This is a genomic window from Actinophytocola sp. (genome assembly GCF_049647105.1).
In the GTDB taxonomy this organism is placed as follows: domain Bacteria; phylum Actinomycetota; class Actinomycetes; order Mycobacteriales; family Pseudonocardiaceae; genus Actinophytocola.
The window spans coordinates 1-52,444 of sequence record NZ_JBARWZ010000297.1; the positions used below are offsets into that span (position 1 = coordinate 1).

Below are 52,444 nucleotides of genomic sequence, written 5' to 3' on the forward strand. Positions count from 1 at the left end.
GAGCTGCGGTCACTGGCCGCGGCGCTGAACGCCCTGCTGGCACGGCGTGACGAGGCGTCTGCCCGGCTGCGCAGGTTCACCGGCGACGCCGCGCACGAGCTGCGCTCGCCGGTGGCGTCGATCCGGGTGCAGGCCGAGGTGGCGGTGGCGAACCCGGACCCGGAGCTGTCGCAGGAGGTGCTCGCGGACGTGGTGGTCGAGTCGGAACGGCTGTCGGCCCTGGTCGACGGCCTGCTCGCGCTCGCGAGGTCCGACGCGGGCGAGTGGCCGGCCGCGCTGCCGGTGGACGTGGTGGCGGCCGCACGCGAGGCGATCGACCGGCTCCCCGACGGCGGCCCGGTCGTCGGGACGCACCTCGCGCCGGGGGCGTGCTGGGTGGAGGCCGCGCCTGCCGAGGTCGACCTGGTGCTCGACAACCTGCTGCGCAACGCCGCCCGGCACGCGCGGGCCAGGATCACCGTGACCGTGCTGTCGCGGGCGAACTCGGTATGGCTGGTCGTGGACGACGACGGGCGCGGCATCGCGCCGGAGCACCGGGAGAAGGTGTTCGACCGGTTCTACCGGGTGCAGGACGACCGGTCCCGCGACTCCGGCGGCGCCGGACTCGGGCTGGCGCTGGTCACGGAGGTCGTGCGGCGGCGCGGCGGCGCGGTGAAGGTGACCGAGTCGCCGGAGGGCGGCGCGCGGTTCCAGGTGCGGTGGCGGGCACTGACGTGATCCTGCGTACGACGACCATGGTCGACGCGTCCCAGCGGGTCACCTCCGCCGCGCTACCCGACCACGTCGACGAGTTCCCCCTGCTCGGCGGCCGGTTCCGGGTCGTGTCGACCACCGTGGACGGCTGGTCGGCGGTGGCGGTGCGCGGCTACCGCTCCTTCCGGCTGGACGTGGCGCTGACGCGGACCCCGGCCGGGACGCTGGTGACCTGCACCGCGGCCCTCCGCGCGGCACGCACGCACCGGCCGGGGGTGCCGGCCGTGCTGAGGGCACTGGCCGACGGGATCCGGACACGGGCGGAGGCACTGGTGGACGCGCGGGTGGTCGTCGGAACGGCCATCGTGCGCGGACGGCGCCTGCTGGCGCAGCAACGCGCCTACCCGGCGGACGCGGCCGGACTGTGGGAGCTGCCCGGCGGCCGGGTCGAGCCCGGCGAGTCCGACGTGGCCGCCGTGGCACGGGAGTGCGCCGAGGAGCTGGGCGTACGGGTCGCGGTCGGCGACCCGGTGGGCCCGGACGTGGCGCTGCCGAAGGGCAAGCTGCTGCGGATCTACCGCGCCACCCTGATCGACCAGGACGCCGAGCCACACCCCCACGACCACGCCGACCTGCGGTGGCTCACGGCGGGCCTGCTTGGCTCGGTGCCCTGGCTGCCCGCCGACCTGGTGCTGGTCCCCGCCCTGCGCCAACTGCTGCGCGACCCAGCCTGACCGATGCCCCGAAGGACGCGGGGTCACTGAACGCCACCGCGACTTTCGGGGCATCCCGCCTGTTCAGCCCACGCCGGCCAGTCGCAGGACGGTGCTCAGCCGGTGGGCGCCGCGTTCCGCCGCCCGTGCGCCGCCCACCGCGCGGATCCGGTCCAGCTCGGCCGGGTCGGACAGCAGCTCGCGGGTGCGTTCGCGCAGCGGCCGCAGTTCCTCGATCACCGCGTCGGCGACCGCGTCCTTCACCTCGCCGTAGGTGGAGTACCCGGCCACCACCTCCCGTGGTGACTTGCCCTGGCAGGCGGCCAGGATCTCCAGCAGGTTCGCGAGGCCCGGCTGCTCGTCCGGCCGGTACTCCAGCCGGCCGAGGCCGTCGGTCACCGCACGTTTCACCTTGCGGCGCAACAGGTCCGGCTCGTCCAGCACGAACAGCACCCCCGGGGAGTCACCAGAGGACTTGTTCATCTTGCGTGCCGGGTCGGCCAGGTCCCTGATCCGCGCGCCCGCCGGCGGCGTGACCGCCTTCGGCACCACGAACGCGTCCCCGTACGTGCTGTTGAACCGGCGGGCCAGCACCCGCGCCAGCTCGACGTGCTGGGCCTGGTCCTCGCCGACCGGCACCTCGTCGGCGCCCTGCAGGAGGATGTCGGCCGCCATCAGCACCGGGTAGGTGAACAGGCCGACCCGGACCGGGGTGCCCTCGTGGGTGCGGTCGGCGCTCTTCTCCTTGAACTGCGTCATCCGCGCCGCCTCCCCGAACGCGCACGAGCACTCCAGCACCCAGGTCAGCGGGCCGAGCTGGTGGAGCAGGTCGGACTGCACGAACACGGTGTCCGGCTCGATCCCGGCCGCGATGAGGATGGCGAGCAGCTCACGGGTTCTGCCCCGCAGCTTCTGCGGGTGGTACGGCGTGGTCATGCCGTGCAGGTCGCTGACGAAGTACAGGTCGTCCGGGCCACCCTCGCGTGCCCAGCGGCGGACGGCGCCCAGGTAGTTGCCGACGTGGCCGGGCCCGGACGGGGTGATCGCGGAAAGGCGGGTCATCTCTCGACGCTCCTCGAGATCGGGGCCGCCCGCCGGACCCCTGGAACGCAGAAGGCCGCCCGGTCGGGCGGCCTGTGGTCAACGCAACAGGAACTCGGCCGCCGTCAGGCGGCCCACCACAAAGTTGTGACGTTGCGCATGCAGGCGAGTGTACCGACCAGATACGTTCTGTGGCCATGGCCATCGTGATCCGCGCTCTGCAGGGCTTGCTTCTGTTCTTCGCGTTCGGCGCGGCGGTGACAGCCTTCGTGGTTGGCGTCATCGTCGTGGACGGCACGGACTCCTGCCCGTCGCTCCAAGAAAACAATTCGAGCAGGTCGTGCGCCAACTATCAGGCGAAGGCCACGGGTGCGTTCGGAGTCGGCTCGGCGGGGGTCGCCGCAGCGACCGTGGCAGTGGCACTGAACGGGATGATCAGGCCGAAACCGCAGGTCCAGCCCTCGTTCGCGGGCCCGCCGCGGCCGCAGCACCCGACCGGCCCGCTTCCCCAGCAGCCGCCTTTCGGGCCGCCGCGCTAGGCCGCGCGCTTCAGCTCCCGCCTCACGAGCTTGACCTTGGCCTTCTTGAGTGCGAGCACCGGGCACTTCCCGCAGCGGGACTTCGACCGGCAGCACTTCTTCTTGACCTTGCCCGCCTTGGTCCACTTCCGCACGTAGTCCGCCGCGGTCCTGTGCTTGCCCAAACCGACTCCAAACCGAGTGGAACTCGACTAAGGTTAAGCTAACCTTTCATCGGCTCGCCAGTCCGGCCAGCTATCCTCGATTACGCCGCGACTGAATCTCTCGCGCGCAGCCAACGACGCCAGACCCACGAAACAGGAGCACGCGCGTGCCCGCCACCGACACGATCACGCCCGCGATCGCCAGGACCGACCTCCGTAACGTCGCGATCGTCGCGCACGTCGACCACGGCAAGACCACGCTGGTCGACGCGATGCTCCGCCAGACCGGCGCCTTCGCCGCCCGGGCCGAGCCGATAGATCGGGTCATGGACTCCGGCGACCTGGAACGCGAGAAGGGCATCACGATCCTCGCGAAGAACACCGCCGTGCACCGCGAGACGCCCGAAGGGCCGGTCACCATCAACGTGATCGACACCCCGGGCCACGCGGACTTCGGCGGCGAGGTCGAGCGAGGACTGTCGATGGTCGACGGTGTGGTGCTGCTGGTCGACGCGAGCGAGGGCCCGCTGCCCCAGACCCGCTTCGTGCTGCGCAAGACGCTCGCCGCCGGCCTGCCCGTCGTGCTCGTGGTGAACAAGGTGGACCGGCCGGACGCGCGGATCGCCGAGGTCGTCTCCGAGACCCACGACCTGCTGCTCGACCTCGCCACCGAGCTGGACGAGATCGACGCGACCATCCTCGACCTGCCGGTCATCTACGCCTCCGCCCGCGCGGGCCGCGCGAGCCTGACCGCGCCCGCCGACGGCGAACTGCCCGACAGCGAGAACCTCGACCCGCTGTTCGACGTGCTGCTCGAGCACGTGCCGCCGCCCGCGGGCGACCCGAAGGCCTCGCTGCGTGCGCTGGTCACCAACCTCGACGCGTCCAGCTTCCTCGGCCGCATCGCGCTGTGCCGCGTCCACGCTGGCACCATCCGCAAGGGCCAGCAGGTCGCGTGGTGCCGCGCCGACGGCAGCATCACGAACGTCAAGATCACCGAGCTGCTGATCACGCGGAACCTCGAGCGGGTCCCCGCCACCAGCGCGGAGGCCGGTGACATCGTCGCGATCGCGGGCATCCCGGAGATCACCATCGGCGACACCCTCGCCGACCCGGCCAACCCGGAGCCGCTCGAGCGCATCCACGTCGACGAGCCGGCCATCTCGGTCACCATCGGCGTCAACACCTCACCGCTCGCGGGCCGGGGTGGCGGCACGAAGCTCACCGCGCGGATGCTGAAGAACCGGCTGGACAGCGAGCTGGTCGGCAACGTGTCCGTGCGGGTGCTGCCGACCGAGCGGCCCGACGCCTGGGAGGTCCAGGGCCGTGGCGAGCTGGCGCTCGCGATCCTCGTGGAGACCATGCGCCGCGAGGGCTTCGAGCTGACCGTCGGCCGTCCCGAGGTCGTCACCAGGACCATCGACGGCAAGCTGTGCGAGCCGTTCGAGCGGCTCACCGTGGACGCGCCTGAGGAGCACCTCGGCGCCATCACCCAGCTGCTCGCCGCCCGCAAGGGCCGCCTCGAGCACATGGGCGGGCACGGCACCGGCCGCGTCAAGGTCGAGTACGTCGTCCCGTCGCGCGGCCTGATCGGCTTCCGCACCGACTTCCTCACCGAGACCCGGGGCACCGGCATCGCGAACGCCATCTTCGAGGGCTACTTCCCGTGGGCGGGTCAGATCCGCGGCCGCCACTCCGGCTCGCTGGTCGCCGACCGGACGGGCTCGGTCACCAGCTACGCGATGATCCAGCTCGGGGACCGCGGCTCGTTCTTCGTCGAGCCCGGCGCGGACGTGTACCAGGGCATGGTCGTTGGCGAGAACCCGCGCGCCGAGGACCTGGACGTCAACGTGACCAGGGAGAAGAAGCTCACGAACATGCGGTCGTCGACCGGCGACGAGCTGGAGCGGCTCGCCCGCCCGCGCAGGCTCGTGCTGGAGGAGGCACTGGAGTTCTGCGCGACCGACGAGTGCGTCGAGGTCGCGCCGGACGTGGTGCGTATCCGCAAGGTCATTCTCGACAGCACCCAGCGCGGCCGGGCACGGGCACGCGAGAAGTCCCGGGACGCCTGACCAGGAACCCGGTAGCCCCAGAGCGCGTCGTTTTCGTAGTCTGGCAGGGTTTCGGGGTGGGGAGGTGAGGTTGTTGCGGAAGACGCTGGTCGCGTTCGTCGCGTTGGTCACGCTCGCAGGCTGCACCCCAGCCCCCCGTCTGAAGTCCACGCCGCTCTCCTCACCTGCGAACGCTCCGGTCGACACGGGTGAGGCCGTGGTCGGGGTGGACACGATCGCGGGTGGCTACAACCCGCACAACTGGGCCGACCAGTCGGCCATCACGACCGCGCTGTCGACGCTGCTGCTGCCGTCGGTGTTCCGTCCTGGCCCGGACGGAACACCGAGGCTGGACCGCACGCTGATGTCCTCGGCCGAGGTCACGCGCTCGGAGCCGTACACGGTCACCTACCAGGTCCGCGCCGACGCGTCCTGGTCCGACGCCGCGCCGGTCGCCGCCGAGGACTTCGTGTACCTGCGTGAGCAGATGACGAGCCAGCCCGGCGTGGTGGACTCGGCGGGTTACCGGCTGATCTCCGACATCAACGCCCGCGACGGCGGGAAGGTCGTCGAGGTCGTGTTCGGCAAGGCGTACCCGGGCTGGCGGTCGCTGTTCTCCAACCTGCTGCCCGCGCACATCCTCAAGGACGCGCCCGGCGGCTGGGCAGGCGCGCTGCAGGCCAACTTCCCGGCGACCGCGGGCCCGTTCACGGTCAAGACGCTCGACAACGACCGTGGCGAGGTCGTGCTGGAGCGCAACGACCGGTACTGGGCGGAGCCCGCGCGGCTGGACCGGATCGTCCTGCGCCGCACCGAGCAGCCCACCCTGATCAACGCGCTCGAACAGGGCCACGACCAGATGGCGCTGGTGCGCGCCGACTCCGTTGGCGCCAAGACCATCGGCGACCTCGCGCCTGCGGTGACCACGTCCACGGTCCCCCGGCCCGCCGTGACGACCGTGTACCTGCGACCGTCGCAGGAGCTCACGGACCTGCCCGTGCGCCAGGCGCTGGTCGCGATGCTCGACCGCACGCAGCTGATCACCGTCGGCACCGGCAACGGGCCGGCCGCGCAGCTGCGAGCCGACGCGCAGGTGCTCGCGCCGACCGCGCCCGGCTACCGGCCGACCAAGCCTGGCGACCTCGTCTTCAACCCCGCCGCCGCCCAGACGCTGCTGACCGGGGCCGGATACACCAGGACCAGCGCGGGCTGGGCCCGCGACGGCAGGCCGCTCGAGCTGGTCATCGGCGCCGCCGAGGAACGGCCCGCCGACGTGCGGATCGCGAAGGACGTGCAGCGCCAGCTCGCGGCGGGCGGCGTGGTCGCCGAGGTCACGGAGCTGCCCGGCCGCCAGCTCCTCCAGCGTCTGTACTCGACGGAAGGCACCGACGTCATCGACATCGCGGTCACCTCGCGGCCTACCGGCGGCGACCCGGCCACCATGCTCGCCACCGGCTTCGGCTGCGACACCGACGCCACCCCGCCGGTGCCCGCCAACCCGGCGGGTTACTGCGACCCGGCGATCCAGCCGACCATCGACGCGGCACTCACCGGATCACTCTCCGTAACCGAGGCGTTGACCTCCGTGGAGCCGACGGTGTGGCGCGCGGCGGTCGCGATCCCGCTCTACCAGGAGGCCGACGTGCTCGCCGTTCGTGGCGAACTGGTGGGTGTCTCGGCGGGCGCCGGGTTCGCGGGCCCGTTTGCCGGCGCGGCATTCTGGACGCGTTCCCCGAGCTAAATGAAAGCGGCACGGTTACGGCGCTGTCACATTTGCCGCACGCACCATTCCCGGATAACCACTTTCACGTTCCCGTTACGCAGCCGTCCGGACGTTCCCAGGTGGACGCGGATGGATAACCGAGCTTTTGGGCCGCAACCCCCCGATGGTTGGTTGCCAGTCACGGTTTTCAGCGGGCGGTAGTCACGGCATCGCTTCCCGCCACCACCGTGTCACCCTTTGGTCACGATCAAGCCTAATCCCGTGACGGGACTAGGCGGAGTTCCTACCGTCCTGCAACGGTGCGTCGGCGACAGGGCTCTGACGCGTCACAAGATCGACATGACACGTGGTCCGCACCAACAGGGAGACGACCTCGTGGTGGCACGGTGCTTCCCCGACTGGCCCCCACCGCGCGGTACCCACCGGCTCCGTGCACGATGTGTCACGACAACACCGGGCGCACGCTCGTCGAGTGCGTGCTCGCTCATGGAGGAACTATCTTGATGAGGAAACAAGCGTGGCTCCGGGCCGCGGCTGGCCTCACGGCTGCCGCGCTCGTGCTCACGGCGTGCTCTCAGAAATCGAACGAGGGCACCGGCGACAACAATGGCGAAGACGCCGCCCCGTCCGCGGGCTGGCCCGAGACGCCGGACGTCGAGATCAAGGAAGGCAAGCCGGGTGGCACGTTCCACTTCGGCATCACCGAGCCGACCGCCATCGACCCATACAACGCCCAGGAGTCCGAGGGTCTCCTGGTCACCAAGTACCTCTACACCGGCCTGATCCAGGTCGACCCGGACGGCGCTGCCGAGCCCGGCGTCGCCGACAAGTGGTCGCCCAACGACGACTGCAGCGAGTGGAACTTCGACCTGAAGACGGGCACGAAGTTCCACAACGGTGAGGAGGTGACGTCCGAGTCGTTCAAGCGCGGCTGGGAGCGTGTCTCCGCCAAGGCGTCGGCCTCCGAGGTGGCCTACCACCTGGCCGGCATCGAGGGCTTCGACGAGATGCAGGCCGGTACCGCGAACGCGCTGTCCGGCGTGGACGCCTCCGACCCGGCCAAGCTCAAGGTCACGCTGACCGAGCCGAACTGTGAGTGGTTCCTCCGCACGTTCCACCCGGTCTTCAGCCCGGTCCCGTCCACCGCGGGCGCTCCGGCGACCAACACCGCGTACGTCGAGGCCCCGATCGGCAACGGCCCGTTCATGATGGACGGCGCGTGGCAGCACGACGTGGGCATCAAGCTCAAGCGCTTCGATGACTACTCGATCGGCCACAAGGCGTACCTCGACACCGTCGAGATCACGATCACGCCGAACGGCAACCAGGACGAGTACGCGGGCTACCAGAACGGCACCTTCGACTGGGCTCGCATGCCGACCCCGGTCCTGGAGCAGGCGCGCGCGACCTACGAGCCGCAGAACCAGTGGATCACCCGCAACACCAACGGTATGAACTACCTGCTGGTGATGGTGACGGAGAAGCCGCTCGACTCGGCGAAGGCCCGCAAGGCCCTCTCCATGGCGATCGACCGCGACGCGATCATCAACGGTGTGTTCAAGGGCTCGCAGACCCCGGCCGACTCGTTCGTGCCGCCGGTCTTCCCCGAGGCCTACCAGAAGGGCATCTGCGGGGCCTGCAAGTACGACCTTGACGAGGCCAAGAAGCTCGCCAAGGAAGCGGGTCTCACCGAGGGCACCGAGCTGAACTTCCAGTTCAACGTCGACGCGGGTCACGAGGAGTGGACCGCGGCGGTCAAGGACCAGCTCGAGACCAACCTGGGCCTGAAGGTCAACCTGTCCGGTGTCCAGTTCCCCGACCTGCTGAACAACGAGCAGCAGCCGGGCGCCAGCGGCATCTACCGTGCCGCGTGGGGTGCTGACTACCCGACGCCGGAGAACTTCCTCGCGCCGCTGCTGTCGACCGACGCCATTGGCGCCCCGGCCGGCCAGCCGACCGTCGGTGACAACCGCGGCCGGTACAGCAACGAGGAGTTCGACCAGCTCCTGGCCGACGGCCGTGCCACCAAGGACGAGGCCGAGCGGACGAAGAAGTACCAGGAAGCCGAGAAGATCGCTATCGGTGACGACCAGGCGCTCATCCCGCTGTGGAACCGCACCCAGCACCGTCTGGCGAACACGTCGAAGTTCATCAACCTTCGTATGGACTTCAGCGAGAACCCGGACATCTACGAGATCAGCATCAAGTAACTGAATAACCTGGGTGGCCGTGGTCCGGTGTAGCCGGGCCACGGCCACTATCGGGTTGGAACCTCGATTCCAACCGGGACGAAGTTTCGAAGTTACGCTCAGAAAGCGGCGCTTACCAATGGGGAAGTTCGTAATACGCAGGCTCGCCCAGGCCCTCATGGTCGTGATCGCGGCGACGATCCTGCTGTTCATCGGCCTTTTCGTGCTCGGGGATCCCTTCGCCTCCAACGGAGACAAGGTGGTGCCGCCCGAGACACAGGCAATCCTGCGTGAGAAGTTCGGCATGGACAAGTCTCTGCCGATGCAGTACCTGACCTACCTGGGGAACCTGTTCACCGGGGACCTGGGCATCGACCTGAACCAGAGACGCCCGGTGGCCGACATGATCGGCGCGGCCCTGCCGAACACCGCGCGGCTGGCGATGATCGCGATCGTCATCGACGTCATCATCGGTGTGGTCGCCGGCATCATCGCCGCCGTATGGCGCTACTCGTTCTGGGACGTCCTGGTCACCATCGTGACCACGCTGGCCATCGGCGTGCCGACCTTCGTGATCGGCGTCTGGCTGCGGCAGACCGTCTCCGGTGTCTGGATATTCCCCCAGGTACCGAGAACGTTCACCGAAGTGGTGCCGTGGTACACGGAAGTGCTGCTCCCCGCGCTGACACTCGCGATCGTCGACGCGGCGTTCATCGCGCGGCTCATGCGTGGCTCCATGCTGGAGGTGCTCCGGATGGACTACATCCGCACCGCCCGCGCCAAGGGCCTCGGCGAGCGCACCGTGATCATGAAGCACGCCTTCCGGAACTCGATCATCCCCGTCGTGACCTATGTGGGCATCGGGATCGGTGTCCTGCTCGGCGGCGCGATCATCACCGAGACGTTGTTCCAGTACAACGGTGTCGGCTTCCTGTTGTACAGATCGATCCTGCAGAACAACAACCCGGTGATCATGGCGATCGTCACGTTCGCGGTCCTGATCTACGTGTTGCTCAGCATGATCGTCGACATCTTGTACGCGTACTTGGATCCACGGATCAGGTTGAGCTGAGGAACTGACTGACATGACCACCACACCTGACCCGGCCACGGCAGCACAGGCGGTGTTCGTCGAGTCGGCGGACCACCCCGGTCCCGACGACATGCCAGAGCCGGACGCACAGACCAAGAAGAAGTCCCACGGCCAGTTCGCCGACATGTGGCGGCGGTTCCGGCGCAACAAGCTCGCGCTTACCGGGCTCGTCGTCGTCGTGATCCTGATCGTCCTGGCGCTGCTCCAGCCGCTCATCTCGCCGTACGACCCGTACGACCAGAACCTGATGAACACGCTGGCCTCGCCAGGCGGTGACCACCTCATGGGCACCGACGCACTCGGCCGCGACCTGTTCTCCGGCCTGCTGTACGGCCTGCGGCTCGCGCTGCTCGTCGGCCTGCTGACGATGCTCGGCTCGATGATCCTCGGCGTCGCGCTCGGCGCGCTCGCCGGCTACCGCGGCCGGTTCGCCGACGGCATCATCATGCGGACCACCGACATCTTCCTGGCGTTCCCGTTCCTGATCGGCGCGATCCTCGTGGTCCGCACGTTCGGCACGGGCGTCTTCCAGGTGATCGTCGCGCTGGTGATCCTCGGCTGGCCGACCGCTGCCCGGCTGATGCGCGGCCAGATCCTCGCGCTGCGGGAATCGGAGTACGTCGAGGCGGCGCGCTCGATCGGCGCGTCCGACTGGCGGATCGTGGTCCGGCACATCATGCCGAACGCGATCCAGCCGGTCTTCATCTACTCGTTCACCAGCATCGGTGTCGCGGTCGTCGCGATGGCATCGCTGGCGTACCTCGGGGTCGGCGTGCCGCCGGACACCCCCGAGTGGGGCCGGATGATCAACATGGGTATCGAGCAGGTTCAGGTGGCCGGCAAGGACTTCCTCTGGATGTTCCCCAGCGCCGCGATCTGCCTGACCACCCTGGTGTTCGCGTTCGTGGCCGACGGCCTGCGCGACTCGCTGGACCCGAAGCTGCGATAGCCGCCACACGCAAGGAGAACCACCCAGATGACCGGCTCTGCCGACATCGACCTCGACGGGCCACCAGCCCCACTGCTCGAGGTACGTGACCTTCGGGTCCACTTCAAGACCGACTTCGGCACCGTGAAGGCCGTCGACGGCGTCTCGTGGAGCGTCAACGAGGGCGAGACGCTGGCGATCGTCGGCGAGTCCGGCTCCGGCAAGTCGGTGTCCGCGATGACGATCCTCGGCCTGGTGCCGTCGCCGCCCGCGACGTTCCCGTCCGGCGACATCTACCTGCGCGGCCGCTCGCTGCTCAAGATGCCGGAGCGCCAGCAGCGCAAGCTGCGCGGCAGCCAGATCGCGATGATCTTCCAGGACCCGCTGACCGCACTGAACCCCGTGTTCAAGGTCGGCGACCAGATCGCGGAGATGGTCCGTACCCACCAGGACGTCTCGAAGCACACGGCGAAGAAGCGTGCGCTGGACCTGCTCGGCGAGGTCGGTATCCCGAACCCCGCCGTGCGGCTCAACCAGTACCCGCACGAGTTCTCCGGTGGCATGCGCCAGCGCGCGATGATCGCGATGGCGCTCGCCAACGACCCGCACGTGCTGCTGGCCGACGAGCCGACCACCGCGCTCGACGTGACCGTGCAGGCGCAGATCATGGCGCTGCTGGAGAAGCTGCAGGAGGACCGCAACACCGCGATCGTGCTGATCACGCACGACCTCGGTGTGGTGGCCTCCTACGCGGACCGGATCAACGTCATGTACGCGGGCAAGATCGTCGAGTCCGGCACCGCGGACGAGATCTTCTACTCGCCGAGGCACGCCTACACCTACGGGCTGCTGTCCTCCCTGCCGAGGATGGACCAGTCCCGGCAGGCCAGGCTGCAGCCGATCAAGGGCATCCCGCCGTCACTGGCGAAGGTGCCGCAGGGCTGTCCCTTCCATCCACGCTGCACGTTCGCGACCGACGCCTGCACTCCGCAGGTGCCGACGCTGCAGCTGGTGGACGGCGACCAGCACTACGCGGCATGCGTGCACAGTGACCGAGTGGCGATGGCCAACGACGAGAGGGTGACGCAATGACTCAGGCGTCCTCGCAGGGAGGGCTCGGCACGGCCGCGTCGACGCGGCGGCCGATGCTCGAGGTGAGCAACCTCGTCAAGCACTTCCCCATCCGTTCCGGCGTGTTCTTCAAGCGCACGATCGGCCAGGTGAAGGCGGTCGACGGGATCGACCTGAACGTCTACCGGGGGCAGACGGTCGCACTGGTCGGTGAGTCCGGCTGCGGCAAGTCGACCACCGCGCGGGCGATCCTGCGCCTGCTGGAGCCGACGTCGGGCAGGATCGTGCTCGACGGTGTCGACGTCTCCGGGCTGAACAAGAACGACCTGCGCAGGGCGCGGCGGGACATGCAGATCGTGTTCCAGGACCCGTACGCGTCGCTGAACCCGCGCATGACGATCCGGCAGATCCTGACCGAGAAGTACCAGCTGCTCGGTCAGGAGGTGAACCGCAAGACCATCGGCACCCTGCTCGACACCGTCGGGCTCGCCGAGGAGTACGCGGACCGCTACCCGCACGAGTTCTCCGGCGGACAGCGCCAGCGCGTCGGCATCGCCCGCGCCATCGCGATGAACCCGAAGTTCATCGTGCTGGACGAGCCGGTGTCGGCGCTGGACGTGTCGATCCAGGCCCAGATCGTGAACCTGCTCGAGGACCTGCAGGACGAGCTGGAGCTGACGTACCTGTTCATCGCGCACGACCTGTCCGTGGTCCGGCACATCGCCGACCGCGTGGCGGTCATGTACCTGGGCTCCGTGGTGGAGATCGCCGACCGGGACGACCTGTTCGACCGGCCGCACCACCCGTACACCCAGGCACTGATCTCCGCGGTGCCGATCCCGGACCCGAAGCTTGAGCGGCGGCGCGAGCGCATCGTGCTGCGCGGCGACGTGCCGAACCCGGCCAACCCGCCGTCGGGCTGCCGGTTCCGCACCCGCTGCTGGAAGTTCGAGCAGCTGTCGGAGTCCGACCAGCGTCGTTGCATCGAGGAGCCCCCTCCGCTGTACGACGTGGCAGGCACCCCAGGCCACCAGGCGTCGTGCCACTTCGCGTCCCTTCGCGAGGTCGTGCGCGCCTGACCGACGTGCCGAGGGTGGGCACGCCATGGTGAAGTGCGCGGGTACGCGCATGGTCTTCGCCCTGGTCGTGCCCATCTTTGGTCGGGCCAAGGCACTCGCACAAAGATCCATCGGGGCAGGTAGTGGATGGGCAAGTTCCTGCTCCGCAGGGCCGCGCAGGCCATCCTGGTGATCCTCGTGACGACGTTCGGCGCGCTGGTGGCCGTGACGGAGTGGGGCGACCCGTTCCGGATGATCGGCCCGAGGATGCAGACGCCGGAGGCGCGGGCGATGCTGAACGAGACGTTCGGCCTCGACAAGCCGCTGTTCGTCCGCTACCTGGTCTACGTGGGCCACCTGTTCACCGGCGACCTCGGCGTGGACTACGAGCGCAGGCGGCCGGTGATCGACCTGATCGCCGCCGCGGCGCCGAACTCGCTGCGGCTCTCGCTCACCGCACTCGCCATCCAGGTCGTCCTCGGCGTGGTGCTGGGCATCGTCGCCGCCCGGCTGCGGCACACGTTCGTCGACACGGTGATCACCTTCACGTCGATCACGATCACCGTGCTCCCGCTCTTCGTGCTCGGGGTGTGGATCAGGGACACCTTCTCCGGCGGTTCGGTGTTCGGCTGGGAGGCGTTCCCCGCGATCCCCCGGTCCATCGGCGTGGAGACGACGTGGCTGCAGGAGCTGCTCCTGCCCGCGTTCACGCTGGGCGTCAGCGCGCTCGCGTTCACCGTGGTGCTGGCCCGAGGCGCGATGATCGAGGTGCTCGACGCCGACTACATCCGCACCGCGCGGGCCAAGGGGCTGACCGAGCGCAAGGTCGTGTTCAAGCACGCGGCCCGCAACGCCATGATCCCGGTCGCCGAACTGTCGGCGGTGCAGCTCGGCGCGCTGATGGGCGGCACGATCCTCGTCGAGGCCGTGTTCCAGTACAACGGCCTCGGTTACCTGTTCGTGCGCAGCATGGGCGAGAACAACCACCCCGTGATGCTCGCGGTCAGCGTGTACTCGGTCGCCTTGTTCGTGATCGTCCTGATGCTCGCCGATATCCTGACCGCCTGGCTGGACCCACGGATACGGACCTTTGACTGATGACGCTCACAGCGGCACCACGGCTTCTGCTCGTCCACGCGCACCCCGACGACGAGAGTCTGTGGACCGGCGGCACCATCGCCAGGTACGCGGCCGCCGGTATGCACGTCACCCTGGTCACGTGCACGCTCGGCGAGGAGGGCGAGATCATCCCGGAGAGCCTGCGCGGGCTGGCCACCGACGCCGCCGACCAGCTCGGCGGGTACCGCATCGGTGAGCTGCGGGCCGCGTGCGCCGCGCTCGGCGTCTCCGACCACCGCTGGCTCGGCGGGGTCGGCCGCTGGCGGGACTCCGGCATGGCCGGGGTCGACGCGAACGCCCACCCGCGTGCGTTCGCGGGCGGCGACCTCACCGAGCAGGCGGCCACGCTGGCCGAGGTGATCGCGGACGTGCGCCCGCAGGTGGTGGTCACCTACGGCCCGGACGGCGGCTACGGTCACCCCGACCACATCCGCGCCCACGACGTCACGATGGCGGCCTGCGGCCCCGAGGTGGACCGCGTGTTCTTCGCGGTCACGTCCCGCCGCGCCACCGAGGAGGGCGTCGCCGCGCTCGCGGGCCACGACGGCCTGCCGTTCCGGCTGCCCCTGCCGGACGAGCTGCCGGTCACCGACGACGAGGCGATCACCACCACGATCGACACCTCGGACGTGCTGTCGGTGAAGCTCGAGGCGCTCGCGGCGCACTCGACCCAGGTGAGCGTGTGGCAGGACGCGGACGGGGCGCAGGCGTACGCGCTGTCCAACGGCATCGCGCAGCCGCTGGTGGCGGCCGAGTTCTACCTGCTGGGCCGAGGCGACGGCGGCGGCGCGGGGACCGACCTGTTCGGCGGACTCCAGTGACGGTACGGAGCTGGTTGATCCTCGCCGTCCTGGTCGTGGCCGCCGCGGTGCTCGCGGTGCTCGAGATGCTGTTCCTGCCGCTGCGGTTCGACGGCTACCTGCTGCCGTACGCACTCGGCGGCGTGCCAGTGCCCGCGAGCGCGCTGCTGGCCGCGCTGACCACGCCGTGGCTGGTCTCGGTGGCTGGGACGCTGTCGACGAAGCTGCTGGTGGCCGCCGCGCCACTGATAACGTGGATCCTGGTCGTGGCCGTGTTCGGCATGTTCGGGCCCGGCGGTGACATGGTGCTGATCGCCGACTGGCGGTCGCTGCTGCTGTTCGCGTGCGGGGCCTTGCCGTCGGCAATCGTGCTGGGCAGGGTGCTCGCTACCACACTCACCGCACCACAGTGAACGATGTCGATCCCTGAGAGGGATACTAGCGGCGGCCGGTAACCTCGTGCCTGCTGGACCCGCTGGACGTCAAACAGGAGAAGCAGTGACCTACGTGATCGCCGAGCCGTGCATCGACCTGCTCGACAAGGCATGCATCGATGAGTGCCCGGTCGACTGCATCTACGAGGGTGACCGGATGCTCTACATCCACCCCGACGAGTGCGTGGACTGTGGCGCGTGTGAGCCGGTGTGCCCGGTGGAGGCCATCTACTACGAGGACGACGTCCCCGACCAGTGGAAGGACTACACCAAGGCCAACGTCGACTTCTTCGACGAGCTCGGTTCCCCTGGCGGTGCCGCCAAGGTGGGCAAGACGGGCAACGACCCGCAGTGGATCAAGGACATCGCGCCCGTCCAGCACGACGAGTGACGATCACCCGGCTCCCGGACTTCCCGTGGGACACGCTGGCCGACGTCGCCGCGAAGGCCCGCGCACACCCGGACGGCCTGGTGGACCTGTCCGTGGGCACCCCGATCGACCCGGTGCCCACGGTGATCCAGGAAGCGCTCACCGGCGCCGCGTGGATCCCCGGTTACCCGACCACGCACGGCACCCCTGAGCTGCGCGAAGCCGCCGCGGGCGCGCTCGAGCGCAGGCACGGGGTGCACGTCGACCCGGTCGACGTGCTGCCCACGATCGGCTCGAAGGAGCTGGTGGCGTGGTTGCCGACGATGCTGGGGGCCGGCGCGGGTGACCTGGTGGTGATCCCGTCGCTGTCGTACCCGACGTACGAGGCAGGCGCGCGCCTGGCCGGCGCGGAGGTCCTCCGCGCCGACAGCACGGTCGCGGTCGGCCCGGCGAAGCCGAAGCTGGTGTGGCTCAACTCGCCGTCGAACCCGACCGGGCAGGTGCTCCCGCCGGAGCACCTGCGCAAGGTCGTCGACTGGGCGCGGGAACGCGGCGTGGTCGTGGTGTCCGACGAGTGCTACCTGACGCTCGGCTGGGAGACCGCGCCGGTGTCGGTCCTGCACGATTCGGTCTCCGGCGGCTCGCACGAAGGGCTCCTGGCCGTCCACTCGCTGTCGAAGTCCTCCTGCCTCGCCGGCTACCGCGCCGGCTACGTGACGGGTGACCCGGCGCTGGTCGCGCGGCTGCTGGCGGTCCGCAAGCACGCGGGCATGATCGTGCCGCACCCGGTCCAGGCGGCGATCACGGCCGCGCTCGACGACGACGAGCACGTGGCCGTCCAGAAGACCCGCTACGCGGCCCGCAGGGCGGTGCTCCGGCCCGCGCTGGCGGCGGCGGGGTTCACGATCGACCACTCGGAGGCCGGCCTGTACCTGTGGTCGACGCGCGGCGAGGACGCCTGGGCCACGGCGGACTGGCTCGCGGACCGCGGCATCCTGACCGCGCCCGGCACGTTCTACGGCCCGACCGGCGACCGGCACGTCCGCGTCGCGCTCACGGCGACGGACGAACGCGTGGCGGCCGCTGCGGAGCGCCTGCTCGCGTAGGGGCCTCGGGTTGTGCCCGCAATGCCATTGCCCGGCTGTCGACCGCCAGCCACGCGTCGTGCCACGTCGCACGCATGGCCTGCTGTTTCCCGCGTTCCCGCTCCACCAGCCGCCCGGCCACGAACGCCTCGTCCAGACCGGCGGGGGTCAGCGCCCGCACCCGTTTCTCGGCGACACAGGCATCGTGGAACTCGCCGAGCAGGTCCTGGAACCGCTTCATGGCCTTCACCAGCGCGCGGGCCTGCCTGCCCGTCGCCATCTCGGCAACGTAGCGCAGCTTCTTGCCGAGGATCCGCAGGTCGTGCAGCTGCTCGTCGGTCGGGTCCTGCCCGATGGCCGCCACCTCGGCACGCAGCCGCTCGTGCGGCTTCTCGATCTCGGCGACCATGTCCGGCTCGGCCGCCTCGCCACCGGAGGGTGTCGCGGCCGCCAGCGCGTCGAGGAGCTTCGCGTACCGCTTGCCGCGCAGGGCCTTGGTCGCGCGCCGCAACGCCTGCGCCCGCTCGACGGTGAGCGGGAGCAGCAGCCGCTCGAACGCGGCCAGCTCGGTGGCGGAGAACCCGGAGGTGTCGCCGTGGAACCGCTCGAGGAGCACGTCCAGGTCACGCAACGGGCCTAGCCGGGAGAAGAACCAGCGCAGCTCACCCCGCAGCTCGTCGAACCCGCCCGCGGTCTTCAGCGCCGCACGCGCACGGCGCACGGCGACGCGCAGCTGGTGCACTCCCTCGGGATCCGTGTCGGCCATGGCGACCTCGCCCTGCACGCGCAGCTCGTTCAGCTGCTCGTCAAGCCGGGCACGCAGCGGATCAACGGGCATGTTCCAACATTAGGGCGTGCCGGACGAATAGCCACTCACAGACTGCACAGCCCTGCGCCTCGCGGCCGCCGCCTCAGGGGAAGTGCTAGTCCGCCTCCCCGGATTCAAAAGTGTTGGTCCCGCCCCAGCAACACCCAGGACCGCAGGCGGTTAGTGGCTGAGTGCCGTCACGTTCCCCTGAGGTAACCGCTGATCGGGCCCAGACCTTCCATCAAAGATCCAAAGGACACGCTCTAGTTGGAATGCAGGGCCGCGTTCAGCTCCACGCCCGCTCCGGTCCGCGCCACGACCTCGACGGCGCCGGTCGCGGAGTTGCGGCGGAACAGCAGCGCGTCCCGGCCGGACAGCTCACGTGCCTTCACGAGCGTCCCGTCCGGCAGCGTCACCTTCGTCCCGGCCGTGACGTACAGCCCGGCCTCGACGATGCAGTTGTCGCCCAGCGAGATCCCGATGCCGGCGTTGGCGCCGATGAGGCAGCCGGCGCCGAGCGAGATGGTCTCCTTGCCGCCGCCGGACAACGTGCCCATGATCGACGCGCCGCCGCCGACATCGGACCCGTCGCCGACCACCACGCCCGCCGAGATCCGGCCCTCGACCATCGACGCGCCCAGCGTGCCCGCGTTGTAGTTGACGAAGCCCTCGTGCATGACGGTCGTCCCGGTCGCGAGGTGCGCACCGAGCCGCACCCGGTCCGCGTCCGCGATCCGCACACCGGCCGGGATCACGTAGTCCACCATCCTGGGGAACTTGTCGACCCCGTACACGGTGACCTGCCCCCGGGCCCGCAGCCGCAGGCGGGTGGCGGAGAACCCGTCGACGGGGCACGGCCCGTGGTTGGTCCACACCACGTTGGACAGCAGCCCGAAGACGCCGTCGAGGTTGCACCCGTGCGGCGGCACGAGCCTGCTGGAAAGCAGATGCAGCCGCAGGTAGACGTCGTAGGCGTCGGCGGGCGGCGCGGACAGGTCGATCGTGCCGGTGCGCACCGCGACCACCTCGACGGCCCGGTCGACGTCCGGGCCGAGCAGCGCCGACACCCCGGCGCCGAGCTCGTCGGTGGCCTGCTGCTCGGACAGGCGCTGCGTGCCCGGCACGGCGTTGTCGTCCAGCTTGGGGTTCGGGAACCAGGTGTCGAGCACGGTGCCGTCGTCGGCGACCGTCGCGAGGCCGACGCCGAGCGCTCCGGTGGTGTCTGCACTAGTCACGGCCTCAACGGTAGCCAACGGTCCCCTGGGTAGCGTGTCGGGCGTGCCCGTTGAACTCGATCTTGCCGGTGACCCTGTCGAGCTGACCGCCGCGCTGGTGGACATCCCCAGCGTGTCCGGGGACGAGGCCATGATCGCCGACTCGGTCGAGGCCGCGCTGCGCACGCGGGCACCGCACCTCGAGGTGATCCGCTCCGGCAACTCGGTGCTGGCCCGCACCACGCTGGGCCGCCGGTCGCGGGTGGTCATGGCGGGCCACCTGGACACCGTGCCGGTCAACGACAACCTGCCGCTGCGCAGGACCGAGGGCAGGCTGCACGGCCTCGGCACGGTCGACATGAAGGGCGGCGACGCGGTCATGCTGCACCTCGCGGCGACCCTGCCAACGCCGCGCCACGACGTGACGTTCGTGTTCTACGACTGCGAGGAGATCGAGGCGGTCCGCAACGGCCTGCGCCGCATCGAGCGCGAGCTGCCGGACTGGCTGGCAGGCGACCTGGCGATCGTGTGCGAGCCGTCGAACGCGGTGGTTGAGGCGGGCTGCCAGGGCACGATGCGGATCGAGGTGCGCACGACCGGCAGGCGGGCCCACACGGCCAGGGCATGGATGGGCGAGAACGCGATCCACGCCCTGTCGGGCGCGCTGGCGACGCTGGCCGCGTACGACGCCCGCACGGTCGACATCGACGGTTGCACCTACCGCGAGGGCCTGCAGGCGGTACGCGTCGGCGGTGGGGTGAGCGGCAACGTGGTCCCGGACGAGGCCGTGCTGACCGTCAACCACCGCTTCGCCCCGGACCGCGGCCCTGCCGAGGCGGAGGCCCACCTGCGCACGGTGTTCTCCGGCTACGACGTGACGGTGACCGACGTCGCGGCGGGTGCGCTGCCTGGCCTGTCGGCGCCCTCGGCGGCGGAGCTGGTGGCCGCCGCGGGCGGCGACCCGGTGGCGAAGCTGGGCTGGACGGACGTGGCCCGCTTCGCCGCACTGGGCATGCCGGCGGTGAACTTCGGCCCAGGCGACCCCACGCTCGCGCACACGCAGCAGGAGAACGTGCCGACCGAGGACATCACCCGCTGCGCGGCCGTGCTGGCGAACTTCCTGGTCTGAGGGCGACTTCTTCCAGATTGCTCACCTGGCGGATCCGCGCGACCATTGATTGACGGTGTTATGTAACGCCGATATCTTTAGGAGTATCAGGCGCACAGCACTCCCCAGCAGATCGGAATCGTCATGAACGACTTCCAGAACCAGTCCGAGGCCGTCGCGCAGACCCGCTGCCAGCTGCAGAACGGCTGGGACCTGCTGACGGACTGGAGTGAGACCGCCTCCCAGACCCGCAGAAACGCCGTCTACGCCGCGCTCTTCTCGATGCTCGACCGGACGATCTTCAGCACGCACCAGGTCATCGACGACCCCCGGCAGCCCGCCGAGTTCTTCGTGGCCGTCAAGGACGGCCTCGTGCTCAAGCTCCGGGTCAACAACTTCGAGTCCTTCGACATCACCTACATCGGCGCCTTGGAGCAGGCACCCGGGTTCGAATTCGGTCGCGCCTGACGAAGCCCTGCGCCACCATGTGCGGCATGCGATCCGTTGCCGACGTGGAGAAGGCGCTCGCCGACGGCGAGCGGGTGCGGTTCCTGTTCTTCTGGGGCCACCAGGGCGCCCCGTCCGGCAAAGGCTGTCTCAGCCAGTGGTTCCCCGCTCCGTTCACCGAGAACGAGCACACCTTCGCCACCGCGGAGCACTACATGATGTGGCGCAAGGCGATCCTGTTCGACGACCAGCGCACCGCCACGCGAATCCTCGCCGCCGACCACCCGAAGCAGGCCAAGGACCTCGGCCGCCAGGTCAGGAACTTCGACCCGGCCGCATGGGAGGCGCGCCGCTTCGAGTCCGTGGTCGACGGCAACACCCTCAAGTTCACCCAGCACGACGAGATGCGAGCCTTCCTGCGCGGCACCGGCGACGAGGTGCTCGTCGAAGCCAGCCCGCTCGACCGCGTCTGGGGCATCGGCCTGGCAGCGGACGACCCCCGCGCAGGGGACCCGGCGCAGTGGCGGGGCCCCAACCTCCTTGGCTTCGCACTCGGTGCCGTTCGCGACCGTCTCCTCGGACGAGGCGAATAGACTCGCGCGGGTGACTATTCAGCAGGAGGACAACGAGCACCCGGCCGAGAAGCAGCGCGGACCTGTCGTACTGCGCAGGTCGCGGCGGGTGGAGGCGTCCACGACCGACCAGCGGCTGCTCGACTCCCGGGGCAAGGGCGACTGGGTCCACACCGACCCGTGGCGGGTCATGCGCATCCAGGCCGAGTTCGTCGAGGGCTTCGGCGCGCTCGCCGAGGTGCCGCGCGCGGTCACCGTCTTCGGGTCCGCGCGCACGCAGCGGGACCACGCGGAGTACAAGCTCGGCATGGACATCGGCGCGGCGCTGGCCCGCGCCGGTTACGCGTCGATCACCGGCGGCGGGCCCGGTGCCATGGAGGCGGTCAACCGCGGCTGCTCCGAGGCGGGTGGGCTGTCGATCGGCCTCGGCATCGAGCTGCCGTTCGAGCAGGGCCTGAACCCGTGGGTCGACCTCGGCGTCAACTTCCGGTACTTCTTCGCCCGCAAGACGATGTTCATCAAGTACTCCCAGGCGTTCATCTGCCTGCCCGGCGGGTTCGGCACGCTCGACGAGCTGTTCGAGGCGCTGACCCTGGTGCAGACCAAGAAGGTCACCAAGTTCCCCGTTGTCCTGTTCGGACAGTCCTACTGGGAGGGTCTGTACAACTGGCTGCGGGACAGTCTCGTGGCCGAGGGCAAGATCGGGGAGAAGGACCTCGCGCTGCTGCACCTCACCGACGATGTCGACGACGCCGTGCGGGTGGTCGAGGAGGCCTACCAGGCCTGGGAAGAGGCACACTGAGGGTCCTGCCCGGCAGGTTTCCCCGAGGTCACCAATTGTGACCTCGGTGTATCGCGTCCGGCTTTCCCCCACACCCCGTGGCACGCTTGGGACGTGAGCACACTTCGCTTCGGCGGCCGGGAGGTCACCCAGGACCGCGCACTGGTGATGGCGATCGTCAACCGCACCAGGGACTCCTTCTACGACCGTGGCGCCACCTTCGGTGACCGGGAGGCGCTCGCCGCGGTGGACCGCGTGGTCGCGGAGGGCGCCGACATCGTCGACGTCGGCGGCGTCCGGGCGGGCGCGCACGGCGAGCACGTCGGCGCGGACGAGGAGATCCGCCGGGTCGTGCCGTTCGTCGAACAGGTGCGGGAGCGCTACCCGCACCTCGTGATCAGCGTCGACACGTGGCGGCACGAGGTCGGCCGGGCGGCCTGCGTCGCGGGTGCCGACCTGATCAACGACACCTGGGCGGGTGCGGACCCCCTGCTCGCCGAGGTGGCCGCCGAGTTCGGCGCGGGCATCGTCTGCTCCCACACCGGCGGCGCGACGCCACGCACGGACCCGCACCGCGTCCGGTACCTGGACGTGGTGGCCGAGGTCGTCGCCGAGCTGGTCGCCCGCGCGGAGCGGATGGTGGCGCTCGGCGTGCCCCGGGAAGGGGTGCTGATCGACCCGACACACGACTTCGGCAAGAACACCTGGCACGGCCTCGAGTTGCTGCGGCGGCTCGACGAGCTGGTGGACACCGGCTGGCCGGTTCTGATGGCGTTGTCCAACAAGGACTTCATCGGTGAGACGCTCGGCGCGGCGGTGACCGACCGGGTGGACGGCACGCTCGCGGCGACGTCCGTCGCGGCAATGGCCGGCGCGCGGGTGTTCCGCGCGCACGAGGTGGCCAGAACCAGGAAGGTGGTCGAGATGGTGGCGAGCATCCGGGGCACCCGCCCGCCGGCCCGATGCCTGCGGGCACTTGCGTGATGCACGACGACGCGCGCGCGTGGTTCGCGGAGCGGACGTGGCAGAGCCCGGCGTGGACGATCGAGGACCTGGTGGCGGCCAAGGGCTCCCGCACGGTCAGCGTGGTGCTGCCCGCGCTGAACGAGGAGGCCACGGTCGCCGACGTGATCGCGTCGGTGCGGCCACTCGTCGGCTCCCTCGTCGACGAACTGATGGTGGTCGACTCGGGTTCGACGGACCGCACGGTCGAGGTGTCGCTCGCGGCGGGCGCCAAGGTGGTGCGCCGCGGCGACGTGCTGCCCGAGCTGGAACCGGTGCCCGGCAAGGGCGAGGTCCTGTGGCGGTCGCTGGCGGCGACCACCGGCGACCTGCTGGTGTTCCTCGACTCCGACCTCGTCGACCCGGACCCGGAGTTCGTGCCGAGGCTGCTCGGCCCGATGCTGATGGACCCGGACGTCCACCTGGTCAAGGGTTTCTACCGGCGGCCCCTGACGGCCGAGGGGTCGGCGGGGTCGGGTGGCGGCCGGGTGACCGAGCTGATGGCGCGGCCACTGCTGTCGACGCTGCGGCCCGAGCTGACCGGCGTGATCCAGCCGCTCGGCGGCGAGTACGCGGGCACCCGTGAGCTGCTGGAGTCGGTGCCGTTCGCGTCCGGCTACGGCGTGGAGATCGGGCTGCTGCTCGACGCGCACGCCATCGTCGGGCTGGCCGGGATCGCGCAGGTCAACCTGGGCGTGCGGCGGCACCGCAACCAGCCGCTGCGTGCGCTGGGCCTGATGGCCAGGCAGATCCTCGGCACCGCACTGGCGCGCTGCGGCATGCTCCCGTCGCACGCGGGTGCGCTGACGCAGTTCGTGCAGGTGGCCGACGAGTGGCTGCCGGACACCTCCGGAGTGGTGGTCGCGGACCGCCCACCGATGCGGTCACTGCTCGTGCGGTGAGTTCTGTCGGTGGCGTATGACACCATCCCTCGGGTGACAACGGCACTGATCTACCTGGTCGTCATGATGCTCGTGGCGGCCGTGGTGTTCCTGCTGGCCTCGGTCGTCTTCGGGCGGGGGGAGGAGCTGCCCGCGCTGCCGCCGGGCGCCTCGCCCACCCGGCTGCCCTCGTCGGGGGTGACGGCCGAGGACGTGCGGAACGTCCGCTTCCAGCTGGTGGTCCGCGGCTACAAGATGTCCGAGGTCGACTGGGTCCTGCGCCGCCTGTCCGGCGAGCTGGAGGACTTACGCGCCGAGAACGCCGAGCTGCGGGAGCGTGCGGCGCACGGCGACGTGGACGCGCGATGACGGCCGCGCTGCCCGGCGCGGACGGGGTTCCGCGCTGCCCGTGGGGCAACTCGACCGAGGACTACGCGGCCTACCACGACACGGAGTGGGGCGTCGTGCTGCACGGCGAGGCCGCGCTGTACGAACGGCTCTCCCTCGAGGCGTTCCAGTCCGGGCTGTCGTGGCTGACGATCCTGCGCAAACGGGAGGGTTTCCGCGGCGCGTTCGCGGAGTTCGAGCCCAAGCGGGTCGCGGAGTTCGGTCCCGGCGACGTCGAGCGGCTGATGAACGACGCGTCGATCGTGCGCAACCGCGCCAAGATCGACGCGACGATCCGCAACGCCCGCGCCATCGCCGAGCTGGACACCCCACTCGACGACCTCCTGTGGTCGTTCGCGCCGAGCAGGCACAAGCGCCCGAAGCTGCTCTCGGACGTCCCGGCGATCACCGACGAGTCGAAGGCCATGGCGAAGGCGCTGAAGAAGCGCGGCTTCTCGTTCGTCGGCCCCACCACGGCCTACGCGCTGATGCAGGCCACCGGCATGGTCGACGACCACCTGACGAGCTGCTGGCGGGGCAGTCCGCCTCCCCGGGATTAACGGTGTCGGTCACGTCCCAGCGAACGATGCGGACAGCCGGTGGATTGGCTGAGCGCCGTCACGGTCCCCTGAGGTTCCTGCTGGTCGGCGCGAGACCCCGCCAGCCCTTTCCTCAGCCACGCGACAGCGGAGTCGCGTTCTGGGCGGCCGCGGCGAGCTGCCGGAACTCCGCCTCCTGCGCGCTGCCGGTGATCAGCACGACGACGCCGTCCAGGTCCGCCACCCAGGCGGGCTCGTCCCGGCGCCCTGGGTAGGTCGTCCAGGTCACGCCGTCGACCTCGACGGTGCCGTTCGCCTTCGGCGGTTCGGCCTGCCCGGTCTCCTTGGCGACGACCTCACCCGCGTCCCCGCCGGACTGGCTGAGCTGCAGGAACGCGCCCGAGGAGGTCACGTAGCCCACCCGCACGACCACGCTGGCCGTGGCGCCGGCACCCACGGCCGTCGTCGACGCCGAGTTGGGCCGCCACCCAGCGGGCACCCTGGGCTCGCGCACGGCGAACGCGGCCGACCTGGCGGCCCGCTCCAGCTCACCGGACGCGTCCGCGCTCGGCGCCGTCTTCGGGTCGACGGTCGGCCCGCCGGGGCTGAACGAGCAGCCGCCGTAGAACGCGAGCACCGCGCCGATGATCAACAGGAGCACGACCATCGCACCGATCATGTCCCGCATCCGCAGGCTGCCACGTGCAGGCTTGTCCGTCACGTACGCCATCGTCGCAAACCGCGGGAGACGTCCCTCACGCGCGCTCAGCGACCACGGCATCCCGAAGTCTGGGAGGATCGGCTGGTCCGTGATGTGCGCGACTGCGTTTACTGATCGCTCCGCAAGCTCCGCGATTCCGGGAGGACGGCATGACCACCACGACCCAGCCCACCAGCCAAGACCGCAGGCCGGAAGAGCCCGACCGCAACCTCGCGCTGGAACTGGTCCGGGTCACCGAGGCCGCCGCCATGGCCGCGGGCCGCTGGGTCGGCCGCGGTGACAAGAACGGCGGCGACGGCGCGGCGGTCGACGCCATGCGCAAGCTCATCGGCACGGTGTCGATGCGTGGTGTCGTGGTCATCGGCGAGGGCGAGAAGGACCAGGCGCCGATGCTGTACAACGGCGAGCAGGTCGGCAACGGCGAGGGCCCCGACTGCGACGTGGCGGTCGACCCGATCGACGGCACCACGCTGATGTCGAAGGGCATGCCGAACGCGATCGCGGTGCTGGCGGCCACCGAGCGGGGCGCCATGTTCGACCCGTCGGCCGTGTTCTACATGGAGAAGCTCGCGGTCGGCCCGGAAGCGGCTGACGTCATCGACATCACCGCCCCGGTCGCGGAGAACATCCGCCGCGTCGCGAAGGCCAAGCAGACCGACGTGTCCGACGTGACCGTGTGCATCCTCGACCGGGCCCGGCACGCCGACCTGGTCAAGGCGGTCCGCGAGGCGGGCGCCCGCATCCACTTCATCTCCGACGGCGACGTCGCGGGCGCCATCTCCGCCGCCCGGCCCAACACCGGTGTCGACATGCTGATCGGCATCGGCGGCACGCCGGAGGGCATCATCGCGGCGTGCGCGCTGAAGTGCATGGGCGGCGAGATCCAGGGACGGCTGTGGCCCAAGGACGACGCGGAGCGCGAGAAGGCCATCGACGCCGGGCACGACCTGGACCGCGTGCTGCGGACCGAGGATCTGGTAAGTGGTGACAACGCGTTCTTCTGCGCGACCGGCATCACCGACGGCGATCTGCTACGCGGGGTGCACTACCGCAGCGGCGGCTGCACCACCCAGTCCATCGTGATGCGCTCGAAGTCCGGCACCGTCCGGATGATCGATGGCTTCCACCGCTTGGAAAAGCTGCGTCGATACTCCACAGTGGACTTCGACCGGCTGGCCGAAGCGGCGGCGGAACAACAGATCCCGCCACTGCCCTAGAACGTCCACAAAGGACTACACCGACGATAGTAGGGAATTCCCCTCGGTCCTACTTTCGACGGTGTCTGGTTTCCGCGCAGGTCAACTACCTTCCGCTGATGTGCCCAGGTCGGGCACGGGGCAGTGGAGGGAGAGAGAATGCGGGCACGTTCTCTGGTCGTGGGCCTTCTCACCGGCGCGGCGACAGTACTGGCGGGAATGGGGACGGCGGCGGCCGACGAACCCGGTGTGACGCCGATGATCGTGGGTGGCGGCGACGCCGATCAGACCTACTCGTTCATGGTCTCCTTGCAGGACGGCGGCAGCCACTTCTGCGGCGGTTCGCTGATCAGCGCCGACTGGGTGCTGACCGCGGCGCACTGCGTGCAGGGCACGGCGCCGGAAAGTGTGGGGCTGCGGATCGGCAGCAACGAGTACGCCTCTGGCGGTGAGGAGGCGCAGGCCGCCGAGATCATCGTCCACGAGGGCTACGACGGCGTCTCCGCGGGCAACGACATCGCGCTGGTCAAGCTGGCCGCACCGGCCGCGTCGGCGCCGGTCGCGCTGGCGGGGGACGCGCCGGTCGGCACCGCATCGCGGCTGCTCGGATGGGGTCAGACCTGCCCGCAGCCGGGTGGCTGCGGCGCACCGGACTTCCTCCAGCAGCTTGACGTCTCCGTGGTCGACGCCGGTGACTGCACCGGCATCGACGGTGCGCTGGAGCTGTGCACCAGCAACCCCGGCGGCACCGCGGGCGCCTGCTACGGCGACTCGGGTGGCCCGCAGGTCGTTGGCGACGCCGGCGGCTGGCAGCTGATCGGCGTGACGAGCCGCAGTGGCAACGGCGACTCGACCTGCGCGACGGGCCCGTCGATCTACACGGACGCGACGTCCTACGCGGACTGGATCGCACAGCACACTGGATGATGTTTGGCCCGAAATGCCGCATTCGCCCGGCGAATGCGGCATTTCGTGTGTCACGGTTGGATCACCGTGACAACGCCGGGGTGGTCTGTGGCGTCTTCACGACATGCGCACGAGACTGTGGGTGGGCGTCGCGATCGCGAGCATCGGACTGCTGTCGGCGTGCGCGAGCACCCCAACCGCCGCGCCGAGCCCGACCACACCACCGGTGACGACGACCGCCACGACGCCGACCACCGTGCCGGCCGTGCCCATGCCGCCGCTGCCCAAGGTGGCGGCCGCGAACGAGACGATCGTGAAGAAGGCCCCGCCGCCACCCGCGGGCGTCCCGTGCGGCGCCGGGGTCGACGCGTGCATCGACCTGTCGGCGAACAAGACGTGGCTGATCAACGATGGCGCCGTGGCCTTCGGCCCGGCCCAGATCACGCACGGCCGCCCGGGCCACGAGACACCCCCCGGCACGTTCCACGTGGGCTGGAAGGACATCGACCACAAGTCGAGCGAGTTCAACGACGCGCCGATGCCGTTCTCGGTGTTCTTCAACGGTGGGATCGCGTTCCACCAGGGCAGCCTGAGCGCCCTGTCCCACGGCTGCATCCACCTGTCGCGGTCGGCCGCCGAGACGTTCTACAACGGCCTGGCAGTGGGCGACACCGTGCAGGTGGTCCCGTAGCAGTGCGCTGCTGCCGGGGCTGCGCCCCCCGGTTGCCACGCTACCCGCGACCACCGACAACCCCGGCCCGCCGAGGCGGAGTTGTCCACAGCATCCACAGCCATCCACAGCCCGGCGCTGCGCGCCCCGTCCCTGTCGGTCCCTGCCCGTACGCTGGCAACCGGGGGCCGGAGGCCGCCGCCCTGCGGCGGCGCCACACCACGATCGCCCCCACGTACGACACGACCATCACCACGGCCGCGAGCACCCGCGACACCACCAGGTACAGCACCCCGTCCAGGTACTCCGCGATGAACCCATCCGGGTCGCCGTTCCGCCCGCGCAACCAGTTCAGCTGGTCCGCCTCCCCGGCCTTAAAAGTGTTGGTTTCGAACCCAGCGCATCCTCGGACCGCAGGCGGTTAGTGGCTGGGTGCCGTCACGTTCCCCTGAGGTCACTGCTGGTCAGGCTCAGACCCTCGCACAAAGATCCGCGCCGGGGTTCTAGCTCACGTCGCTTGAATGGCCTGGGAACAGGTGTGCTTCCGGGTTGAGTGCCACCGCGATGTTGTTGACCGCCGTCGCCGCCTCGCCGAAACCGGTCGCGATCAGCTTGACCTTGCCCGGGTAGGCGGCGATGTCGCCGGCCGCGTAGATCAGTTCCCGTGCCGTCTTCATCGTGGTGTCGACGGCGACCGCACGCCGCGTGATCTCCAGGCCCCACGACTCGATCGGCCCGAGGTCGGCGGTGAATCCCAGTGCCGCCACCACGGTCTGCGCGGGCAGCACCACGGGCGCCGGGTCGGACGCGATCGCCAGCTCGACCTCGGCCAGCCCCCCGTCGCCGCCACGCAGCTCGGTCACCTGCGCGTCGGTGATGATCGGCACGCCCAGCTCCCGCACCTGCCGCACGGTCGCCGCGAACGCCCGGAACTTGTTGCGGCGGTGGACAATCGTCACCGACCGCGCGATGGGGTGCAGCGACAGCGCCCAGTCGAACGCCGAGTCGCCGCCACCGACGACGACCACGTCCTGGTCGCGGTGTTCCTCCAGCACCGGCACGAAGTGCACCATCCCGCGCCCGAGCCACCCGTCGCCGGCAGGCAGTGGCCGAGGCGTGAACTCACCCATGCCCGCGGTGATCAGGATCGCGCCGGCCCGCAGCTCGGCACCGTTGTCCAACCCGACCACGTAGCCGCCGCCGTCGGCTTCGGTGACCGTGCGGGCCTTGCGCCCCAGCAGGTACGTCGGCTTGAACTGGTCCGCCTGCTCGACCAGCGCCGACACCAGGTCGCGCCCGATGATCGTCGGGAACCCGGCCACATCGAAGATCTTCTTCTCCGGGTACATGGCCGTCACCTGACCGCCCGCTTCCGGCAGCGAGTCGACGATCGCCGTGGACAGTTCGCGGAAGCCCGCGTAGTAGGCCGCGTACAGGCCGGTCGGACCCGCTCCGACGATCAGCAGGTCAACCTCGGACGGGGTCACTACGGAACTCATACGCACCTACCCGGCGTGGTGGGAGAACGTGTCCGGCAACACCACAAGCTACCCGGGCGCGCGCCGCGTTGGGCGATCAAAATGGTTTCCATGACCGAGAATCAGTTCAGGATCGAGCACGACACGATGGGCGAGGTCAGGGTTCCCTCGGACGCGCTGTGGCGGGCCCAGACCCAGCGCGCCGTCGAGAACTTCCCCATCTCCGGCCGAGGTCTGGAACGCACACAGATCCGCGCGCTCGGCCTGCTCAAAGGGGCCACCGCGCGTGTAAACGAACGTCTCGGCGTGCTGGACGCCGACGTCGCGAAGGCCATCGCCGCCGCGGCGGACGAGGTCGCGGAAGGCCGGCACGACGACCACTTCCCGATCGACGTGTTCCAGACCGGCTCCGGCACGTCGTCGAACATGAACGCCAACGAGGTGATCGCGACCATCGCCACGCGCGCCCTCGGCCGCGACGTGCACCCGAACGACCACGTCAACGCGTCGCAGTCGTCGAACGACACGTTCCCGACGACCATCCACGTCGCCGCGACCGAGGCCGTCGTCCGCGACGTCATCCCGGCGTTGACGCACCTCGCCGAGGTCGTCGAGGACCGGGCCGCCGAGTGGGCCGACCTGGTGAAGTCCGGCCGCACACACCTGATGGACGCGGTGCCGGTGACGCTCGGCCAGGAGGCGGGCGCGTGGGCCGCGCAGGTCCGCTACGGCATCGAGCGCCTCACCGACACGCTGCCCAGGCTCGGTGAGCTGCCGATCGGCGGCACCGCGGTCGGCAGCGGCCTGAACGCGCCCGACGGGTTCGGGGCGGCGGTCGCCGATGAGCTTGCGCGGCTGACCGACCTGCCACTGACCGAGGCTCGAGACCACTTCGAGGCCCAGGCCTCGCAGGACAGTGTCGTCGAGGTGTCCGGTCAGCTCCGGGCCGTCGCGGTGGCGCTGTTCAAGATCGCCAACGACGTGCGCTGGCTCGGCTCCGGCCCGCGCACCGGGCTGGGCGAGCTGGCGCTGCCGGACCTGCAGCCGGGCAGCTCGATCATGCCGGGCAAGGTAAACCCGGTGATCTCCGAGGCCACGATGATGGTGGTCGCGCAGGTCATCGGCAACGACGCGGCGGTAGCGTTCGCGGGCACGCAGGGCAACTTCCAGCTCAACGTGATGCTGCCGGTCATCGCGCGGAACGTGCTGGAGTCGGCCCGCCTGCTGTCCTCGGTCGCGCGGCTGCTGGCGGACAAGGTGTTCGCCGGTGCCGAGGCCAACGCGGAGCGCATGCGGGAGCTGGCCGAGTCGTCGCCGTCGATCGTCACGCCGCTGAACCGCTACCTCGGCTACGAGGAGGCGGCGTCGATCGCGAAGGAGTCGCTCAAGGAACGCAAGACGATCCGCGAGGTCGTGCTGGCCCGTGGCCACGTCACGAACGGCAAGCTGACCGAGGCTCAGCTCGACGAGGCACTCGACGTGCTGCGCATGGCGCGCGGCGGCTGAGCGAGCCCGAGGGCACAACCGGTGGCGACCAGCAGCGCGCCGCCGGCCGCGACCAGCGTCAACTGCTGGCGCCCCAGCACCACGGCCGCCACGAGCCCGGCGACCGGCATCAGCCCGACCAGCACCCCGGCCCGGTCGGCGCCGAGCACCGACACCCCGGTGTACCAGCACCCGAACGCGACCGCGGTGACCAGCGTCCCGAGCACGACGATCGCGGCCACCTCCGTCGAGGTCGGCGTCGGCCACGCCCTCGTGCCGCCGAGGACCGTGGTCAGCACGGCCCCGGCGACCGCGGCGAGCACGCACGACCACATCGACGCCGTCACCGCGCCCAGCCGGGCCACCACTCCCACCCCGCCGAGCGTGAACGCCACCTCGCACGCCATCACCAGCAACGCGAGCGCCAGCCCCGGCCCGTGCCACGACCCGCCGCCGCTCAGCACGACCACGCCGAGCCCCACGACCGTGGCCCCGACCACGGCGTACGGCGACGGCCGCCCGCCACGCAACGCGGGCGCGGCCACCGCGAGCACCAGCGGCGACGCACCAAGCATGGCCGCGATGAAGCCGGGCGTCGCGTATCGCTGCCCCGCGAGGATCGCCGCGTTGAACCCGAGCATGCCGAACCCGACCATCACGCCCAGGCCGACCAGATCCTTCGCGGTCGGCACCGCTACCCGTCGCCCGGTCATGAGGAGCCAGCCGAGCAGCAGCACCGCGCCGATGCCGTAGCGAATGGCCTGCGCGGGCAGCACGGGGTAGCCGTCGAGCAAGCCGGTGACCGGCACAGAGGCCCCGACGAGTACGGAGGCGAACGCGGCGAGCCCCACGGCATGCCCGGCCCGGAAGGTGGTCTCGAGTTGCACGACCACACCCTCGCTGAATTATTGGTACATATGTAAGCTCCACTTCGATGAGTTCTAACTGGACCACTTTGCGGGAGTTGCTCCTCCCCGACGACGCGTCCGGCCGGGGCCGCGCCGTCGAGTCCGCCCTGCGCACAGCCATCCGCGACGGACAGCTCGCCCCGGGCCTGCGCCTCCCGTCGAGCCGCGACCTCGCCACCCAGCTCGGCGTGGCCCGTGGCACGGTGACCGCCGCGTACGGCCAGCTCACCGCGGAGGGCTACCTGACCGCGAAGCGCGGCTCGGGCACGACGGTCGCGACCACCTTGGCCGCCCCGGCACCGGTCCCACCCCCGGCACCCAGGACCCGTCAGTGGCGCTACGACCTGCGCCCGGGCCTGCCCGCGCTGAGCGAGTTCCCCCGCGCCGAGTGGGTGGCGGCCACCCGCGCGGCGCTGGCCGAGCTACCGGACGAGGCGCTGGGCTACCCCGACCCGGCAGGCCTGCCGGAACTCCGCACGGAACTGGCCGCGTACCTGGGCCGGGTCCGCGCGGTCACCGCGACCGCGGACGACGTGGTGATCACCCACGGCGGCGCGGAGGCCCTGTCGATGCTCGCGGCCGTGCTGCGCACACACGGCCACGACGCGATCGGCGTCGAGGACCCCGGCCACCCCGGTCAGGCGGCCCTGCTGCGCGAGCACGGCCTGCGCCCGGTCCCGGTCCCGGTGGACTGCGACGGACTGGTGGTGTCCGCGGTGCCGTCGTCCGTCCGCGCGGTCGTGGTGACGGCCGCCCACCAGTTCCCGCTCGGCACGACGCTCCACCCGGCACGCAGGCACGCGCTGCTGGCATGGGCTCGCGAGCACGACGGCGTGATCATCGAGGACGACTACGACGCCGAGCACCGCTACGACCGCCCCGCGTTACGCGCGATGCAGCCGATGGACCCGAACCACGTGGCGTACCTGGGAAGCGTGAGCAAGACGCTCGCGCCCGCCCTGCGACTGGGCTGGCTGGTACTGCCATCCGCGTTGCGCGCGAACATCGTGTCCCGCAAGCAATTGACTGATCTCGGTTGTTCTCCTCTCCCTCAGGCCGCGTTCGCGAGGCTGCTGCGTGGCGGTGGCCACGACCGCCACCTGCGCCGCACGCGTTCCGCCTACCGCCGCCGTCGTGATGCGCTGTTGGCGGCGGTGGCGGAACACGTGCCGGCATGGCAACCGATTGGCATCGCGGCCGGACTTCATGTTGTTCTCAGGCTACCTGCGGGGACCGACGATTCTCTTGTCTCGCAACGATTGGATGACGCAGGCATCCACGCACCCGCCCTGTCCGGCTACACGCAGTTGGGCACGTACCCCGGACTGGTGATTGGCTACGCCGCCACCTCACCCGATCGATTACGGGAAGCAGTAAGGGAAATCGCGGTCACTGTGCAATGAGGTGGGCGACGACGCAGCTGATGTTGTCGGGCCCGCCCGCGTCGTTGGCGAGCCGCACGAGCCGGTCGACGGCCTGCTGCGGTTCGTCGTCGGCGAGCACCCGCCGGATCGTGCCGAGGTCGAGCACGGTGTGCAGCCCGTCGGACGAGAGCAGATAACGGTCCCCCGCCTGGACATCCCGCACCTGCACACCGGGGCTCAGGTCGCCGGTGAGCGCCTTGAGGAGGATGGACCGCCTCGGGTGCGACGCGACCTCGTCCGGCGTCAGCTTCCCCTCGTCCACCATGGACTGCACCACCGTGTCGTCGTGCGTGATCTGGAACAGCTCGCCGCCACGCAGGAGGTAGGCACGCGAGTCGCCGATGTGGACGAGCCCGAGCTGCGACCCTTCCCAGATGAGCGCGGTGAGCGTGGTGCCGCTGTCGTCGAGCCCTTTCACGGCCGCACTGGCCCGGTGCGCGGCGTCGTCCATGGCGTTGAGGAGGTCGCCGACCGCGACCTGGCGGACGGCGTCGACGGCGGCCCGCGAGGCCCCGGCCCCGTGGTCCCCGAACCCGTCGGCGACGGCGAGGACCTTCTCCCCGGCGAACGCGAAGTCCTGGTTAGCGGCCCTGACCAGCCCCCGGTCGGTGCGAACGGCGTACTTGACGGCAAACGATGTGGACATGACGGCGCCCTTTCCGGACAGATACTCGACGAGGACGGCCGCGAGCTGCCGCTTGTTCTCGGTGTCGGCCTCCACCCCCTGCCAGTACCCGGCGACCGCCTGCGCGGCCTGCGCGGCCGGCATGCCGACCACGTCCCGGATCTCGGCGAGCGGCATCCCGATCCGCCGCAGCCAGGCCACGACCCGCGCCGTCTCCAGCTGGCCGGGCGAGTACCGCCGGTACCCGTTGAACGGATCCACGGCGGCGGGCCGCAGCAGCCCGAGCTCGTCGTACAGCCGCAAGGCCTTGGCGGACAAGCGGGACGCCCTGGCGAACTCGCCGATGGTGAGCAGCTCCACGATCCCTCCTCGTTCGGACCTCGTCAGCGTGGGCCTTGCCCCTTGGTCAAGGTCAACGCTTCACCCGCGCACGGATCGCCAGCACGGCCAGTGCGAGCAGCACCGGCCCGAGGAACCGCGCGACGAGCACGGTCCACTCGCCGGCTGCGGTCAGCTCCGTCCGATCGTCCCGGAACACCACGGCACCCACCGCGATCCGCGCCGCCATCCCGAAGTCCTGCCCCCACACGGTAAGCAAACCGGTGACCACGGAAACCACCACAACGAGCCAGGCCAACGCCCGTAAGGCCCGCTGCCCGTATCCGGAGAGCAACCAGTAGCACCAAAGAATCATCCGCTCGGCGAGAGACGACTCTTTCGAGTGCCGTCGGCACTCCATCTCCCCGTAGTAGAAGTCCCCCGCACCGGCCTCGTTCTTGCTGTCCTCCAACGACTTCCGCAACGCCCGGTACGTTGCCCCAACCCGGGCAGGCGGTTCCTTCCCCTCATCGGCCAGCATCCGCCGCCGTGCCCGCCACCGCGACCGCGGCCTGGCGAACGTCGTCCTGCCGTCGATGCGCAGCTGCTCCAACCGGTGCGCACCGAGGAAGTAGCAGTTGCTCAGATCGGCGTCGGTCAGCACCAGGTTGCTGACATCGCTGCCGGACAGCGAGGCCACCTTCGCCCCGTGGATCGTCGACGCGGCGCCGAAATAGGTGCCGTTCGCGTCCACCTCGCCGGTCGTCTCGAGCAGCAACCCGCCGTCGAACTGGGCGTCCACGAGCTCCACGTGCTCGGCCTCGATGTCCAGGGACACGCGGTTCGCGAACCACGTCTCCGCCAGGTCGACGTCCCCTGCCGCCAGCGGCCCCAGGTACGCCCTACCGGGGAAACGCGCCCCCCGAAAGGAGAGCACCGACGCGAACGCCATGCCGTCGAAGGAGGCCAGGTGACCGAAGTGGACGTCGCTGAAGCGCGCCACGCCCCTGACCTCGCCGCCGGTGAACGAGGCTCGTCCACTGAACCAGGCGTGGTCGCACCGCAGCTCGCCGAACATGAAGGCCCTGTTCTCGTGGTCCCGGAACCGGTAGACGATCTCGACCAGCTTCGCCGAGTCGACCGCGGCGCCACGCAGGTCGAGGTCGCCACCGGGCCGCAGCCCGGCCAGGTCCTCCGCGTGCACCAGGCACCGCCGCTCCCATTCGCTCTGCGCGCCCCGGCAGCCCTCCTCGGTGCACACCGGCCAATGCGGGTCGAAGTCCGGGCGGGGATCCTCAGCCGGCATCGCAGCTCCAGAAATTGTCGGTGGTCCGGTGCATGATGGCTGACGTGTTGCTGAACGACGTGGTTGCCACCTCCTCGGTGGTTTCCGCGACCCGATCCCGGTTGGCCAAGGTGGACGCCCTGGCCGACCTGCTGCGTCGTGCCGGCGACCAGGTCCGTGCCGTCGTCGCGTTCCTGGCCGGGACGCCGCTGCAGGGCCGCATCGGCGCGGGCTGGCGGACGCTGGTCAAGCTGCGCGCCGAAGCCGCCGACCAGCCCGGTCTCACGATCGCCGAGGTCGACCGCACCTTCGACGAGGTGGCCGTGACCAGTGGGAAGGGCTCCACGGCCCGCCGGAACGAGTTACTGGGCGCTCTGTTCGGCGCCGCCACAAAGGCCGAACAGGACTTCCTCTTACGCCTGCTCACGGGTGAGCTCCGGCAGGGTGCGCTCGAGGGCATCATGCTCGACGCCATCGCGAAGGCGGCTGAGGTCGGCAAAGAGACCGTCCGGCGGGCGTTCATGCTCTCCGGGCAGTTACCCGACACCGCCGCGGCCGCACTCACCGGCGGCGCGGCGGCCCTTGACACGTTCGGGCTCCAGCTCGGCCGTCCCATCCGGCCCATGCTGGCGTCGCCTGCCGAGAACCTCGAGGAGGCGCTCACGGGTGGCCCGTGCGTGGTCGAGTACAAACTCGACGGTGCCCGCATCCAGGTGCACAAGGACGGCGACGAGGTCCACGTGTACACGCGCACGCTGCGGGAGATCACCGCCGCGGTGCCCGAGCTGGTGGAGCTGGTGCGGAACCTGCCTGCCCGGCAGGTCGTGCTCGACGGCGAGACCCTGGCGCTCGCGGACGACGGCGGGCCGCGGCCGTTCCAGGAGACCATGAGCCGGTTCGGGGCGACCAGCGAGCGTGAGCTGCTGCTGCACCCGTACTTCTTCGACTGCGTGCACCTCGACGGCACCGACCTGATCGACGCGCCGCTGCGGGAGCGCAACGCCGCGCTCCACAAGGCGGTCGGCGACCTGGTGATCCCAGGTGTGCTGGAGCCGTCGCAGGAGGAGGCCGACCAGGTGCTGGCCGACGCGCTGCGGCACGGGCATGAGGGTGTGGTGGTCAAGGCGCTCGACTCGGTCTACCAGGCGGGCAGGCGTGGCAAGTCGTGGCGGAAGGTCAAGCCGGTCCACACGCTCGACCTGGTGGTGCTGGCCGCGGAGTGGGGGCACGGGCGGCGCACCGGCACCCTGTCGAACCTGCATCTGGGCGCCCGCGACCCGGATGGTGGCCCGCCGGTCATGGTCGGGAAGACGTTCAAGGGCCTCACCGACGAGCTGCTGGCGTGGCAGACCAGCGAGTTCCCGAAGTACGAGGACCACAGGGACGACTGGGCGGTGTACCTGAAGCCGCACCTGGTGGTGGAGATCGCGCTCGACGGGGTGCAGGTCAGCACGCGGTACGCGGGCGGCGTCGCGTTGCGGTTCGCACGCGTCGTCCGGTACCGCCAGGACAAGGAGCCACCGGAGGCCGACACGATCGACACCGTGCGCGCCATGCTGCCGAAGGGAGGAGCATAAGTACGCTCAGCACGTGCGCTTCTACTCGGACACGCCCCCGTTCGACCTGACCTACGACGACGTCTTCCTGATGCCGAACCGCTCCGCGGTGGCATCGCGGTTCGACGTGGACCTGTCCACGTCGGACGGCACCGGGGCCACCATGCCGGTGGTCGTGGCCAACATGACGGCCGTCGCGGGCAAACGGATGGCGGAGGCCATGGCCCGCCGCGGTGGGCTGGTCGTGCTGCCGCAGGACGTTGACCCGGCCGCGGTCGGCGACATCGTGGCATGGGTCAAGTCACGCCACCCCGTTTGGGACACGCCGCTCGTGCTGACGCCGGGCGACGCGGTGGCGGACGCGATCAACCTGCTGCCGAAGCGCGCCCACGGTGCGGTGGTGATCGTCGACGAGCAGGCCCGCCCGGTCGGTGTGGTCGACGAGGCGGCCTGCGCAGGCGTGGACCGCTTCACGCGGCTGAGCGAGGTCGCGGACCCCAACGTGCTGACGATGCCGATCAGCGCCACGCCCCGCGAGGTGTTCGACCAACTGGACGGCCGCAACGCCAGGATCGCGCTTGGCGTCGACGAGCAGGGCAGGCTGGCCGGGGCGCTGACCGGTGTGGCCGCGCTGCGCGCCGAGCTGTACCGCCCGGCGCTGGACGCGCGCGGCCGCCTGCGGGTGGCGGCGGCGATCGGCGTGAACGGCGACGTGTCCGGCAAGGCGCAGGCGCTTCTGGACAACGAGGTGGACACGCTCGTCGCCGACACGGCACACGGCCACCAGGAGAAGATGATCTCCGCGCTGAAGGCCGTGCGCGCGGTCGTGGACGCGGCGGGCAGGAGCATCCAGCAGCACGGGCACGGCGGCGTCGCCGTGGTGGCGGGCAACGTGGTCACCGCGGAGGGCGTGCGTGATCTGGTGGCGGCGGGCGCGGACGTGATCAAGGTCGGCGTCGGCCCCGGCGCCATGTGCACGACCCGCATGATGACCGGCGTCGGCCGACCGCAGTTCTCCGCGGTGCTCGAGTGCTCGCAGGCAGCCCGCGAGCTGGGTGCCCGCGTGTGGGCCGACGGCGGTGTGCGGCACCCACGCGACGTGGCGTTGGCGCTGGCAGCGGGCGCGTCGAGTGTGATGGTCGGCTCGTGGTTCGCAGGCACGTACGAGTCCCCGGGTGATCTGCTGCGGGACGAGCAGGGCCAGCCGTACAAGGAGAGCTTCGGCATGGCGTCGAAGCGCGCGGTGACCGCGCGCACCCGAAGCGACAGCGCGTTCGACCGTGCCCGCAAGGCGCTGTTCGAGGAAGGCATCTCGACGTCACGCATGAAGCTGAACCCGGCTGCCCCAAGCGTGGAGGACCTGCTGGACGCCATCTGCTCGGGTGTCCGCTCGGCCTGCACCTACACCGGCGCGACCACGTTGGAGGAGTTCCACGCGAAAGCGGTGGTCGGCATCCAGTCGGCGTCGGGCTTCGCGGAAGGCGCACCCCTGCCGCGCGGCTGGTAGCGGAAATGTCGGCCGCTGACCTGCGCAAACTATCTCTAGCTGGCGTCGGCGGTACGCAACGGGTACACACGAACGCCGCGTCGACCACGGCCCGCGCCTTGTCGTGGGTGCTGTCGAACAGGTGGCCGTAGATGTCGGCGGTCACCTTGATGGAGGTGTGGCCGACATACTCTCGGGAAACATTTCCGGGCCCAGTTCCGTGCCTTAGTCCCGCTCGGCGCCGTCTGGCCAGATCACGGTGACGGGCAGGCCGCGTTTACGTGCGGCGTCCACGACGTCGGCGGTGCCGCCGTAGCCGCCGGAGGGTCCGCCGTCCCATACTGCGACAAGCGCGTTGATCGTGGACAGCACGTGCTCGCTCGCAGCCATATAGGCGTCCCGGTTGGACTCGGCGAACGGCATGATGTGAACGTCATCGGCCTTGCCGATCAGCTCGTCGAAATCTTGAGCGTTGTCAGGCTTGACCTTCCGGTCCCGGTAATCGGCGGCTGGCAGTACAACTTCCACGGCACCGCCATATTCCAGTACGACACGGGCGAAGATCTGATCGGCGCCACGCGCAAGGCAGGTCACGCCGACGAGGTCATCCGATGCGTACTGTTCGAGAGCGGTACGGATTCAGAGCTGACAAGCGGAGCAGTTGCTGTGGTCAGATTGGAGTGTCCGGAGATACCGATGCGTGGCACGGATAGAGATCCCTTTCAGGTGGTGACCAGGTCTCGAATGGCGTTGCGGGTATCGCGAACTTCGGGAAGCGTGGCGAACGGCGAGGACTCGCGGTGAAAGTCGGCGAGCTTGACTCCGACCCGTCCGTTTGCCCACGTGCAGGCTATCGGGAGCGCTTCGTTTATCAAGTTTGCGGCGTCGCGGGTCAAACACCATTTGATCTCAAATGCCCAGGTCAGCGGGGCACCAACGAGCGAATGGACCGTTCAATCGGCCGATGCCGCCGTCAGGCTGCCAGTGCGTACTCCGCAGGCGGGCGGGACACGACCCGCACCAGTTGTCCCAGCACCACCAGTTCCGCGACGAACAGCAACCGCTGCAGCAAACCGCTCAGCTCGCCGAGTGCGTCCGGCATCGGGCCGAGGTGGCATGTCAGGAACAGCGCCAGCAGCACCGACGCGACCGTGGCCCCCAGGTACAACGCGCGTCGCCTCGCCACTCGCCTCGCCACCAGTACCGCCGTGATCGGCACGCAGAAGAACACGACCCCGGCCGCATACCGGTGGATCAGCGCGGACAGTGTCACCGACACCTCACCGAGGTCGGTCGGGAACACCGCCGCCAGCAACAGACCCAGCATCGCCAGGCCAAGCGACAGTTTCGGCAGCACACCGGGGAGCAACCCGCGCGCCGCCAGTCCGACCGCGACACCCGCGCCCGCCACGCACATCGCGAGCAGTGCGGCCGGGAACATCCAGCCGGCACCCGGCACGAACACGTAGTCGGACATCGTCGTGTCCAGTGGACTCATCTGTCCGAACGCGACGATGTTGAGCCCGCCCATCAGCAGCGCGGCGAAAACCAGCCCGGCCACACCGAGGAAGACACCGACGGGCGCCGGCCGCGGCGCGGTGAGGACCACGCCGCGGACCGGCAGCGAGCGGGCGGTGAGAGCCAGGTTTGCCATGGCTCAACGGTCTCGTTCCGACGACCGTCAAACCATCAGGGAAGCTCCCGAATCAGACCGGGGGTTACCCCTACCTACGCCCCGTGGTCCTCCAGCATCTCCGTCACGAGCGCCGCGATCGGCGACCGTTCGGACCTCGTCAGCGTCACGTGCGCGAACAGCGGATGACCCTTGAGCTTCTCGATCACCGCCGCCACGCCGTCGTACCGGCCGACCCTCAGGTTGTCGCGCTGCGCGACATCGTGGGTGAGCACCACCCGCGAACCGGTGCCGAGCCTCGATAACACGGTCAGGAGCACGTTGCGTTCCAGCGACTGCGCCTCGTCGACGATCACGAAGGAGTCGTGCAGCGAGCGGCCGCGGATGTGGGTCAGCGGCAGCACCTCGAGCATGCCGCGGTCGAGCACCTCCTCGATCACGGGCTTGCTGACGAGCGCGCCGAGCGTGTCGAACACGGCCTGCGCCCACGGCGCCATCTTCTCGGTCTCGGAACCCGGCAGGTAGCCGAGGTCCTGGCCGCCGACCGCGTACACCGGCCGGAACACGACCACCTTGCTGTGCAGGTTGCGCTCCATCACCGCCTCGAGCCCGGCGCACAGCGCGAGCGCCGACTTGCCGGTGCCCGCCCGGCCGCCGAGCGAGACGATGCCGATCTCCGGGTCGAGCAGCAGGTCGAGCGCGATCCGCTGCTCCGAGGAACGGCCGTGCAGGCCGAACGCCTCCCGGTCGCCGCGGACGAGCTGCACCTGCTTGTCCTTGGTGACCCGGCCGAGCGCGCTCTGCGACCCGGACAGCAGCCGCAGGCCCGTGTTCGTCGGGAAGTCGTCCGGAGCCAGCACGCCGAAGTCGATCAGCTCGGCGGCTCCGTCGCGGTACAGCCCGTCCAGCGTCTCTGTCGCGACGTCGAGGTCCACCATGCCGGTCCACCCGGACGGCGTGACCTCGTGCGCGCGGTACTCGTCGACGTCGAGACCGACGGACGCCGCCTTGATGCGCAGCGGCATGTCCTTGGTGATGAGCGCTACGCCCGGGGTGTGGGCGGCCATGTTGAGCGCGCACGCCAGGATCCTGGCGTCGTTGGTGTCGGTGCGGAACCCGGACGGCAGGACCGTCGGGTCGGAGTGGTTGAGTTCGACGTGCAGCGTGCCGCCTGCCGTGCCCACCGGGACGGGCGAGTCGAGCCGCCCGTGGCGTTTCCGCAGGTCATCCAGCAACCGAAGAGCCTCCCTGGCGAACCAGCCGAGCTCCGGGTGGTGGCGTTTTCCCTCCAGCTCGTTGATGACGATCAGCGGCAGGACCACCGCGTGCTCGTCGAAACGGGACATGGCCCATGGGTCCGACAGCAGGACAGAGGTGTCCAGGACATACGTCCGGCGCTGGTCGCCAGGGTCATGGGAAGAGGAATGCGAAGCACTCACGGCAACTCCTCGGCGAACGCGCACCGACGTCCGCGTGTTCCTCGAAGGGCCAGGCACCTCCCTGACCGGACGAAACGTCTGCGCCGAAGCGTCAGCCGCACCGCCCGTGAGGGCCGGGTGCCGGCCCCCTCGCGATCGTTGCCGTCACGACCAGGGCCTCCCGGGACGGAACGCGTGGGCACGACCCGTCACTTTGGACGCTACCCGTGGATCGCTGTCTCGGACAGGCAGCCACGCAGGTGATTTTCGTTTCGTGACCAGCGCCCGAGATCCACGCGAATGCCGGTTGCGCCCGATGACCCGACTACCCGGCGTGATCAACAGGCCCGTTCTGATCATCAGCCACCTGGGCGACAGCAACCGTCCACAAGCCCTGCTACCAGCGGCAAGACGTCAGCGCTTGATCACGCAGAGATCTGCGCGTAGTCGCTTCGGAAATCGAAAAGATGAATATCGCGGTTTTCCGTAACACGATTGAGTATTCGGCCACGCGCACCCAGGAAAACACCGATACTTTTGTTCCGACGGAGTGCGAATAACTAACCTCATGAGTTTCCCCATACCCCAATGTTGAAGGAGATGAAACGTGCTGAAGAAAGTTTGCGTCGTCGCCGCGGCCGCTATCGGCCTTTCGATGATCGCCCCGGCGGTCGCCAACGCGAGCCCGGTAGAACAGCGCAACCCGTGCGGCCCCTGCCAGGTGGACGAGGATGAGGAAGGTGACGGCGAGGGCGAGTACCCGACGTACTGGGACTGCGGCGGCTCCGGCGGCGGCCTGCTCGGCCACCACCCCCTCGCCATTCTGGCAGGCCTCTACATCGGTCTCGGCATCACGCACGTGCCGATCTGGCACCCGCAGGAGCCCTGCGACTGATTTACGCGGCAATCAACAACGGGACCCCGGTTTTCCGGGGTCCCGTTGTTGTGCTATGAGCCGAAACGCCGGTGGCGGATGGCGTAATCGCGCAACGCACGCAGGAAGTCGGTGCGCCGGAAGTCCGGCCAGTAGGCCTCGCAGAACCAGAACTCCGAGTGCGCCGACTGCCACAGCAGGAACCCGGACAGCCGCTGTTCTCCGGACGTCCTGATCACCAGGTCGGGATCGGGCTGGCCGGACGTGTACAGGTGCTCGGCGATGTGGTCGACGTCCAGGACCTCGACCAGCTCCTCGATGGTCTTACCCGCCTCGGCCTGGCTCTGCAGCAGCTTGCGCACGGCATCGGCGATCTCGCGGCGGCCGCCGTAGCCGACCGCGATGTTGACCTCCATGCCGTTGCGGTCCTCGGTGCGCCGCGCCGCGGCCGACAGACGTGCCGCGGTCTCGTCGGGCAGGATGTCGAGCGCGCCGATGATGCGCAGCCGCCAGTCGCGGCCCGGCTCGGCCAGCTCGTCGACCACGCCCTCGATGACCTGCAACAACGGCTTCATCTCGGACTCGGGCCGGGTGACGTTGTCGGTGGACAGCAGCCACAGGGTGACCAGCTCGACGTCGGACTCCCGGCACCAGCTGAGCAGGTCGGCGATGCGGTTCGCGCCGGCGATGTGCCCGTGCTTGACGTCGGTGAACCCGGCCTCCCGCGCCCATCGTCTGTTGCCGTCGAGCACCACACCCACGTGCCGGGGGTGGCGGCCCGCGGCCTGCTGGATGAGCCGCTTGTCGTAGAGGCCGTAGACGAGCTTCGCCGCGTTCTTGCGGAATTTCCGCCAGGCTGGTGTCACGTCCCCGCAGGGTACGCCGCCCGCTGCGGGTGGAGCACACTGGAAGCATGCGGCGAACCGACATCGACCAGCGCTGGCAGGACCTCACGGTGATCGAGCGGCTGGTGCACGAGTCACGCACCGTGGCGATCGTGGGACTCAGCGCGGACCCGGCGCGGCCCAGCTTCGGCATCGCCAAATACCTGGTGAGCGCGGGCCTGACGGTGTTCCCGGTGAACCCGGCGCTGACGTCGTGGCAGGGCCTGACCGCGTACTCCTCGCTCGCGGACGTGCCGGCGCCCATCGACATCGTGGACGTGTTCCGCCGCCCCGAGTACGTGCCGGCCGTCGCGGAGGAGGCGGTGGCGGCGGGTGCGGGGGCACTGTGGCTGCAACTCGGCGTGATCTCCCCCATGGCCGCCACGATCGCCGGGGACGCGGGTCTCGACGTGGTGATGGACCGCTGCCTCGCGGTCGAGCACCGCGAGGTCGTCGGCTGGTCGTGAGCCGGTTCACAGCGTTCTGAAGCATTACCTACGGTCCCGTAACCTGAGTTGCGTGCCAGCCACGACGTTGACCCAGCCCCCAGCCAAGCACGTGAAGCCGCGCATGCGCGGCGTGATCCACTTCTGGTCGTTCTGGGTGTCCCTGGTGCTCGGCGCGACCCTGATCTCGATGGCGGCGTCCACTGTGTCCGCCACCGCGGCGGTCGCCACGTCGATCTACGGCGTGACGGTGCTTGGCCTGTTCGGTGTGAGCGCGCTGTACCACCGGCGGTGGTGGGTGAGCCTGCGCGTACGCGCGTGGATGAAGCGCCTCGACCACTCGATGATCTTTATCTTCATCGCGGGCACGTACACCCCGTTCTGCCTGCTGGCGATGCCCCAGCCAACGGGCTACATCGTGCTGAGCGTGGTGTGGGGCGGCGCGGTGCTCGGCGTCGCGCTGAAGATGCTGTGGCCGAACGCCCCACGCTGGCTCGGCACGCCGATCTACATCGCACTCGGCTACGTGGCGGTCTTCGTGCTGCCGGAACTGCTGGCACACGCCGGTGCCGCGGCCCTGGTCCTCCTGCTGGTCGGCGGCGCGTTCTACACCCTGGGCGCGGTCTTCTACGCGACCCGCTGGCCCAACCCGTGGCCCACGATCTTCGGCCACCACGAGTTCTTCCACGCGGCCACCGTCCTGGCCGCGGCCTCCCACTACGTCGCGATCTGGCTCGCGATGTACCCGTAGCGGCGGCGTGGTCGTCCCAGTGGTTACGGGGACGACCACGGCCTCGCTACAGCTCCGGGCCCTTCGCGCGTAGGTCCTCGACCTTCGACATCGCGCCGCGCAGTTCCGACAGCCACTCGTCGGCGTGCTCGCCGACGAGCCGGACCGCCCAGGCCAGCGCCTCGGACCGGGACCGTGCGACGCCCGCGTCGACCAGCGTGTCGAGCACGAGCCGCTCCTCCTGCCGCAGCCGGGTCATCACCGGCACGGACAGGGTCGTGAACAGTTCCTCCGTGTTGCCGAGCTTCGCGCCCCACGCGACCTTGCGGCCGTAGCGGTGCTCGGCCTGGCGCGCGATCTCGATGCGTTCCTCGCGGGTGTCCTCGCGGAACCGGCTGATCCGGCCGGACTCGGCGGCCGCGCGGGCCGCGTCGTCGGCGAACTCGCCCTCCAGCGGCGGCAGCGTGCCGACCACGGTGATCTCTTCCCGGTCCACGACCACGACCGGCGACTCGGTGAACCAGCTGTCCGGCAGCCTGCCCGCGAACCAGGCGGACGCGTCGTCCGCCGACGGCAGGTCGGCCTGCTGCCAGCCGCCCCGGCCGGAACCCCGGCCACCAGGACCGCCCCAGCCGCGTCCCGGACCCCAACGGTGTCCTCTCGGTCCCATGTCGCACCTCCTGCTTACATGATTACATCGATACCGAGCTTACGGAAGGCTCCGGCCAAGAGGGTGGGTGTTCGCCGCGGGCGGACGGAGCGCGAACCGCCGCCTCGGCGGACGCGAACGGGAGACTCGCGGGTCACGCGAGCCGGACTCGCGAGTCGTGCCGGTTCAACTCGCGGGTCGTGCGAGCCGGACTCGCGAGTCGTGCCGGTTGGACTCGCGGGCCGTGTGGGTTGGTCTCGCGGGTCGTGTGGGTTGGACTCGCGGGGTTAGGTCAGGGCTTTGGTCAGGTCGGCTACCGCGGTTACCGGGCGGTCGCAGACGTAGCCGTGGCAGACGTAGGCCGCTGCGTTGCCGTCCACCAGTGGGCGGTCTGCCAGCAGCGGGCTCTCGTCCGGCTCTCCCACCAGGATCACCGAGCCGCCGGGGGCGTGGTGCAGCGCGGTTTCCCGCAGGGCCGCGCGGCAGGCGTCGTCAGCCGGGCCGACGATCGCGATCTGGAGCGGGCCCTTGGCCATCGCCTCCGCCACGCTCAGCCAGTGGCCCGCGAAGCGAGGTGCCCGCGAAGCCAGCTGACCCGCCCGCGACACCGCCTCCTCCGCGGCCGCGCGATAGCGGGCCGCGTCCGAGGGGCCCACCAGCGACGACGCGGTGAGCAGTGCGCCGGCCAGCGACGACGCGCCCGACGGGCTCGCGTTGTCGCTCGGGTCGGCCGGGCGCCACACCAGCGTGTCCGCGTCGTCGGCCGTGTCGTGGTACGCGCCGGGGGACTCCTGGTCGGCGAAGTGCGCGAGCGCCGTGTCCAGCAGCGATGTCGCCGCCGTCAGCCAGCGCTGGTCGGTCGTCGCCTGGTACAGGGCAAGCAGACCGTCGGCAAGGCAGCCGTAGTCCTCCAGCACACCGCCCGCCTCACCGACGACGCCGTCACGGGACGCGCGGCGCAGCCTGCCGTCCACCAGGTGCACCGACGTCACGAACTCGGCCGCCGTCACCGCCGAGGACAGCCACCTGGGCACGTCGAACGCGACCCCGGCCGCGGCGAGCGCGCCGATCGCGAGGCCGTTCCACGCGGTGATCACCTTGTCGTCCCGCGCCGGCTGCGGACGCTCCACCCTGACCTCGAGGAGTTTGCGGCACACCTCGTGGAGGCGCTCGTCGTCGCCGGGTTCTGACAGCAGCCGCAGCGTCGACGAGCCGTGTTCGAACGTGCCTTCCGCCGTGACCCCGAACAGGTCCGCCGCCCACGGGCCGTCCTCCGCGCCCAGCACCTCGGTGAGCTGCTCCGGGGTCCACGCATACGTCAGGCCCTCGATGCCGTCGGTGTCCGCGTCAAGCGATGCCGCGAACCCGCCAGCACCGGTGCGCAGCCGGTGCAGCAGGAAGTCCGCGGTCTGCTGCGCGACCACGCGATACCGCACGTGCCCCGTGCGCAGCGCGAGCCTGGTGTACAGGCTCAGCAGCAAACCGTTGTCGTACAACATCTTCTCGAAGTGCGGCACCACCCAGCCCGCGTCCACGCTGTACCGTGCGAACCCGCCGTCGAGCTGGTCGAAGATGCCGCCGGAGGCCATGGCCTTCGCCGTGCCCTCCACAATGGACAACGCTTCGACCGAGCCGGTGCGTTCGTGGTGGCGCAGCAGGAACTCCAGCACCATGGACGGCGGGAACTTCGGCGCGGTACCGAAACCACCGTTGTGCCGGTCGTACTCGGCGAGCATCGCCGCGGCCGACGACGCCAGCACCGCATCGTCCACGGCGGACAACGGCAGCGCCGCGGTCTGCTTGCGCAGCTCGGCGACGATCCGGCCACCAGCCTCCCGCACCTCAGCGTCACGGGACCGCCACGCCTCGTCGACCGCGCCGAGCAACTGCCGGAACGACGGCAGGCCGGGCCGCGGCGTCGGCGGGTAGTAGGTGCCGCAGTGGAACGGCTCGCCGTCCGGGGTGAGAAAGCACGTCATGGGCCAGCCGCCCTGCCCGGCCATGGCCTGCGTCGCTGTCATGTAGACCGCGTCGACGTCCGGCCGTTCCTCGCGGTCCACCTTGATGTTCACGAACTTCTCGTTCATGACCGTGGCGGTCTCGGCGTCCTCGAACGACTCGTGCGCCATCACGTGGCACCAGTGGCAGGCCGCGTACCCGACCGACAGCAGGATCGGCACGTCCCGGCGCCGCGCCTCCTCGAACGCCGAGGGCGACCACGGCCACCAGTCGACCGGGTTGTCCGCGTGTTGCAGCAAGTACGGACTCGTCGCGTGCGCCAGCCGGTTCGCCATGACACCAGCCTCTCAAACGCCAGCTCACCCCGCGCGCCGCGCGCGCAGGGCAGCGTCACCGCCTACGAGGCTGGACGGGGCACTAGCTCTTCTTGTCCTCGGCGGGAGCGTCCGCCTCTTCGGCCTTACCCTCGGCGGGCTCGGTAGCCGCCGAGGACTCCGCGTCCTCGGGCTCCTTGTCGAACGACGCGGGCACCTTCTTGAGGTGCTTGGTCATCGAGCGGACCAGGAACGCGACCGCGATGAAGAACAGCAGCAACACCAGTAGACCGACCGGCGACGACTTGCCGAAGTCCTCGCCACGCCCGCCCGGCTCGTTCGGCTGGGAGGGCTGCGCGACCACGGCGGTCGTCTGCCAGTCGGCCTGCCGGTAGACCGAGTCCGGCCCGAGAAACAGTGGGCCGGAACCTGAAGTCATGCGCTTACCTTCTCCGTGATCCCCGAGAACAGGTCGTCCTCGGGCAGTGTGGTGTCGACCAGGGACCGCACCAGCTCGTAGTCCTCGTACGGCCAGACCTCCCGCTGGACCTCCAGCGGCACGATGAACCAGCGGCTGTTGGGGTCGATCTGCGTCGCGTGCGCGAGCAGCGCGGCGTCCCTCTTCTCGAAGTATTCCCCACACTCGACGCGCGTCGTTATCCGGTCGGCGACATCGCCCTTGTCCTCGTCCCAGTCCTTCAGCCACTCGGCGTACGGGGACTCGAGACCGCGGGCGAGTAACGCCTCGTGCATGGCCTTGAACCGCTTGCGGGAGAAGCCGTGGGAGTAGTAGAGCTTCAGCGGCGTCCACGGCTCGCCTGCCTCCGGATGGAGGTCGGGGTCGCCTGCCGCGTCGAAGGCCGCGACCGACACCTCGTGGCAGCGGATGTGGTCGGGGTGCGGGTAGCCGCCGTTCTCGTCGTAGGTGATGACGACGTGCGGCTTGAACTCGCGCATGAGCTTGACCAGCGGCGGCACCGACTCCTCGAGCGGCACGAGCGCGAAGCAGCCCTCCGGCAGCGGCGGCTTCGGGTCGCCCTCCGGCAGGCCCGAGTCGACGAAACCGAGCCAGTGCTGCCGGACGCCGAGGATCTCCGCGGCGCGGGCCATTTCCTTGCGCCGGTACTCGATCATGTTCTCGATCACTTCCGGCCGGTCCATGGCGGGATTGAGGATGTCACCCCGTTCACCGCCCGTGCAGGTCACAACCATGACCTCGTGCCCGTCGGCCACGTACTTCACCATCGTGGCGGCACCCTTGCTCGACTCGTCGTCGGGGTGTGCGTGCACCGTCATCAGACGCAGCTTCTCAGCCATGACCCTTCGGTTCCTCCCTGAACGTCCCCCGGAGTCACCCGCCCTCGGCGATGAGCGGATACTCGGCTCGGACATACGAACCACTCCGGCGGGGTGCATTGTTCCCGCCGGGTCCGACATTTTGTCCTGGAGGCCCGAGGATGACCGCCCCCGGTAGCACGATGCTGGAGGACCGCTACGGCACCAAGCCGCGGCGCGCCACCAAGCGGACCTACTGGGTCATCGGCGCGATCGCGCTGGTCGTGAGCGGTGTGGTGGCCTGGATCGCCTACCAGAACCTCGGGACAGCTGCCATCGAGACGCAGGCCACGAGCTTCTCGAACCTGCCGGACGACCGCATGAAGCTGACGTTCGACATCACCAGGGACACGCCGGAGCGGCCCGCGGTGTGCATCGTGCGTGCGCGGGTGCTCGACGGCAGCGAGGGTGGTCGCAGGGAGGTGTACATCCCCCCTGGCGCGGGCACCATGACCATGTCCACGGTCATCACGAGCAGCGGCGAACCGGTAACCGCCGATGTGTTCGGGTGCTCCTATCAGGTGCCGGCATATCTGTCCACGCACATGCCGCCAACAGGGTGAACTAGACCGCCTCCCTCGGCATATCAGGATAAAACGGACAAGCCAATCCCGGCATCCGTGGTATTCTGACCTACCTGCACGGCCCCCTTGGCGGGCCGTGTTTTTCCATTCCGGGTGTCCGCCGCCCACCCGGGACTACCGCCCCGAATCCACGGGATCCGGAAGTATTGACGAGGAGTTGGTGACCGTGAGCGACACCCAGGTGACCTGGTTGACCCAGGAGGCCTACGGTCGGCTCAAGCAGGAGCTCGACGAGCTGATCGCGAATCGCCCGGTACTCGCCGAGAAGATCAACACGAGCCGCGAGGAGGGCGACCTCAAGGAGAACGGCGGTTACCACGCGGCCCGTGAAGAGCAGGGGCAGAAGGAGGCGCGCATTCGCCACCTCCAGGAGCTCCTGCGCAACGCCAAGGTCGGAGAGGCGCCCAGGAACGACGGCCTGGCCGAGCCAGGGAAGGTCCTCACCATCCGGTACGAGGGCGACGACCAGGACGAGAAGTTCCTGCTCGCCACGCGCGAGGAGGGGGCAGAGGGGGAGCTGGAGGTGTACTCGCCCGAGTCGCCGCTGGGGAAGGCTCTGCTCGGCGCCAAGGAAGGCGAGACGCGCTCCTACGAGCTGCCGAACGGGTCCACGCAGAAGGTGACTCTCGTGAAGGCTGTGCCTTACTCGGGCTGATCCCTCGGGACCGCTGGGGACAGACGTCTGTTGGGTGTGGGGCTTGGGCCGGCGATGCCGGCCCAAGCCCTTCGCCGCGTCTCAGGTACCCGCGACCTTCTCCAGCAGCGGGCGGACCCGGGACGGGACCGGGGTCGACAGGGCGATCGACGTCGAGGTCCTGCGCACCCAGCTGACGTCCACCACCTCGTCGATCACCCGTTGCAGGTCGGCGTTGGACTTCGCCACCATGCGGACCAGGAGATCGCCCTCGCCGGTGGTCGCGTGGACCTCGCAGACCTCGTCGATCGCACGCAGGCGTTCGGTCACCTCGGCGCGCTTGCCCTGCGCTATCTCCAGCACCGCGAACGCCGTCAGGCCGTAGCCCATCGCCGCGAGGTGGACCTCCGGCGGGAACCCGGTCAGCACACCCCGCTGTTCGAGGCGGTCCATCCGCGCCTGCACGGTCCCCCTCGCCACACCGAGCCGCCGCGAGCACTCCAGCACGCCGAGCCTCGGTTCGTCGGTGAGCAGCAGCAGCAGTTCGGCGTCCAGCCGATCGATCTCCGACACTCCACGCGCCTCCTACACATACTGCTCATCTTGTCCGCCAACTGTGGCTGACATCCGTGCAGATTGTCCAGCAATTCTAGCCACTGTTGCGCAGACTGCCCTGTCCGAACGATGCTGCGATCACCGCCGCACCACCGGGAGGACGACATGACCGACACCATCGACGACGTCACCTTCGACCAGATGCGCCAGCTCGTCGGGCTGGTCGACTACGACGAGTCGAAGGACCCCTTCCCCGTGAAGGCGATGGACGCCATCGTCTTCGTGGTCGGCAACGCCACGCAGACCGCGTGGTTCTACCAGGCCGCGTTCGGGATGACGCTCGTCGCGTATTCGGGCCCGGAGACCGGGCAGCGCGGCCACAAGTCGTTCGTGCTGAAGGCCGGTTCGGCCCGGTTCGTGATCAACGGCGGCGTCGCCCCCGACAGCCCACTGCACGACCACCACCGCAAGCACGGTGACGGGGTCGTCGACCTGGCACTCGAGGTCGCCGACGTCGACCAGTGCATCGCGCACGCCCGCGCGCAGGGCGCGACGGTCCTGGAGGAACCGCACGACGTCTCCGACGAGTTCGGCACCGTGCGGCTGGCCGCCATCGCCGCCTACGGCGAGACCAGGCACACGCTCGTCGACCGGTCCCGCTACTTCGGCCCCTACCTGCCGGGGTACGTCGAGAAGGCGGGGCGCCCCCGCAAGCGGCTCTTCCAGGCCGTCGACCACTGCGTCGGCAACGTTGAGCTCGGCAAGATGGACTACTGGGTCGAGTTCTACAACCGCGTGATGGGCTTCGTGAACATGGCGGAGTTCATCGGCGACGACATCGCCACCGACTACTCCGCGCTGATGTCGAAGGTCGTCTCCAACGGCAACCACCGGGTCAAGTTCCCGCTGAACGAGCCGGCGATCGCGAAGAAGAAGTCGCAGATCGACGAGTACCTCGAGTTCTACGCGGGCGCGGGCTGCCAGCACATCGCGCTGGCCACCAACGACATCATCGGGACCGTCACGGCCATGCGGGAGGCGGGGGTGGAGTTCCTCGACACCCCCGACTCGTACTACGACGACCCCGCGCTGCGGGCCCGCATCGGTGAGGTGCGGGTGCCGATCGAGGAGCTGAAGCGCCACCGGATCCTCGTCGACCGCGACGAGGACGGCTACCTGCTGCAGATCTTCACGGCCCCCATCGGCGACCGGCCCACCGTGTTCTACGAGCTGATCGAGCGGCACGGCTCGCTGGGCTTCGGCAAGGGCAACTTCAAGGCGCTGTTCGAGGCCATCGAGCGCGAGCAGGACGCCCGCGGCAACCTCTGACCCGCAGCGGCGGGCGTCCGCGTCACACGCCGAGCGGGGCGCCGTCGCAGCAGTTGGCCTTCATGTGGCAGTGCGGGCACAGCCACCTCGTGGAGATCGGGTCGAACTCTTTCCCACAGAAGTCGCACGGCATGACGGCACCGTACGACGTCTCGCGCCGCAACGGTTCGAGGCGCGTCGGGTCGGGCAGGATGGCGCCATGCCGACCTACGTCGCGTTCCTGCGGGCCATCAACCTCGGAGCGACCCGGAAG

The 52,444-nt window shown here is 69.8% G+C and carries 56 protein-coding genes; 36 read left to right on the top strand and 20 right to left on the bottom strand.

Annotation, left to right across the window (positions count from 1 at the left end; all coding sequences use genetic code 11):
* Both WBA97_RS36165 and WBA97_RS36170 read left to right on the top strand, forming a co-directional pair.
* A partial coding sequence (locus WBA97_RS36165; protein ID WP_424235522.1) for a sensor histidine kinase occupies nucleotides 1-717 on the top strand: 717 nt, incomplete at its 5' end.
* Nucleotides 718-1,025: 308 nt separating this feature from the next.
* The gene (locus WBA97_RS36170) at nucleotides 1,026-1,427 is read left to right on the top strand and encodes a (deoxy)nucleoside triphosphate pyrophosphohydrolase (RefSeq protein WP_424235574.1); all 402 of its coding nucleotides are present in this window, start codon (nucleotides 1,026-1,028) and stop codon (nucleotides 1,425-1,427) included.
* Between the two features lie 63 nt (nucleotides 1,428-1,490).
* Here WBA97_RS36170 and trpS read toward each other — a convergent pair whose 3' ends face one another.
* Complete coding sequence (trpS, locus tag WBA97_RS36175) at nucleotides 1,491-2,468, bottom strand: tryptophan--tRNA ligase (RefSeq protein WP_424235523.1); 978 nt, start codon at nucleotides 2,466-2,468, stop codon at nucleotides 1,491-1,493.
* A 176-nt stretch (nucleotides 2,469-2,644) separates the two neighbouring features.
* Here trpS and WBA97_RS36180 point away from each other — a divergent pair, with 176 nt between their 5' ends.
* Complete coding sequence (locus WBA97_RS36180) at nucleotides 2,645-2,986, top strand: hypothetical protein (RefSeq protein WP_424235524.1); 342 nt, start codon at nucleotides 2,645-2,647, stop codon at nucleotides 2,984-2,986.
* Here WBA97_RS36180 and WBA97_RS36185 read toward each other — a convergent pair.
* Nucleotides 2,983-3,150 (bottom strand): hypothetical protein, encoded by a 168-nt coding sequence (locus WBA97_RS36185; protein WP_424235525.1) that lies wholly within the window; start codon nucleotides 3,148-3,150, stop codon nucleotides 2,983-2,985. The two genes, WBA97_RS36180 and WBA97_RS36185, sit on opposite strands and share 4 nt — an antisense overlap.
* A gap of 146 nt (nucleotides 3,151-3,296) precedes the next feature.
* On the opposite strand from WBA97_RS36185, the gene typA reads away from it, so the two are divergent.
* The 12 genes from typA to dapC all read left to right on the top strand — a co-directional run bounded on the left by typA (nucleotide 3,297) and on the right by dapC (nucleotide 17,071).
* Nucleotides 3,297-5,201 (top strand): translational GTPase TypA, encoded by a 1,905-nt coding sequence (gene typA / locus WBA97_RS36190; protein ID WP_424235526.1) that lies wholly within the window; start codon nucleotides 3,297-3,299, stop codon nucleotides 5,199-5,201.
* A gap of 64 nt (nucleotides 5,202-5,265) precedes the next feature.
* Nucleotides 5,266-6,921 (top strand): ABC transporter family substrate-binding protein, encoded by a 1,656-nt coding sequence (locus tag WBA97_RS36195; RefSeq protein WP_424235527.1) that lies wholly within the window; start codon nucleotides 5,266-5,268, stop codon nucleotides 6,919-6,921.
* Nucleotides 6,922-7,406: 485 nt separating this feature from the next.
* A complete protein-coding gene (locus WBA97_RS36200; protein ID WP_424235528.1) occupies nucleotides 7,407-9,113 on the top strand; it encodes a peptide ABC transporter substrate-binding protein in 1,707 nt (568 codons plus the stop codon).
* Nucleotides 9,114-9,231: 118 nt separating this feature from the next.
* Entirely contained in the window at nucleotides 9,232-10,164 is a 933-nt protein-coding gene (locus WBA97_RS36205; RefSeq protein WP_424235529.1) for an ABC transporter permease, read from the top strand.
* A gap of 13 nt (nucleotides 10,165-10,177) precedes the next feature.
* Nucleotides 10,178-11,134, top strand: a complete 957-nt coding sequence (locus WBA97_RS36210; RefSeq protein WP_424235530.1) for an ABC transporter permease — start codon at nucleotides 10,178-10,180, stop codon at nucleotides 11,132-11,134.
* Nucleotides 11,135-11,161: 27 nt separating this feature from the next.
* On the top strand, nucleotides 11,162-12,205 hold the full coding sequence (locus WBA97_RS36215) for an ABC transporter ATP-binding protein (protein WP_424235531.1): 1,044 nt from the start codon (nucleotides 11,162-11,164) through the stop codon (nucleotides 12,203-12,205).
* Nucleotides 12,202-13,263, top strand: coding sequence for an ABC transporter ATP-binding protein (locus WBA97_RS36220; protein ID WP_424235532.1), 1,062 nt, complete (start codon nucleotides 12,202-12,204; stop codon nucleotides 13,261-13,263). Before WBA97_RS36215 ends, WBA97_RS36220 begins: the two co-directional genes overlap by 4 nt.
* A gap of 126 nt (nucleotides 13,264-13,389) precedes the next feature.
* Nucleotides 13,390-14,340 carry an ABC transporter permease gene (locus WBA97_RS36225; RefSeq protein ID WP_424235533.1) on the top strand — a complete coding sequence of 317 codons (951 nt, stop codon included), beginning with the start codon at nucleotides 13,390-13,392 and terminating at the stop codon, nucleotides 14,338-14,340.
* On the top strand, nucleotides 14,340-15,182 hold the full coding sequence (gene mshB / locus WBA97_RS36230) for an N-acetyl-1-D-myo-inositol-2-amino-2-deoxy-alpha-D-glucopyranoside deacetylase (protein ID WP_424235534.1): 843 nt from the start codon (nucleotides 14,340-14,342) through the stop codon (nucleotides 15,180-15,182). The genes WBA97_RS36225 and mshB overlap by 1 nt, the downstream gene beginning before the upstream one ends.
* A 14-nt stretch (nucleotides 15,183-15,196) precedes the next feature.
* Nucleotides 15,197-15,574 (top strand): hypothetical protein, encoded by a 378-nt coding sequence (locus tag WBA97_RS36235; protein ID WP_424235535.1) that lies wholly within the window; start codon nucleotides 15,197-15,199, stop codon nucleotides 15,572-15,574.
* Between the two features lie 85 nt (nucleotides 15,575-15,659).
* On the top strand, nucleotides 15,660-15,986 hold the full coding sequence (gene fdxA, locus WBA97_RS36240; RefSeq protein WP_424235536.1) for a ferredoxin: 327 nt from the start codon (nucleotides 15,660-15,662) through the stop codon (nucleotides 15,984-15,986).
* Nucleotides 15,983-17,071 carry a succinyldiaminopimelate transaminase gene (gene dapC, locus WBA97_RS36245; protein WP_424235537.1) on the top strand — a complete coding sequence of 363 codons (1,089 nt, stop codon included), beginning with the start codon at nucleotides 15,983-15,985 and terminating at the stop codon, nucleotides 17,069-17,071. The genes fdxA and dapC overlap by 4 nt, the downstream gene beginning before the upstream one ends.
* On the opposite strand, the gene WBA97_RS36250 is transcribed toward dapC, so the two are convergent.
* Together WBA97_RS36250 and dapD are read right to left on the bottom strand one after the other, a co-directional pair.
* Nucleotides 17,019-17,888, bottom strand: coding sequence for a CHAD domain-containing protein (locus WBA97_RS36250; RefSeq protein ID WP_424235538.1), 870 nt, complete (start codon nucleotides 17,886-17,888; stop codon nucleotides 17,019-17,021). The two genes, dapC and WBA97_RS36250, sit on opposite strands and share 53 nt — an antisense overlap.
* Before the next feature lie 233 nt (nucleotides 17,889-18,121).
* Nucleotides 18,122-19,093, bottom strand: a complete 972-nt coding sequence (dapD, locus tag WBA97_RS36255) for a 2,3,4,5-tetrahydropyridine-2,6-dicarboxylate N-succinyltransferase (RefSeq protein WP_424235539.1) — start codon at nucleotides 19,091-19,093, stop codon at nucleotides 18,122-18,124.
* 43 nt (nucleotides 19,094-19,136) lie between these two features.
* Here dapD and dapE point away from each other — a divergent pair, with 43 nt between their 5' ends.
* From dapE to WBA97_RS36295, 8 genes are all read left to right on the top strand, one after another.
* Entirely contained in the window at nucleotides 19,137-20,201 is a 1,065-nt protein-coding gene (dapE, locus tag WBA97_RS36260) for a succinyl-diaminopimelate desuccinylase (protein WP_424235540.1), read from the top strand.
* 123 nt (nucleotides 20,202-20,324) lie between these two features.
* On the top strand, nucleotides 20,325-20,648 hold the full coding sequence (locus WBA97_RS36265; protein WP_424235541.1) for a DUF6235 family protein: 324 nt from the start codon (nucleotides 20,325-20,327) through the stop codon (nucleotides 20,646-20,648).
* Nucleotides 20,649-20,674: 26 nt separating this feature from the next.
* Nucleotides 20,675-21,220 (top strand): NADAR family protein, encoded by a 546-nt coding sequence (locus tag WBA97_RS36270; RefSeq protein WP_424235542.1) that lies wholly within the window; start codon nucleotides 20,675-20,677, stop codon nucleotides 21,218-21,220.
* Nucleotides 21,221-21,230: 10 nt separating this feature from the next.
* The gene (locus WBA97_RS36275) at nucleotides 21,231-22,001 is read left to right on the top strand and encodes a TIGR00730 family Rossman fold protein (RefSeq protein WP_424235543.1); all 771 of its coding nucleotides are present in this window, start codon (nucleotides 21,231-21,233) and stop codon (nucleotides 21,999-22,001) included.
* Nucleotides 22,002-22,148: 147 nt separating this feature from the next.
* The gene (gene folP / locus WBA97_RS36280; protein ID WP_424235575.1) at nucleotides 22,149-22,964 is read left to right on the top strand and encodes a dihydropteroate synthase; all 816 of its coding nucleotides are present in this window, start codon (nucleotides 22,149-22,151) and stop codon (nucleotides 22,962-22,964) included.
* Nucleotides 22,964-23,884, top strand: coding sequence for a glucosyl-3-phosphoglycerate synthase (locus WBA97_RS36285; RefSeq protein ID WP_424235544.1), 921 nt, complete (start codon nucleotides 22,964-22,966; stop codon nucleotides 23,882-23,884). Before folP ends, WBA97_RS36285 begins: the two co-directional genes overlap by 1 nt.
* 33 nt (nucleotides 23,885-23,917) lie before the next feature.
* Nucleotides 23,918-24,232 carry a DivIVA domain-containing protein gene (locus WBA97_RS36290; protein WP_424235545.1) on the top strand — a complete coding sequence of 105 codons (315 nt, stop codon included), beginning with the start codon at nucleotides 23,918-23,920 and terminating at the stop codon, nucleotides 24,230-24,232.
* The gene (locus WBA97_RS36295; protein ID WP_424235546.1) at nucleotides 24,229-24,810 is read left to right on the top strand and encodes a DNA-3-methyladenine glycosylase I; all 582 of its coding nucleotides are present in this window, start codon (nucleotides 24,229-24,231) and stop codon (nucleotides 24,808-24,810) included. Before WBA97_RS36290 ends, WBA97_RS36295 begins: the two co-directional genes overlap by 4 nt.
* Nucleotides 24,811-24,922: 112 nt before the next feature.
* Here WBA97_RS36295 and WBA97_RS36300 read toward each other — a convergent pair whose 3' ends face one another.
* The gene (locus WBA97_RS36300; protein ID WP_424235547.1) at nucleotides 24,923-25,510 is read right to left on the bottom strand and encodes a DUF4245 domain-containing protein; all 588 of its coding nucleotides are present in this window, start codon (nucleotides 25,508-25,510) and stop codon (nucleotides 24,923-24,925) included.
* Nucleotides 25,511-25,659: 149 nt separating this feature from the next.
* Here WBA97_RS36300 and glpX point away from each other — a divergent pair, with 149 nt between their 5' ends.
* The 3 genes from glpX (at nucleotide 25,660) to WBA97_RS36315 (ending at nucleotide 28,303) form a co-directional block, all read left to right on the top strand.
* On the top strand, nucleotides 25,660-26,727 hold the full coding sequence (gene glpX / locus WBA97_RS36305) for a class II fructose-bisphosphatase (protein ID WP_424235548.1): 1,068 nt from the start codon (nucleotides 25,660-25,662) through the stop codon (nucleotides 26,725-26,727).
* A 138-nt stretch (nucleotides 26,728-26,865) separates the two neighbouring features.
* Nucleotides 26,866-27,633 (top strand): S1 family peptidase, encoded by a 768-nt coding sequence (locus tag WBA97_RS36310; RefSeq protein WP_424235549.1) that lies wholly within the window; start codon nucleotides 26,866-26,868, stop codon nucleotides 27,631-27,633.
* A 103-nt stretch (nucleotides 27,634-27,736) separates the two neighbouring features.
* On the top strand, nucleotides 27,737-28,303 hold the full coding sequence (locus WBA97_RS36315; protein WP_424235550.1) for a L,D-transpeptidase: 567 nt from the start codon (nucleotides 27,737-27,739) through the stop codon (nucleotides 28,301-28,303).
* 40 nt (nucleotides 28,304-28,343) lie between these two features.
* Here WBA97_RS36315 and WBA97_RS36320 read toward each other — a convergent pair whose 3' ends face one another.
* Entirely contained in the window at nucleotides 28,344-28,628 is a 285-nt protein-coding gene (locus WBA97_RS36320) for a hypothetical protein (protein WP_424235551.1), read from the bottom strand.
* A gap of 157 nt (nucleotides 28,629-28,785) precedes the next feature.
* Nucleotides 28,786-29,781 (bottom strand): NAD(P)/FAD-dependent oxidoreductase, encoded by a 996-nt coding sequence (locus tag WBA97_RS36325; RefSeq protein WP_424235552.1) that lies wholly within the window; start codon nucleotides 29,779-29,781, stop codon nucleotides 28,786-28,788.
* 90 nt (nucleotides 29,782-29,871) lie between these two features.
* Here WBA97_RS36325 and WBA97_RS36330 point away from each other — a divergent pair, with 90 nt between their 5' ends.
* Nucleotides 29,872-31,266: a class II fumarate hydratase gene (locus WBA97_RS36330; RefSeq protein WP_424235553.1), complete on the top strand. Its 1,395-nt coding sequence runs from the start codon at nucleotides 29,872-29,874 to the stop codon at nucleotides 31,264-31,266.
* On the opposite strand, the gene WBA97_RS36335 is transcribed toward WBA97_RS36330, so the two are convergent.
* Nucleotides 31,218-32,132, bottom strand: a complete 915-nt coding sequence (locus WBA97_RS36335) for a DMT family transporter (protein WP_424235554.1) — start codon at nucleotides 32,130-32,132, stop codon at nucleotides 31,218-31,220. The genes WBA97_RS36330 and WBA97_RS36335 overlap by 49 nt on opposite strands.
* Before the next feature lie 47 nt (nucleotides 32,133-32,179).
* Here WBA97_RS36335 and WBA97_RS36340 point away from each other — a divergent pair, with 47 nt between their 5' ends.
* Nucleotides 32,180-33,556 (top strand): PLP-dependent aminotransferase family protein, encoded by a 1,377-nt coding sequence (locus tag WBA97_RS36340; protein ID WP_424235555.1) that lies wholly within the window; start codon nucleotides 32,180-32,182, stop codon nucleotides 33,554-33,556.
* Here WBA97_RS36340 and WBA97_RS36345 read toward each other — a convergent pair.
* Nucleotides 33,543-34,562 (bottom strand): MerR family transcriptional regulator, encoded by a 1,020-nt coding sequence (locus WBA97_RS36345; RefSeq protein ID WP_424235556.1) that lies wholly within the window; start codon nucleotides 34,560-34,562, stop codon nucleotides 33,543-33,545. The genes WBA97_RS36340 and WBA97_RS36345 overlap by 14 nt on opposite strands.
* Before the next feature lie 52 nt (nucleotides 34,563-34,614).
* Nucleotides 34,615-35,826: a pentapeptide repeat-containing protein gene (locus WBA97_RS36350; protein ID WP_424235557.1), complete on the bottom strand. Its 1,212-nt coding sequence runs from the start codon at nucleotides 35,824-35,826 to the stop codon at nucleotides 34,615-34,617.
* Nucleotides 35,827-35,858: 32 nt separating this feature from the next.
* Here WBA97_RS36350 and WBA97_RS36355 point away from each other — a divergent pair, with 32 nt between their 5' ends.
* Both WBA97_RS36355 and WBA97_RS36360 read left to right on the top strand, forming a co-directional pair.
* Entirely contained in the window at nucleotides 35,859-37,382 is a 1,524-nt protein-coding gene (locus WBA97_RS36355; protein ID WP_424235558.1) for an ATP-dependent DNA ligase, read from the top strand.
* A gap of 13 nt (nucleotides 37,383-37,395) precedes the next feature.
* Nucleotides 37,396-38,868, top strand: a complete 1,473-nt coding sequence (locus WBA97_RS36360; RefSeq protein ID WP_424235559.1) for a GuaB1 family IMP dehydrogenase-related protein — start codon at nucleotides 37,396-37,398, stop codon at nucleotides 38,866-38,868.
* Between the two features lie 204 nt (nucleotides 38,869-39,072).
* Here the strand turns inward: WBA97_RS36360 and WBA97_RS36365 are convergent, their stop codons facing one another.
* From WBA97_RS36365 to WBA97_RS36375, 3 genes are all read right to left on the bottom strand, one after another.
* Nucleotides 39,073-39,441, bottom strand: a complete 369-nt coding sequence (locus tag WBA97_RS36365) for a hypothetical protein (RefSeq protein ID WP_424235560.1) — start codon at nucleotides 39,439-39,441, stop codon at nucleotides 39,073-39,075.
* A 379-nt stretch (nucleotides 39,442-39,820) separates the two neighbouring features.
* The gene (locus tag WBA97_RS36370; RefSeq protein ID WP_424235561.1) at nucleotides 39,821-40,501 is read right to left on the bottom strand and encodes a DUF998 domain-containing protein; all 681 of its coding nucleotides are present in this window, start codon (nucleotides 40,499-40,501) and stop codon (nucleotides 39,821-39,823) included.
* 74 nt (nucleotides 40,502-40,575) lie between these two features.
* Nucleotides 40,576-41,826: a PhoH family protein gene (locus tag WBA97_RS36375; protein ID WP_424235576.1), complete on the bottom strand. Its 1,251-nt coding sequence runs from the start codon at nucleotides 41,824-41,826 to the stop codon at nucleotides 40,576-40,578.
* A gap of 679 nt (nucleotides 41,827-42,505) precedes the next feature.
* Between WBA97_RS36375 and WBA97_RS36380 the strand changes: the two genes are divergently transcribed.
* On the top strand, nucleotides 42,506-42,793 hold the full coding sequence (locus WBA97_RS36380) for a hypothetical protein (protein WP_424235562.1): 288 nt from the start codon (nucleotides 42,506-42,508) through the stop codon (nucleotides 42,791-42,793).
* Between the two features lie 53 nt (nucleotides 42,794-42,846).
* On the opposite strand, the gene WBA97_RS36385 is transcribed toward WBA97_RS36380, so the two are convergent.
* Complete coding sequence (locus WBA97_RS36385; protein WP_424235563.1) at nucleotides 42,847-43,638, bottom strand: isoprenyl transferase; 792 nt, start codon at nucleotides 43,636-43,638, stop codon at nucleotides 42,847-42,849.
* 47 nt (nucleotides 43,639-43,685) lie between these two features.
* On the opposite strand from WBA97_RS36385, the gene WBA97_RS36390 reads away from it, so the two are divergent.
* Both WBA97_RS36390 and trhA read left to right on the top strand, forming a co-directional pair.
* Nucleotides 43,686-44,123, top strand: coding sequence for a CoA-binding protein (locus tag WBA97_RS36390; protein ID WP_424235564.1), 438 nt, complete (start codon nucleotides 43,686-43,688; stop codon nucleotides 44,121-44,123).
* Between the two features lie 103 nt (nucleotides 44,124-44,226).
* Nucleotides 44,227-44,853 carry a PAQR family membrane homeostasis protein TrhA gene (gene trhA, locus WBA97_RS36395; RefSeq protein ID WP_424235577.1) on the top strand — a complete coding sequence of 209 codons (627 nt, stop codon included), beginning with the start codon at nucleotides 44,227-44,229 and terminating at the stop codon, nucleotides 44,851-44,853.
* 46 nt (nucleotides 44,854-44,899) lie between these two features.
* On the opposite strand, the gene WBA97_RS36400 is transcribed toward trhA, so the two are convergent.
* From WBA97_RS36400 to mca, 4 genes are all read right to left on the bottom strand, one after another.
* Nucleotides 44,900-45,502, bottom strand: coding sequence for a hypothetical protein (locus WBA97_RS36400; RefSeq protein ID WP_424235565.1), 603 nt, complete (start codon nucleotides 45,500-45,502; stop codon nucleotides 44,900-44,902).
* Nucleotides 45,503-45,768: 266 nt separating this feature from the next.
* Nucleotides 45,769-47,775, bottom strand: a complete 2,007-nt coding sequence (locus WBA97_RS36405; protein WP_424235566.1) for a thioredoxin domain-containing protein — start codon at nucleotides 47,773-47,775, stop codon at nucleotides 45,769-45,771.
* Between the two features lie 82 nt (nucleotides 47,776-47,857).
* Nucleotides 47,858-48,193, bottom strand: a complete 336-nt coding sequence (locus WBA97_RS36410; protein WP_424235567.1) for a hypothetical protein — start codon at nucleotides 48,191-48,193, stop codon at nucleotides 47,858-47,860.
* A complete protein-coding gene (gene mca, locus WBA97_RS36415; protein ID WP_424235568.1) occupies nucleotides 48,190-49,071 on the bottom strand; it encodes a mycothiol conjugate amidase Mca in 882 nt (293 codons plus the stop codon). Before mca ends, WBA97_RS36410 begins: the two co-directional genes overlap by 4 nt.
* Before the next feature lie 140 nt (nucleotides 49,072-49,211).
* On the opposite strand from mca, the gene WBA97_RS36420 reads away from it, so the two are divergent.
* On the top strand, nucleotides 49,212-49,652 hold the full coding sequence (locus tag WBA97_RS36420; protein ID WP_424235569.1) for a DUF4307 domain-containing protein: 441 nt from the start codon (nucleotides 49,212-49,214) through the stop codon (nucleotides 49,650-49,652).
* 178 nt (nucleotides 49,653-49,830) lie between these two features.
* A complete protein-coding gene (gene greA / locus WBA97_RS36425) occupies nucleotides 49,831-50,328 on the top strand; it encodes a transcription elongation factor GreA (protein ID WP_424235570.1) in 498 nt (165 codons plus the stop codon).
* 81 nt (nucleotides 50,329-50,409) lie between these two features.
* On the opposite strand, the gene WBA97_RS36430 is transcribed toward greA, so the two are convergent.
* Nucleotides 50,410-50,880 (bottom strand): Lrp/AsnC family transcriptional regulator, encoded by a 471-nt coding sequence (locus WBA97_RS36430; protein ID WP_424235571.1) that lies wholly within the window; start codon nucleotides 50,878-50,880, stop codon nucleotides 50,410-50,412.
* Nucleotides 50,881-51,027: 147 nt separating this feature from the next.
* On the opposite strand from WBA97_RS36430, the gene hppD reads away from it, so the two are divergent.
* Nucleotides 51,028-52,191 (top strand): 4-hydroxyphenylpyruvate dioxygenase, encoded by a 1,164-nt coding sequence (gene hppD, locus WBA97_RS36435; RefSeq protein WP_424235572.1) that lies wholly within the window; start codon nucleotides 51,028-51,030, stop codon nucleotides 52,189-52,191.
* A 22-nt stretch (nucleotides 52,192-52,213) separates the two neighbouring features.
* On the opposite strand, the gene WBA97_RS36440 is transcribed toward hppD, so the two are convergent.
* The coding region (locus tag WBA97_RS36440) for a hypothetical protein (protein WP_424235573.1) at nucleotides 52,214-52,444 on the bottom strand (231 nt) is incomplete at its 5' end.

Bases quoted from the DNA above. Each gene is read 5' to 3' on its own strand.
- trpS (WP_424235523.1), bottom strand. From the start codon at position 2,468: ATGACCCGCCTTTCCGCGATCACCCCGTCCGGGCCCGGCCACGTCGGC.
- WBA97_RS36180 (WP_424235524.1), top strand. From the start codon at position 2,645: ATGGCCATCGTGATCCGCGCTCTGCAGGGCTTGCTTCTGTTCTTCGCG.
- WBA97_RS36200 (WP_424235528.1), top strand. From the start codon at position 7,407: ATGAGGAAACAAGCGTGGCTCCGGGCCGCGGCTGGCCTCACGGCTGCC.
- WBA97_RS36205 (WP_424235529.1), top strand. From the start codon at position 9,232: ATGGGGAAGTTCGTAATACGCAGGCTCGCCCAGGCCCTCATGGTCGTG.
- WBA97_RS36210 (WP_424235530.1), top strand. From the start codon at position 10,178: ATGACCACCACACCTGACCCGGCCACGGCAGCACAGGCGGTGTTCGTC.
- WBA97_RS36215 (WP_424235531.1), top strand. From the start codon at position 11,162: ATGACCGGCTCTGCCGACATCGACCTCGACGGGCCACCAGCCCCACTG.
- WBA97_RS36220 (WP_424235532.1), top strand. From the start codon at position 12,202: ATGACTCAGGCGTCCTCGCAGGGAGGGCTCGGCACGGCCGCGTCGACG.
- WBA97_RS36225 (WP_424235533.1), top strand. From the start codon at position 13,390: ATGGGCAAGTTCCTGCTCCGCAGGGCCGCGCAGGCCATCCTGGTGATC.
- mshB (WP_424235534.1), top strand. From the start codon at position 14,340: ATGACGCTCACAGCGGCACCACGGCTTCTGCTCGTCCACGCGCACCCC.
- WBA97_RS36250 (WP_424235538.1), bottom strand. From the start codon at position 17,888: ATGCCCGTTGATCCGCTGCGTGCCCGGCTTGACGAGCAGCTGAACGAG.
- WBA97_RS36265 (WP_424235541.1), top strand. From the start codon at position 20,325: ATGAACGACTTCCAGAACCAGTCCGAGGCCGTCGCGCAGACCCGCTGC.
- WBA97_RS36270 (WP_424235542.1), top strand. From the start codon at position 20,675: ATGCGATCCGTTGCCGACGTGGAGAAGGCGCTCGCCGACGGCGAGCGG.
- folP (WP_424235575.1), top strand. From the start codon at position 22,149: ATGGCGATCGTCAACCGCACCAGGGACTCCTTCTACGACCGTGGCGCC.
- WBA97_RS36285 (WP_424235544.1), top strand. From the start codon at position 22,964: ATGCACGACGACGCGCGCGCGTGGTTCGCGGAGCGGACGTGGCAGAGC.
- WBA97_RS36295 (WP_424235546.1), top strand. From the start codon at position 24,229: ATGACGGCCGCGCTGCCCGGCGCGGACGGGGTTCCGCGCTGCCCGTGG.
- glpX (WP_424235548.1), top strand. From the start codon at position 25,660: ATGACCACCACGACCCAGCCCACCAGCCAAGACCGCAGGCCGGAAGAG.
- WBA97_RS36310 (WP_424235549.1), top strand. From the start codon at position 26,866: ATGCGGGCACGTTCTCTGGTCGTGGGCCTTCTCACCGGCGCGGCGACA.
- WBA97_RS36315 (WP_424235550.1), top strand. From the start codon at position 27,737: ATGCGCACGAGACTGTGGGTGGGCGTCGCGATCGCGAGCATCGGACTG.
- WBA97_RS36325 (WP_424235552.1), bottom strand. From the start codon at position 29,781: ATGAGTTCCGTAGTGACCCCGTCCGAGGTTGACCTGCTGATCGTCGGA.
- WBA97_RS36330 (WP_424235553.1), top strand. From the start codon at position 29,872: ATGACCGAGAATCAGTTCAGGATCGAGCACGACACGATGGGCGAGGTC.
- WBA97_RS36340 (WP_424235555.1), top strand. From the start codon at position 32,180: ATGAGTTCTAACTGGACCACTTTGCGGGAGTTGCTCCTCCCCGACGAC.
- WBA97_RS36350 (WP_424235557.1), bottom strand. From the start codon at position 35,826: ATGCCGGCTGAGGATCCCCGCCCGGACTTCGACCCGCATTGGCCGGTG.
- WBA97_RS36355 (WP_424235558.1), top strand. From the start codon at position 35,859: ATGATGGCTGACGTGTTGCTGAACGACGTGGTTGCCACCTCCTCGGTG.
- WBA97_RS36370 (WP_424235561.1), bottom strand. From the start codon at position 40,501: ATGGCAAACCTGGCTCTCACCGCCCGCTCGCTGCCGGTCCGCGGCGTG.
- WBA97_RS36375 (WP_424235576.1), bottom strand. From the start codon at position 41,826: ATGTCCCGTTTCGACGAGCACGCGGTGGTCCTGCCGCTGATCGTCATC.
- WBA97_RS36390 (WP_424235564.1), top strand. From the start codon at position 43,686: ATGCGGCGAACCGACATCGACCAGCGCTGGCAGGACCTCACGGTGATC.
- trhA (WP_424235577.1), top strand. From the start codon at position 44,227: ATGCGCGGCGTGATCCACTTCTGGTCGTTCTGGGTGTCCCTGGTGCTC.
- WBA97_RS36400 (WP_424235565.1), bottom strand. From the start codon at position 45,502: ATGGGACCGAGAGGACACCGTTGGGGTCCGGGACGCGGCTGGGGCGGT.
- WBA97_RS36405 (WP_424235566.1), bottom strand. From the start codon at position 47,775: ATGGCGAACCGGCTGGCGCACGCGACGAGTCCGTACTTGCTGCAACAC.
- WBA97_RS36410 (WP_424235567.1), bottom strand. From the start codon at position 48,193: ATGACTTCAGGTTCCGGCCCACTGTTTCTCGGGCCGGACTCGGTCTAC.
- mca (WP_424235568.1), bottom strand. From the start codon at position 49,071: ATGGCTGAGAAGCTGCGTCTGATGACGGTGCACGCACACCCCGACGAC.
- WBA97_RS36420 (WP_424235569.1), top strand. From the start codon at position 49,212: ATGACCGCCCCCGGTAGCACGATGCTGGAGGACCGCTACGGCACCAAG.
- hppD (WP_424235572.1), top strand. From the start codon at position 51,028: ATGACCGACACCATCGACGACGTCACCTTCGACCAGATGCGCCAGCTC.